We start from the raw sequence: 57671 nt of genomic DNA on the forward strand, positions 1-57671 counted from the left end.
CGCACCCAGGGCAGCAGGCGGGACTTCTCCGGCATGCCGTGGCTGGGCACCCACCGGATCACGATCGGCGTCGTCGGCATGTCACGCATCGGCAGGCGGGTGCTCGCGCTGCTGCGCAACCTCGACGCCGAGGTGCTGGTCTACGACCCCTACGCCGATCCGGGCGAGGCCGCGGCGCTGGGCGGACGGCTGACCGACCTCGACACACTGGTACGCCGCTCGCACGTGGTCACCCTGCACGCGCCGGACACCCCGGAGACGCATCAGATGATCGGCCGCGACCGGCTGGCGCTCATGCGCGACGGCGCCGTGCTCGTCAACACCGCCCGCGGCGCGCTCGTGGACACGCTCGCCCTGACCGAGGAGGTGACGAGCGGCAGGCTCGACGCGATACTCGACGTCAGCGATCCCGAGCCGCTGCCGCCCGGCCACCCGTTCTTCGCGCTGCCCAACGTCTTCGTCACGCCGCACCTGGCCGGAGCCCAGGGCGGCGAACTGGCCAGGCTGGCCGACTCGGCGCTGGACGAGGTGGCGCGCTACTGCTCGGGCCGGCCGCTGAGGCACGAGATCCACATCGACGAACTGGGCAGAATAGCGTGAGTGACAAGGGAGGGCCCGTGACCGAGGCGACCATCGCCGACGTGGCCAGACTCGCCGGCGTGTCCAGCGCGACCGTCTCTCGGGTGATCAACCGCAACTACCCGGTGGCCGAGTCGACGCGCGCCAGGGTGGAGGCGGCCATCAGCGAGCTGGGCTACGTGGCCAACGCGCACGCCCGCGCCCTGGCCGGGGCGACGAACAGGACCGTCGGGATCATCATCAACGACGTGATCGACCCGTTCTACGCCTTCATCGCCCGCGGCGTGGAGCGCGAGGCCACCGCGCAGGGCAGGCTCTGCATCATCTGCTGCACCCAGGGCAGCCACGAGCAGGAACTGGCGCTCATCGACCTGCTGCACGAGCAGCGGGCCGACGCGGTCATCCTGGTCGGCGGCGCCTACGAGGACCGCGCCTACGCCACCCAGGTCGGCCGCCGGGCCCGCGCCCTGCACGCCAGCGGCTCCACGCTCGTGCTGTGCGGACGGCCGTCGGTGGGCGGCGACGTGCCGACCAAGGTCGTCGAGTACGACAACGAGGGCGGCTCCTTCGCCATCACCGACCACCTGATCACCCAGGGGCACCGGCGCATCCTGTTCCTGGGCGGCCCCGCGCTCTTCTCCACCACCGTCGCCCGCCTGGCCGGGCACCGGCGCGCGCTGGAGCTGCGCGGGCTGCCCTACACGGACGACCTCGTCCAGCCCGGCCCGCTCAGCCGCCGCTTCGGCTACGAGCGCGTCAGGGAACTGCTGGCCGAGGGCGCCGACTTCACCGCGATCTTCGCGGCCAACGACATCGTCGCGGCCGGGGCGATGCAGGCGCTGGAGGCGGCCGGGCTCACGGTGCCGGGCGACATGTCCGTCGTGGGCTACGACGACGTCCCGCTCGCCCAGGAGCTCCGTCCCCGGCTGACGACCGTGCGCATCCCGCTGGAGGAGATGGGCCGCCAGGCCGTACGGCTGGCCCTCGGCATCTCCGACGGCAGCGACTACCTGTCCCCCGTGCAGACCAGCACCCGGGTCGGGACCAGCATCGTGGTCAGGGAATCCGTGGGCGCGCCGAAACCGCTTGCCTCCCCACAGAGCAGAAAAGCAGCAGGTCGCCGATAGAAACCGGTAGAAAGTTCCGGAAAACCTTGACGGAGCCTAGTAAGCGCTTTCAAGCTCGGGCGGCATACGGCCCTGCCAAGGAGAACCTCGATGCGAAACCTCCCCAGACGTGGCTTCCTCACCCTCACCGGCGCCCTCGCGGCCTCCCCGCTCCTGGCCTCCCCCTTGCTGACCTCTCCCGCGTCGGCTGCCCGCCTGCGGGCCGCCCCCGCGGCGGCCGATGCTCTGTCGGCCGATCCCGCTCAGGCCGACCTCGCACAGGCCGATCCCGCTCAGGCCGCGGGTACCGCTCGCCGTACCGTGGTCGTCCGCGGGCGGGTCGCGGCCGAAAGCGAGCGGCTGAGGCTGCAACAGGCGCTGCGCACCACGGACTTCCACCACACCGGCGTCTACCTGCCCGCGGCCGCCAAGCTGATCGTCGAGGTCACTACCAAGGACGGGCTCGCGCCCACCCTGCACGTCGGCGCGCCCGACACCCACCCCGACATCGCCTACAAGAACCCGCGCGCCTACCCGCTCACCTCCGGCGTCAACACCGTCGAGGACGCCGGAGGCGGCATGGTCTACCTGTCCATGATCGGCGCGGGCGAGCAGGCCAGGGTCAGGTTCGTGAGCGGCGGGCTGGACGCGCCGGTCTTCAGGCTCGGCCGGACCACGGAGGCGGACTTCCAGGCCCAGCTCGACCGGCTCGCCGGCGTGCCGCAGGCCGAACTGGTCTCCGGACGCGCCATCGTCACCGTCACCCGCGAGGGCATCCTGCAGTGGCGCGAGCAGGATCACGCCGCGCACCTACGCCTGCTCGAGTCGATCATCGACGCGCACGCCGCCATTTCGGGGCTGCGGGCGAGCGAGCGCGCCCCGCTGCCGTTCCACCTGGTGGAGGCGCCGCGGATGCCCACGGGCGCCGGCGCCTACGCCACCCACGGCTGGACCGCCTACCCGCGCACGTACCTCGACCGGCTGCTCACCGTGGAAGGGCTGCGCACGCGCGGCTGGGGCGTCTACCACGAGCTCGGCCACCAGCACCAGCAGATGGCCTACAAGCCGGGCGACCTGACCGAGGTGACGGTCAACATCTACGCGCTGGCCGCGCAGCGGGCGCTGGGGCAGCAGTCCAACCTCACCAAGCCGGACGCCAAGACGGGGCTGACGCCGTACCAGAGCGCGCAGCCGAAGCTGCCGGTGGCGGACTTCACGAAGCTCGGGGCCTTCGAGAAGCTCGTGCCTTTCCGGCAGTTGGAGCTGGCCTTCACCGAGGAGTTCTGGCCCCGGCTGCACCGGCTCGTGCGGGCCGAGAACCCGCCGTCGGACTGGACCGAGACCGCGAAGCGGTGGGGATACCTGGCCGTCTACACCTCGCGGATCGCCGGGCGGGACCTGAGCGGGTTCTGGACGCGGTGGGGCGCGCCGCTGACGCTGGAGTGGCTGGACAGGGTGGCGGCGCTCGGCCTGCCCGCCGCCGACCCGTCCGGGCTGAGCGAATGATCACCCGCCGGGCGCTGCTGGCGGGCGCGGTCGCGGCACCGGTCCTGATGGGCGCCGACCCGGCCGCCGCAATGGGACCCGCCGCGCAGGGATTCACTCCGAAGCGACCTACCACCACGGGAGCCTCCGCCACGGGATCGGCCGCCGCTGCGGACTCGGCTGCCTTCGCCGGCTCGGCCGCAGACGCCGGCTCGGCAGTCGGCGTCGGCGAGTTCGCGGCATTGCGGGCCAAGGGGGTCGCCATGCTGGCCGGAGGGTCGTTCGATCCGGCGGATCCGGCCTTCGCGGCCCCGCTCGGGCGCCTTGACGCCGCCGCCTCGGGGTTCGGCACGGCGATGGAGCGGGCGGCCGGCCGTACCTTCCTTTGGGCGGACCTTCCGCTGACCGGGGCGAGCGCCGACATCGCGGCCAGCTACCAGCGGCTGCGCACGCTCGCCCTCGCCTGGGCGACCAAGGGCACCACCCAGTACGGCGACGCCACCCTTGCCGGCGACGTCCTCGCCGGCCTCGACCTCCTGTACGCCCGCGCCTACAACGAGACCAAACGCGAGACCGGCAACTGGTGGCACTGGGAGATCGGCGCCCCCCGCGCGCTCATGGACACCTGCCTGCTGCTGCACGACCTCGTCAGCCCGGATCAGCGGGCCGCGTGGATCCGGGCGGTGGACCGGTTCTGCCCCAACCCGGATCGGCGTACCAACCTCACGGACTTCGCCGAGACCGGTGCCAACCGCGCCGACAAGGCGCTGATCGTCGCGCTGCGCGGCATCGCCGGCGAGGACGCCGCCAAGCTGGCGCTGGCCCGCGATGGCCTGTCCGATGTGCGCGACGGCGGGCGGCGCTCGCTGTTCGCCTACGTGAGCGCCGGCGACGGCTTTTACACCGACGGCTCGTTCGTCCAGCACGACGTGGTGGCCTATACCGGCTCCTATGGGGTCGTGCTGCTGCAGTCGGTGAGCGCGGTGATCGGGCTGCTCGGCGGTTCGGCGTGGGAGGTGCGCGACCCGAAGGTGTCGGTGATCCTCGACGCGGTCGAGCGCACCTACGCGCCCTGGATCCACGACGGCCTGATGATGGACAGCGTGCGCGGGCGGGCGGTGGCCAGGCAGTTCGGGCGCGACCAGCATGCCGGGAGAGACACCGTGGACGCCGTGCTGCAACTGGCCGCCGGGGCGCCCGCCCCCTACGCCGCGCGCTTCCGCGAGCTGGCCAAGGGGTGGGTGCGCCGGGGCAGGTTCCTGGAACTGGCTGACGTACCGGCGACCGCGCGGGCCAAGGCGCTGCTGGCGGACCGGTCCGTGGCCGCAGCGCCCCGACCGTCCGGCCACCACGTGTTCGCCGCGATGGACCGGATCGTGCACCGGCGGCCCGGATGGTCGTTCGCGATCAGCCTGTCGTCCAGGCGGATCGCCATGTACGAGTGCGGCAACGGCGAGAACTACCGCGCCTGGTACCAGGGCGACGGCGCCACCTACCTCTACACCGACGGCGTCGACGGCAGGGACCACTACACCGCCGACTACTGGCCCACCGTGAACTCCTACCGCCTCGCCGGCACTACCGTGGACACCCGGCACCGCGACCCGGCCGTCTCGGTCAGCGGCACCGGGACCTTCCGCCCGGCCAACACCTGGGCGGGCGGCGCCACGATCGACGGCTACGGCGTCGCCGGCCTCGACCTGATGGCCGCCGGAACCACGCTGACGGCCAGGAAGAGCTGGGTCTGCCTGGACGACGCCGTCGTCTGCCTGGGCGCCGGGATCACCAGCACCGACCACCGGGCCATAGAGACGATCGTGGAGAACCGCGGCACCACCGCCCGGCTCACCCGGCGCGGCGGCCGGGCGCACCTGCACGGCGTCGCGGGCTACGTCCTGCTGTCCCCCGGCGAGCTGCGCACGCTGCGCGAGCGCAGGACCGACGCCTGGCGGGCCATCGACGACGGTCCCGGCACCGGCGGCACCTCGGACCCGGTCGCGCGGGAATACGTGACGCTCTGGCTGGACCACGGCAGCGACCCCGCGGGCGCGAACTACGCTTACGTCGTCCTGCCCGGCGCCGGGGCCGCGCAGACCATGGCGTTCGACCGGGTGAAGGTGCTGGCCAACACCGCGTCGGCGCAGGCGGTCACCGCGTCGGGCCGCTCGGTGGGCGGCGGCCGGCTGTTCGCCGGCACGTTCTGGAGCGCGGGCGCCGCGGGCGGAGTGAGCGCCGACGCGCCCTGCACGGTCCTGGTGCGCCAGGCCGCGGGCCGCATCCGGGTGGCCGTCGCAGACCCCGGCCGCACGGTCCCCACGGTACGGCTCACGCTGGGCCTCCCCGCCCACCGCCTGATCCGGGCCGACGATTCGGTCGATGTCACCCTGGGAAGGAACGTGGCCCTCACCGTCAACCTGTCCGGCTCCGGTGGCCGGACGCACACCGCAGAACTGGCGATCGGCAGGACATGACCTCCCTACACCTCCCGCCCACCGACCGCATCCTCTCCCCGCGCACCGGCTGGACCCGCGCCCATTGGGAGGCGGTGGCCGATCAGTTGCTCGACGCGGTCGTGCCGTACGCCTCGCCGGGTATGGCCCGCTACGACCTCCCCGGGCGGCCCAGTTGGTCCGGGGTGCGCTCGGACGGGCTGGAAGGCTTCGCCCGCACCTTCCTGCTGGCCGCCTTCCGGATCGCGGGAGCCAAGGGCGAGGCGCCGCCCGGCCTGATCGAGCGCTACGCCGACGGCCTGGCCGCCGGGACCGACCCCTCGGCCCCCGACTCCTGGCCGGTGCTGACCGACTGTTCGCAGCAGATGGTCGAGGCCGCCTCGATCGCGATCGGACTGCACGAGACGCGGGCCTGGCTCTGGGACCGGCTCGACTCCTCGGTACGGGAGCGGGTGGCCGAGTGGCTGGGCGGGTTCGTGGGCAAGCGGACCTGGGACAACAACTGGATGTTGTTCCAGACGGTGTCGGAGGAGTTTCTCAAGTCGGTGGGCGGGCCGTACCGGCAGGAGGAGATCGACCGGGGGCTGGAGCGGATCGAGGAGTGGTATGTCGGCGACGGCTGGTACACCGACGGCGGCACCCGCAACTTCGACTATTACTGCGGGTGGGCGCTGCACCTGTATCCGCTGATGTGGACGCGGATGTCGGGGGCGTCGGGCGAGGTGTACCGGGACCGCCTCCACACCTTTCTGACGACGTATCAGCACTTCTTCGGGTCGGATGGGGCGCCCATGCATCACGGCCGGTCGCTGACCTACCGCTTCGCCGCCCTCGCGCCCGTCTGGATGGGCGCTTTGGCCGGCGCCAGCCCTTTGTCCGGCGGGCAGACGCGGAAGCTGGCCTCGTCCGTGGTCCGGCACTTCGCCGAGCGCGGGGTGCCGGACTCGCGCGGTCTGCTGTCGCTCGGCTGGTACGACACGTTCCTGCCGGCCACGCAGTCGTACTCGGGACCCGCCTCCCCCTACTGGGCGTCGAAGGGCTTCCTGGGGCTGCTCCTGCCTCCTGAGCACCCGGTGTGGACCGAGCGCGAGCAGGCGTTGCCGCTGGACGAGCACGACGTCGTGGCCGCCGTCCCCGCGACCGGCCTGCTCCTGCACGGCACCCGGCACGACGGCCTGGTCCGGCTGGTCAACCACGGCAGCGATCACGGCGCCCCGCCCGACGACCCCCACTACGCCCGGCTCGCCTACTCCACCCGCACCGGCCCCGACCACGGCAGGGCCGCCGACAACCACATCACCGTCTCGCCCGCCTCCCCCAGAGGCGCCATCCACCCGCTGACCTGCGAGGGCCGGACCGCCTCCTCCTACTACGAGACCCCCGGCGGCGACCGCGTCACCACCACGTCGGTCGTGCGCGGCCCGTGGGAGATCCGCGTCCACGCCGTCACCGCGCCGGACGGCTCCACGGTCCGCGAAGGCGGCTACGCGGTCGCCGACGCCTCGCCGCCCGCGGTGGTGACCGGGGCCGGATGGGCGCTCGCCCGCCGGGCGGACGGGCTCACCTCAGCGCTCATCGGCCTGTACGGCTGGCAGCACGCCACCGTCGTCCGCGACGTCGAGGCCAACGCCTTCGGCCCCCACTCGGCCACGCCCCGGCTGGAGGCCGGCAGCCCGGGTACACACGTGACGCTGGTGGTGCTGTCGGGCGACGCCGTACACCCGAGTGCCCTTCGAGACGCCATCGGCGTCGAGGTGAGCGCGGACGCCGTCGAGATCACCTTCCCCGACGGCGACACGGTCAGCGTCGCCCGGTCCTGACGACGCAGTCGGCGAGGTGGTCGTTGACCAGGCCGATGGCCTGCATCAGCGCGTAGGCGGTGGTCGGGCCGACGAAGCGGAAACCGTGCTTCTTCAGCTCCTTGGCCAGCGCCTTGGAGCCCGGGGTGATGGCCGGGACGTCGCCCATCGCCTTGGGCACCGGGGAGCCGGGGTCGGCGTGCCGCCAGACCAGCTCCGACAGCCCGTCCGGCAGGTCGAGCGCGGCCCGGGCATTGGCGATGACCGCCTCGACCTTCGCCCGGTTGCGCACGATGCCCGCGTCGCCGAGCAGCCGCTCCACGTCACGCTCGGTGTAGGCGGCCACCTTCTCGATCGCGAACCCGTCGAAGGCGGCGCGGAAGTTCTCGCGCTTGCGCAGGATCGTCAGCCACGACAGCCCCGACTGGAACGCCTCCAGCGACACCCGTTCGAACACCTTGTCGTCGCCGTGGACCGGGCGGCCCCACTCCTCGTCGTGGTAGGCGATGTACACCGGGTCCGCCATGCCGGTCCACCAGCAGCGGATCACCTCGCTCACGCGGCCCCGCCCTCCGGCTCCTTCGCCTTGTGGACGAGCACGTCGGTGGCCGTGGGCTGCTTCTCCGCCGCATCCTCAGACGCGGGCGCGGGTACGGCGGGCTCGTCCGGCACCTCGGGATCGTCGCCCTCCTCGGCCAGCTCACGCTCGACGACCGGCGGCTCGTGCTCGGTGCGGAGCCCGGCGCCCGGCGCGGCGTACACCTCCTGCCGGGCCTGCAGCCTGCTGGACAGCAGTTCCGAGACCCGCTGCTCCAGCACGGCGATCCTGGTGTCGCGCGCGCTGATGGCGCCGGCGGCGCGCCGCAGCGTCTCATCCACGCTCTGCGTGTGATATCCGACCAGGTTGACCGGCAGATGCAGCGCCATGAAGTCAACCGCCGTCAGTTGCCCGGACTCGGGCAGATCGAGCGGCGGGACGTCAGGCGGGAACTCGGTCAGCTCACCGCCCCTACCGAGGGAGACCAGCACCACACAGGCGAGAATGGCGAGCGCGGCGATGGCGAGTACGACCAGCACATTGGCATCGTACTCATACGATCGAGACATGCAGCCCACACTTGTCGCCCCGGGCACGCGAGTCGACCCTTCCTGGACCCTCGCCGGCTCCCCCGCGGAGGCCGCCCGCCTGGTGGCGACGGGCGCCGTCGTCGTGGTCGAACTCCCCGCCGACCTCAACCCCGCCCTGGCCGCCGCCGCCGTCTACCGCTGGCACGGAACCCAGATCTTCATCACCCACCACCACGACGAGGTACGGCAGGCCATCGACATGACCGACTCCCTGGCCGGCCGCCGCCCCCCGGCCCTGACTCGCCGCGGCCTGGCCTGAAACGGGCCGCTTCAGGGAGTGGCTTCGCCGAGTTCGGCGACGGAGGGGCGGACCGGCTTGGGCGTGGCTTCGACGTGGGCCATGGCGTCGTCCACGGTGGTGGTCCAGGCGATCGCGTCGAAGACGTTGGCGCGGGTGAAACCGGCGTCGTACATGTCCTCGATGAGGCGGCGCAGCGGGTCGTACAGGCCCCAGGGGTCGAGGATGACCAGCGGGCGGTCGTGGATGCCGATGACGCGGGCGGTCCAGATCTCGAAGAGCTCCTCCAGCGTCCCGATGCCGCCGGGCAGCACCAGGAAGGCGTCGGAGCGGGCGTCCATGACGCCTTTGCGCTCGCGCATGCCGGCGGTGACGATGAGCTCGTCGGAGTCGTGGTCGGCGACCTCGATGTCGACCAGCACCTGCGGGATGACGCCCACGGTGTGCCCGCCGGCGGCACGGGCGGCGGCGCCGACGGCCCCCATGCAGGACACGGTGGCGCCGCCGCTGACGAGCGTGTGGCCGCGCTTGGCCAGCTCGGTGCCCACGTCGGCGGCCAGGTCGAGGTACTCGCGGTCGATTTTCAGGCTTGAGGCGCAGAAGACACAGACATTCACGAAATGCCACCCTATGCGGCCGGGCCACGACCAATGGTCGCGGCTGACGCATCGCCGTAGCGGCGGGAACCACGTCCGACGTGAGAAGCGACCCTACGATCGGCGCCCGCCCACGGCGGCGGGGGGCGTCGGCCGGGCTTGCCGTAACAGAGAGACGTGCTATTGGGGCTCGGCAGCAGGCTGAGAGCGAAGAGAGTCGCCCTCCGCGATGATGCGGACCGCCTCGTTGACGTCGTCGGTGAGGTGGATCAGGTCGAGGTCCTGGGCGGCGATCTTGCCAGTGCCCAGGAGCGTGTTCTTGATCCAGTCGACCATCCCGCCCCAGAACGACGTGCCCATCAGCACCACCGGGAACGACGTCACCTTGCGCGTCTGCACCAGCGTCAGCGCCTCGAACAGCTCGTCCAGCGTGCCGAACCCGCCCGGCAGCGCGATGAACCCGCACGAGTACTTGACGAACATCGTCTTGCGCACGAAGAAGTACCGGAACTCGATCCCGAGGTCCACGTAGTCGTTCATCTTCTGCTCGAACGGCAGCTCGATCCCGAGCCCCACGGAGACCGCGCCGTCCACCTCGGTGGCGCCCCGGTTGGCCGCCTCCATGACGCCGGGACCGCCGCCCGTGATCACCGCGTAGCCCGACTCGGCCAGCGCGCGTCCGAGCTCCACGCCCATCTCGTACTCGGGCGAGTCGTCAGGCGTCCGCGCCGACCCGAACACCGTGACCGCCGGCGGCAGCTCCGCCAGTTGCCCGAAGCCCTCCACGAACTCCGCCTGGATGCGCAGCACCCGCCACGGATCCATGTGCAGCCAGTCGGTGGACCCCTGCCGGTCGAGCAGGCGCTGGTCGTGAGTGGACTCGGGGACGAGGTTGCCTCGTACTACCGCCTGCCCTTGGCGGCGCTCGGGACGTGACTGCTTCATGCTGGTCACGCTATCCCTCTGGCCGTGCCATACGGGCGAATCCCCGCTTACGGCACGGCGAAGGCAATCCGCCCAACCTCCTCGAAGGGGAAAACCGCAGGTCAGCGCAACGGTGAAACCCGTCAGAAAAATCTTTGAAGAAGGAGGAACCGAAATTCGCGAACCCTGCGTCTAATCGGCGAGGGTGCTGCTCGGGACTGAAAGTGGCTCTCCCCGCCAAATGGCCGGCGAGGAGGGTCACTTTCACGTTGTGGCCCCTTATGCCAGCCAGTTCAGCATCGCACGCTCGCTGTCGGCGATCTTCTCCAGCGACACGTACTCCCCTTGCTGATGGGCCAGATTCGGATCCCCCGGACCGTAGTTCACCGCGGGCACGCCCAGCGCCGAGAACCGCGCCACGTCCGTCCATCCCAGCTTGGCCCTCGGCTCACCGCCGACCGCCGCCGTGAACGCCGCGGCCACCGGATCGGTCAGCCCCGGCCGCGCGCCGGGGGCGGCGTCGGTGAAGTTCACCTCGAAGCCGTCGAAGACCTCGCGCACGTGCTCCCGCGCCTGCTCGATCGTGAGGTCCGGCGCGAAGCGGTAGTTGACGGTCACCACGCACGAGTCCGGGATGACGTTGCCCGCCACCCCGCCGCGCACGCCGACCGCGTTGAGCCCTTCGTGGTACTCCAGGCCGTCGACCACCGGCAGCCGCGCCTGGTAGGCGTTGAGCCTGGCCAGCACCGGTTCGATCCCGTGGATGGCGTTCACCCCGAACCACGACCTGGCGCTGTGGGCGCGCTTGCCCGCCACGTGCACCTCCGCCCGCAACGTCCCCTGGCAGCCGCCCTCGATCACCCCGTCGGTCGGCTCCATCAGCACCGCGAAGTCGGCCGCCAGCCACTCAGGATGCTCGCGGGCGACCCGGTTGAGCCCGTTGCGCTCGGCCTCGACCTCCTCGCAGTCGTAGAAGACGTAGGTGACGTCGCGGTTGGGCGCCGGCAGCGCCGCGGCCAGCTTGAGCGCGACGGCCACGCCCGCCTTCATGTCGGTGGTCCCGCAGCCGTAGAGCCGCCCGCCCTCCACCCTGCTCGGCAGGTTCTCGGCGACCGGCACCGTGTCGAGGTGCCCGGCGATCAGCACCCTCTCCGCGCGGCCGAGCGACGTGCGCGCCACGACCGTCTCGCCCGACCTGTCCACGCTCAGGTACGGCAGCGCCCGCAGAGCCTCCTCGACCAGATCGGCAAGGGCCTTCTCGTCCCCGCTCACCGACTCCACGTCCACGATCGCGGCGGTCAGCGCACCGGCGTCCTGGCTCAGATCCAGCATCAGCACATTCCCTTCAGGCGTTGACGCCGTGCTCGCGCAGCACGTCGCTGAGCGCGGCCTTGTCGTGGCGCTCCCCCGGCTCCAGCTTCTTCAGCACCAGCACGCACGGCAGCCCGAACGTGCCGCCGGGGAACTCCTTCTGGCGCGTTCCACCCACGGCCACGCACCAGTCGGGGATGCGCCCGCGCCCCAGTTCCTCGCCGGTGTTCACGTCGATGACCGGGATCGAGGCCGACAGGATCGTGCCCGCCCCGACGACCGCGCCGCGCCCCACCCGGGCGCCCTCCACGATCATCGCCCGGCTGCCGACCAGCGCGTCGTCCTCGATCACCACCGGTACCGCGTTCGGCGGCTCCAGCACGCCGCCGATGCCGACGCCGCCGGAGAGGTGCACGTTCTTGCCGATCTGGGCGCAGGAGCCGACCGTCGCCCAGGTGTCGACCATCGTGCCCTCGCCGACGTACGCGCCGATGTTGGTGAAAGACGGCATCAGCACCACTCCGGGCGCCAGGTAGGCGCCCCAGCGGGCGATCGCCCCCGGAACCACGCGTACGCCGTCGAACGTGGTCTTCAGCGGCTGCCTGTCGTGGTGCTGGAAGTCACCCACCTGCGACCTGGCCATGCCGAGCACCTTGAAGCTGAGCAGAATCGCCCGTTTGGCCCGCTCGTCCACCAGAACGTCGCCATCCTCCACCCGGGCCACCCGGGCCTTGCCGGTGTCCAGGAGGTCGATGGCGGAGACGATCACCGTGCGCGCCTCGGTGTCGGCCGGCGACAGCTCCGTCCTGCGCTCCCACAACCCATCGACCGCGGCCGGCAGCGGCGAGGACATGCTCTGGTGGCTCATGGCCCCGGAGCCTATCTGGCCGGGTAGGTTTTTCAGGGTGCGCGTGCGCTTCTCCCGCGGGGTCCTGACCATCGCGGCCATCGTCGTCGTGCTCGCGGTGGCCATCACCGTGGGCCTGTACAACCTGCTCAAGCAGGCCAAGCCGTTCCGGCAGGCCGAGGCGGGCTGCGTGGTCCGCACGCCGTCGGGGGAGCTGAGCCTGGACGTCGAGCAGGCGCAGATCTCGGCGACCATCGCGGCCGTGGCCGCGCGCCGCAGGCTGCCCGAGCGAGCGGTCGTGATCGCCTACGCGACGGCGCTGCAGGAGTCGAAGCTCTTCAACGTCAACCACGGCGACCGCGACTCGCTCGGCGTCTTCCAGCAGCGTCCCTCGCAGGGCTGGGGCAAGCCGAAGCAGATCATGGACCCGGTCTACTCCACCAACAAGTTCTTCGCCGCGCTGGTCAAGGTGAAGAACTACCGCAAGATCCCGCTGGCGGAGGCGGCCCAGGAGGTGCAGCGCTCGGCCGCCGGCTACGCGTACGCGCCGCACGAGGGCGACGCCAAGATCCTCGCGGCGGCGTTCACGGGGCGCGTACCCAAGGCCCTGCACTGCACCTACCCCGAGCCGACCGCCACCCCCACGACGAGCGCGCGCCCCCGCACCGACGAGGCGCGCCGCAAGCTCGCCCGCGCGCTGGGCAGCACCGCCATCACCACGGAGCGCCGCGGATGGCTGGTCGCCGCGTGGTCGGTCGCCCATGCTCAGGAGTACGGCCTGCGCCGCGTCGACTACAGCGGGGTGTCATGGCGGGCCGAGGAGGTCAGCGACGACGGGTGGAAGCCCGGCGGCAAGTCCTCGACGACCGAGGTCGTCCTGTCCTGAACCTGACCATCCCCGGAAGGGGAGCCGGTATTGCCGGCAAACATTGAACGATCTGGAAATTGCCCGCAATATCCCCCAAGTCCGTGGGGTTGCCCGCAAACGCGTGGCCCGGACCTCTTCCGGTCCATCCCTGATCCCAGCCTGAGCACAGGCCACTCGCGCGGCACGCGGCGCACCAGGGCGAGGCGGGACGGCCGGGCCGGTTGATTCCACGGCAGGCCAAGCGGACAGTCCGGAAGACCAGAAACGTCAGGAAGCGTGGCTGATGATGGAGATGGAGCCCGGAGGCAGGGGCTGGGCATAGCTGGCGGTCCACGGGGAGCCCTGCACCCGCTCGAAGGAGAGCAGGCGCCCGTCGGCGGCCCGGTAGTCGGCGAAGTCCAGCAGGCCGCGGTCCGGGTGACCGGTGTCCCCCTCGGAACGGAAGGCGGCCGTCCCCCGGTCCACGGGGAAGAACTCCACGCCCTCCATGATGATCATGCTCTTCGCCGGGATCATGCCCTGCGTGGGCACCTCGGTCCAGACGAGAACCTCCAGGTGGGGCGGGTCACCGGAGACCAGCCCCTGCCGGATCTCGACCGTCAGCCAGCGGGCCCGCCGGGAGCCGTCGTCCAGCAGGTACTCGGTCCACTGCTGCCCCTGGAGCGCCACGTGCAGGGCGCCGAGCACCTCCGAGCGCGCCCCGTGCACCTCGATCCGGTCACCCACCCGGATCTCGCGCGGATCGTCGTAGCCGCCGGCGTGCGCCTGCATGCTCACCGGCGCGGGCATCGGGCTCTGGACGACCACGTCCTCGGACGGAGGCGTGGCCGAACGGCCCCTCCTGTCCTGGCGCATGGTGGCGACGAAAGCCCCAAGCAACAACAGGACGGTGGCGATGCTCAGCCCGAGAACGACCCAGGAGGTCATGCTCATCGTCCAGCTCGCTCCACTCGCGGTCTGCCTCGGCAAACGCCCTGTATCTACTTATGTCTACGTACGACGCGCGATCCTACTGGAGGCGGCGCACGGCCGCATCGATGCGTTCGTCGGTTGCCGTTATGGCGATGCGAACGTGCCGTTCACCTGCGGATCCATAAAATTCACCCGGCGCGACCAAAATGCCATTTTCGGATAGCCGCCCAACCTGCTCCCACGCGGGCTCGCCGTTCGTGGCCCACAGGTACAGCCCGGCGGTCGAGTGGTCCACCCGCCAGCCCGCCTTCTCCAGCGCCGGACGGAGCACCGCCCGGCGGGCCGCGTACCGCTCGCGCTGGGCGTCGGCGTGATCGTCGTCGGCGAACGCGGCGGCCATCGCGGCCTGGACGGGCTGCGGCATCAGCATGCCCGCGTGCTTGCGCATCTCCAGCAGCCGGCCGATCAGGGCCGGGTCGCCGGTGACGAAGCCCGCGCGGTAGCCGGCCAGGTTCGAGCGCTTGGAGAGCGAGTGAACGGCCAGCAGCCCCTCGTGCGAGCCCTCGCACACGTCCGGATGAAGGATGGAGACCGGCTTCTCCTCCCAGCCGAGCTCGATGTAGCACTCGTCGGAGGCGACCACGGCGCCGCGCTCACGCGCCCAGGCGACGACCTTGCGCAGGTGCTCGGCGGGCAGCACCTTGCCCGTGGGGTTGCCGGGAGAGTTGACCCAGACCAGGTCGACGGGCTCGGGCCCGAGCGCAAGCAGCCCGTCGGCGGCCGTGCCGTGGGCTCCGGCCAGCCGGGCGCCGACGTCGTAGGTCGGGTAGGCCAGCTCGGGGAAGACGACCCGCTTGGCGCCCAGGTACGTGGGCAGCCAGGCCACGAACTCCTTGGACCCGATCAGCGGCAGCACGTCCCGCTGGTCCACGCGCACGCCGTGGCGGCGGGCCAGCCAGCCGGAGGCGGCCTCGCGCAGCGCCTTGGTGCCGTGGGTGAGGGGGTAGCCGGGGCTGTCGGCCGCCTCGATCAGCGCGGCCCGCACGAGCGGCGGCACCGAGTCCACCGGCGTGCCCACCGACAGGTCCACGATCCCGTCGGGATGAGCGGCGGCCCGCTCCTTGTACGGCACGAGCCGGTCCCAGGGGAAGTCAGGCAGGTTGTTCACAGCAACCCACACTAGTGGCCCCGGGTCACCGGGGTTTCCCGTTCAGAGGGGCGGCACCGGCCGCCGTGCCGATCGGGCGCCCGGCGGCGGTGCCGGGGTTCGATCGGGCTTACGACTGAGTGCCGGGGTTCCGATCGGGGGTACGGCTGGGTGCCGGGTTCTGATCGGGGGCACGCTGGGGTTGCCTGTCCAGAGGGTCGGCGGAACGCCGTGACGGCGCGAACCACGTCCGACGTGAGAAGCGACCCCCACGATCGGCGCCCGCCAGGTGCGGCGGGTGGCGTGGGGGTGGCCTGCCGTAACAGATACAGCGTCTCAACAGGGGGTGGCCTGCCGGAACGGATACAGCGTCTCAGAGACTGAGACTAGTGGTCCTCGGCCTGCGGGGGGAGGACGGCGATGACCGGGTGGTCCTTGTCGATCTTGCCGACCTTCGAGGCGCCGCCGGGCGAGCCCAGGTCCTCGAAGAAGTCCACGTTCGCCTTGTAGTACTCCTTCCACTGCTCGGGAAGGTCGTCCTCGTAGAAGATCGCTTCCACGGGGCACACAGGCTCGCACGCGCCGCAGTCCACGCACTCGTCGGGGTGGATATAAAGCATGCGCTCGCCCTCGTAGATGCAATCGACGGGGCACTCCTCGATGCACGCCTTGTCAAGGACGTCCACGCAAGGCTGCGCGATGACGTAGGTCACCTCGAGCTCCTTCTTCTCCGCACCATGGCGCGACTCCAACCGCGGTTTGCTAAGCCCTAGTATTGCCGTGCTAGCCAAGTGGCTGGAACGGAGGGTGCCAAACTCGTGGCCGCTCGCCTGACAATCATGGTCACATCTGCGGATATAGGGGTACGGATCACCACGCGTAGGCGGGTGCCCGGCGGGTTCCGCGATGCGGTCGGCATTCTCGAATCGTGGGACGACGGCGTCCTCATGGTTCGTAAACGGGATGGCACGATCGTGGAGATCGCCGAGGAATCCCTGGTCGCGGCCAAGGTGGTCCCGGCCGCGCCTCCTCGACCTGGGCGGATGTAGCGGCAAGTATTCGTTGTGTGACAGTACGTACCTGCGCCGCCGTAGCCGCCATCCTCGTCAGCGCCGGGTGCGGCGCGTCCCCGACGACCGAGCAAAAGCCGCTGCCTCCGGTGAACGCGAAAGCCGCCTCGCTGAAGGACGGCTTCACGACCATGGACCGCCTGGCCGAGGTCGCCAAGCAGGAGGGCGCGCTCACCGTGGTCGCCCTCTCCCGCGACTGGGTGAACTACGGCGAGATCATCGACACGTTCTCCGAGAAGTACGGCATCAAGGTCAACGAGCTCGAACCGCGCGCCAGCAGCGCCCGCGAGCTCCAGTCCGCCGCCCAGTTGAAGCCCGACGTGTTCGACCTGACCCTCGACGTGGCGGTGGCCAACGCGGCCAGGTTCGCGCCGTACAAGGTCCAGGGCTGGCAGGACCTGCCCGACCACGTCAAGGACGCCAAGGGCGCCTGGTACGCGGCCTACGGCGGCTACATGTCCATCGGCTACGACCCGCGCGAGGTGGCCGCGCCCGCCTCCTTCGCCGATCTGGCCAAGCCGGGCTACAAGGTGGCGCTGGCCGGCGACCCGCTGAAGGCCGCGTCCGCGTTCAACGGCGTGATCGCCGCCTCGATGCTGGCCGGCACGCCGCAGCCGGCCCGCGGAGTGGACCTGTTCGCCAAGCTCAAGCAGGGCGGCAGGCTCACCGATCCGGTCCAGGCGAACGTGGTCGTCGACTGGGACCACCTCAACGCCGCCCGCGCCGCCGAGGACCCCGAGGCGTGGAAGGTCACGATCCCGCGCGACGCCCCGCTCGGCGGCTACTACGTGCAGGCGATCAACAAGGACGCGACGCATCCGGCCGCCGCCCGGCTGTGGCAGGAGTTCCTCTTCTCCGACGAGGGCCAGAACCTCCTCCAGAAGGGGTACGCCCGTCCGGCCCGCGGCGAGGCCATGCTCATGCGCGGCACGCTCGACACCGAGCAGGCGGCGAAACTTCCCGTCGCACCCGGCCCGCCGCTCCTTCTCACGATTCCGCAGGCAGATGCCGCAAAGTCGTACCTCAAGCGGGAATGGGCGCACAGTATGCGATGAGACCCCTGTGACGGGATATGTCGTGAGAGACGGTCAGCATCTACAGTTAGCGACAGCACGGCCGCGGGGGCCCGATGTCTGATGATTGTGAGCTGATCGTCTTGCGCTACGACGCACCGAGTTTGGAGCGGTGGACCAGTCGCACCCTGGACAGCAGCTTCGGATACGTTTCCGCCAGGGGCGCGCCGCTGGTCGACCTGCTGGATCCGCAGCCGGGCGAGCGCGTTCTCGACCTGGGCTGCGGCACCGGCGTGCTGACCGCCGAGATCGCCTTACGGGGAGCCCATGTGCTGGGCATCGACGGCTCCCCCGCAATGATCGAGAAAGCGCTCGCGCAGTACCCCGGAATCGACTTCATCGTCGGCGACGGCCACGACTTCAACGTCGCCCAGGCCTACGACGCCGTCTTCTCCAACGCCGCGCTCCACTGGATGAGCCGCGACCCGGGCGCGGTGATCTCCAGCGTCCGCGAGGCGCTCGCGCCCGGCGGGCGCTTCGTCGCCGAAATGGGCGGCGCGGGCAACTGCGCGGAACTCACCGCCGCCATGCACACCGCCTGGCGCGAGTACGGCCTGCCGGAACCGGACCTGCCGTGGTATTTCCCGACGCCCGCCGCCTACGCCTCACGGCTGGAGCAGGAGGGCTTCGTGGTCCGCGTGCTGGAGCACTTCGACCGCCCCACCCCGCTCGACGAGTGCCCGGGGGGCGCCGCGGACTGGGTGCGGATGTTCGCCGGATCGGTGTTGGACGGGGTGCCGCCGGAGATCGTCGACCCGCTGCTCCGCCGGGTCAACGAACTGGCCGCTCCCGCCCTTCGCAGGGAAACGGGCTGGATGGCCGACTACGTGCGTCTACGCTTCGCTGCCGTGAAGCGCTGATGCGTAGTCCATGATGCGTAGGGGCGTTTTGCCGGACTATGGTCTGTTCCGTGGGCTGCGAACGTATGGCTGGATCGCTACGGCGGCGTGAGGGACGGGTGAACGTAACAGGATGAATTTCTGCCTGAGCGACCTCGTACCACCGTTGAGGTGGAGCGACGCGTCGGCGATCACACTTCTTCACGGGCAGCCGGACCTGCCGGAGGCATGGTGGCGCAGTCTGCCGATGCCGCACGTGCTGGCCGCGATCGGCCCCGAATCCCTGGGCGAACTGCTGACGGAGATCGCGCTCGAACACTGGCCGGCCGCGGCCATCGGCGACGTGCTGCCCGCCCTCCACGTGCTCGACCCGGACGACGCCGACGAGCCGCAGGTGGCGATCGCGCTCGACCGGGCGGGGTCGTGGACGGGACTGCTCGCGCTGACCAGCCGTGAGCTGATGGACCAGCCGTTCATTCAGGCGCGTCCGGTGCTCAACATGCTGTTCTCCGCTGTTCTGGTACGGCTCGCGCCCTCCCCCAGACCCGCCCCGGCCCCCCGCCGCACCCCCCGCCCGGTGGTCGAGCCAGTGGCAGAGCCGGTGGCAGAACCCACCGCCGAGCCCGTCGCCGTCGTGGTGGCCGTCGCAGAGCCGGTGGCCAAGGAGCCGCAGGACACCGAAGGGCCCCAGAGCGCCGAGGGTGCCCAGGGTGCCGAAGGTCCCCGGGACACCGAAGGGCCCCAGGACGCCGACGAGCCGCAGGACGCCACAGAGGGCGCCGAAGCGGCGCAGGAGGCCGAGGAGCCGCAGGAGGCCGCGGAACATCGGGAAGAGGCCGCAGGAGACGAGCCGGTGGCCGTCGACCAGGCCGAGGAGCCCGAGCCCGAGCCTGGGGAGCCTGAGGCTCAGGAGCCTGTTGCTGTGGCTGTGGAGGAAGAGGCCGAGGCCGGCGAGCCCGAGGCGGCCGACTCCGAGGAGCCGGTGGCCGAGGTTGAGCAGGAGGCAGCCGAGGAGCCCGCAGAAGCGGAGGCGGAAGAGCCTGCGGAGGCCGACGAGGCGGAGGAGCCCGACGAGGCGGAGGGTGCTGATGGTGGGCCGGTGAAGGAGGGCTCTGGGCCCAGGTTGCCGGCGTTGATCGAGTCCGCCTTCGCCGATCTGGACGACAAGAGCTGGGCCGTCGCGCAGAACCGGGTCTTCACCGACCAGCCGTCGGCCGTGGAGCAGTTGGCCAAGTTGTTCGCCGTCTCCCCGGCCGAGATCAACGCCACGGAGATCGCCCTGCGTTCCCGGCTGGAGCGGTGGCTGGCCAGCGACGAGGCGGCGCCGTACCGGGCACATCTGGACGAGCTGCGTGGCACGATCGGTGAGGCCGCCCCCCGCGACCAGCTGATCGGTGCCGCGGACTGGCATGCCAGGGAGATCCGCGCGCTGGAGGTCCCCGCATGGCAGTTCGTGAAGGCGACGCTGGCGGGCGCCGCGACCGCTCAGGCCGTCCAGGCCGCACCCGCGCCGGGCTCGGCGGGCGGCTCGACAGAGGCGCCGCCTGTGGCGTCGCCGTTCGAGGCGGCCGGGTCGGGGGCGGCTGAGGAGCAGGTCAGGTTCGGGGCGTTCACGCCGCACGAATCGGATGACCAGAACGGCGAGCACGCCGCCAAGCCGTACCAACCGCTCAAGGACGTCTCCCAAACCCGGCGCTGCTTCCGCCAGCCGGACGGCCGCTGGTACCTGAGGGTGGACGTCACGGGCGAGCACCTCGGCGGGTCGGAGTGCCTGTTGCCGACCGGGTTCGCCGCCTATCTGGGGCTGTCGCCGGGCGAAAGCCGGATGGTCAGGAGCGCCGCGGGTGAGCTGACCATGAGCTGGCACGGGCGGCCGGTGCTGGAGTCGGTTTCCCGCCTGCTGCTGGATGTCGGGGCGAAGGAGGGCGGGCACGTGTTCCTGACGCTGTCGGACGAGGGCGTGCTGCGCGCCAGGCACCTGCCGGTGGCCGCGCCCAGCGCCGACAAGATCACCAGGGCGCTCCGGCTGGTCTGCTACACCGCGCCGGACGCGGGACTGGAGGTGGCCGCGCGGGTGATCGCGACCAGGATCGGGATGACCGGCCCCGTGGCCCTTCCCGACGTGCTCGCCAGGCTCCGCGAACGCGGCGACCGCGACCTGCTCGATCTCTTGGACTGAGCCCCGTGCCGCGGCTCGCGATCGGCCCCGACTTCCCTCGGGGGCTCAGCGCACTGGCACCGCCGGCGCGTGAGAGCGCCGTGAGCGCGCTGCGCCGCTTCCTGCTGACCGAGAACGGCGCGCCCCACCCCGAGCGGGTCAGGGGCGCCAGAGACGCGCGAGTGGCCACTCTGCGCCTGGCCGAGGGGCAGCGCGGCGTCGTGGTGCGCCAGCGCGAGGTGTACTGGCTGCGCGCCCTGCTGCCCGACCCGGACGCCTGGTCGTTCGCCCAGCGCCACCGCTACGGCGTGAACCCGGTGATCGGCGTCCTGGAGGAGTGGGACGCGGCGGCCCTGGAAAGGGTCGAGCCGGCGCTGCGCCGCTCGGCGGGGGCGTCGAGGCTGTTCGACCCGATCTGCGACGGCGACCTGCTGGCGCTGGGGCTGGATCCGCGGGTGCTGCCGCTGGTCAGGCTCATCACGACCGAGGCGGACGTGGCGGCGCTCGAACCGCTGCTGCCGCCCACGCAGCACCTGCCGCTGGCCGTACTGGGCCGGGGCGGCTCGATGTCGGAGGCATGGCGCGAGCTGGACGGCTGCCGCGCCGTCGACGGAGAGACCGGCTGGGTCGACCAGGACGACCTGCACGCGGCCCTGGAACGCAGCCCGGACCGCGCGGTGTTCGCGGCCGACGCCGAGGAGCTCGACCACGTGCTCGCGGCGCCCCACTGGTGCACGTTCCTGCATCCGCCGCAGCACCGATTGGCCAGGACCGGCCGCTACGACCACCCGGTGCTGGTCATCGGCGGCGCCGGAACCGGCAAGACTCTCCTGGCGCTGCACCGCGCCGCCCATCTGGCCAGGCACGGGGGCGGGCGGGTGCTGCTGGTGACGTTCTCGCAGGGGTTGTGCGAGGACCTGTCGGGGCGGCTGGACGTGCTGGTCAAGGACGAGGTGATCCGCAAGCGGATCGAGGTGGACAACCCGGAGCGGCTGGCGGTGCGGATCGTGGCCGACGCCGAGGGCCGCCGGCCCGTGCTGGCGGGGGCGGGGGCCAGGTCGCTGGCCGAGCTCACGGAGCAGGCGCTGTTGCTGCTCGGGCGGGCCACGGGAGATCTGCTCGACGACGTGGATCCGGGACGCAAGCCGTACCGTCACATGATTGTGGACGAAGCGCAGGACGTCAGCCCGGCGCAGTGGCGGCTGCTGCGCGCGGTCGTGCCGCGCGCGCACGACGATCTCTTCGTCGTCGGCGACCCGCACCAGCGGATCACCGACACGCGGGTGACGCTGAGCTCGGTGGGGATTCCCGCCGTGCAGCACTCGCTACGGGTCTCCTACCGGCTGCCGCACGAACTGCTCTCCTTCGGGGTACGGCTGCGCGGCGGCGGCCCGACGGACGGGCTGGTCAAGGGCCTGGCCGGCATGTACGGGCTGCGCGGCACCGGGCACGGCGAGCGCCCGATGGTCCGGGCCTACGACACGCCCGAGGCGGAGCTGGCGGGGCTGGCGGCCACGGTGCGCTCGTGGCTGGAGGAGGGTGTGTCGGCCCGCGCGATCGCGGTGGCGGCGCGGACGATGAAGCTCGTGCGGGCGGCCAAGAAGGCGCTGGGCGGGCTGGACGTCCCGGTCGCGATGTTCCACCATCTCAAAGGCTTGGAGTTCGAACGTGTGGCGCTGATCGGGGTGACGGAGGGTGTCGTACCGGAAACTCCGCCGCAGGACCCTGCGGAGCGCGCGCGGGCCTTGCAACGCGAGCGAAGCGTGCTCTATGTGGCCTGTACCCGGGCCAGATCAATGCTCTATATATCCCATTCAGGGAGAGGAAGCCCATTTCTCTCCCTCTGATCACATAGTCTGAACTGCGGATACTTCCCTTTGCCGGTTGGACCCCAATGAATCTCAGCCTGAGCGACCTCGCGCCACCCCTGCGCTGGACCTCTCCCAGCCAGATCGCGCCGATCGCGGAAGAGCCACAGCTGCCCGAGGCATGGTGGCACGCGATCCCGATCGACCGTGCCTGCGCGCTGGCGGGCACGCAGACAGTCGCGGGCAACCTCGCCGACCTCGCCGTGGCCTTCTGGGGACACCTCCCCCTCGGCGACATCCTGCCCCTCCTGCGTTTCTCCGACCCCGTGGAGGCCGAGCGCACGCCGGAGTCCCTGGGCCGTGACGCGGTGCTGAAGATGTTCGTGCGCGTCTTCGAGCGGCTGCTCGAGCCGGTCGCCGAGCGCGTGCCCGAGGCGCGGGCCGACCGGCCGGTGCCCGAGCTCATCGACGCGCTGTTCGCCGCGCTCGACGACCGGCAGCGGGCCATCGCCCGCGACCGGCTGTACGCGGCGCAGCGCGCCACGCTCGACGAGCTGGCCCAGCGTTTCTCCGTGACCCGCGAGCGGATCCGGCAGATCGAGCGCGACCTGCGCGACCACGTGGAGGCCTGGCTGGGCAGCGCCGAGGCGGCGCCGCTGGTCGCGCACGTGACGTGGCTGCGGGGGCGGCTCGGCTCCGCCGTACCGGCCGACGATCTGACGGCGGCGGTGCCGTGGCACCGGGGCGAGCTCACGACCTTGAACATCCCGACCTGGCGCTTCGTCCGGACGCTGCTGACCGGCTATGAGCAGTCCGACGACTGGCTGGTGGCGGGCGGCGGCGACGAGCTGCGGGAGAAGACCAGGCAGTTGTTCGCCGACGGGCCGCGGCCCATGGGCGAGGCGGTCTCCATGGTCACCCAGCTCGGTGTCCGCGAGGACGTGGCGGAGCGGTGGATCCTGGCCGTGCCCCAGCTGCGGATACTCGACGGGCACGTGGTGCCGTGGCCGCGCAGCATCAACGAGAAGGCCGAGGCGGTCCTGTCGGTCGCCGGCCGGCCGCTGTCGCCGGAGGAGATCCAGGAACGCATCGGCGAGGACTACAGCCTCGTCGGCATCCGCAACCAGCTCACCGCCGACGAGCGCTTCCTGCGCGTGGACAGGAACAAGTACGGGCTGACGCGCTGGGGCGGCGACGAGTACCTGGGGATCAGGGAGATGATCGCCAGGGAGATCGAGCGGGCCGGCGGCGAGGCCTCGGTGAGCACGATCGTCACGAACCTCACCGCCAAGTACGACGTGAGCGAGAGCTCGGTGCGCGCCTACTCGGGCGGGCCCGGGTTCGAGCGCACCCAGCGCGGGTGGATCAGGGTCGCGGGTACGGCGCCGCCCGGCGAGGTGGCGGAGCCGTACCAGCCGCGCAAGGACGTCTCGGAGACGCGGCGCAGCTTCCGCAGCAGGGACGGGCGCTGGTGGCACCGGGTGGACGTGAACGCCGAGCACCTGCGCGGCTCCGGTTCGCCGCTGCCGACGGGCTTCGCGGCCTATCTGGGCATGGCGCCGGGCGGCCAGCTGACCGCGGCGACGCCCTCGGGCGACGTGGTGATCAGCTGGCACAACCAGCCGACGATGGGCTCGATCCGCAACGTGCTGGCCGACTTCAAGGCCGGTGAGGGCGACCACGTGTTCCTGACCGTCTCCGACGGGGGCGAGCTGCTCACCCGGTTCCTGCCCGCGGCCAACGTGGCGCTGACGCCGCTCGGCCGCGCGCTGCACCTGATCGGCTACACCGCGCCGGTGAACTCGGAGCTGGAGGGACTGCAGCTGATCGGGGCGCGGATCGGGCTGCCGGAGGCCTCGACGCGGGACGAGGTGATCGGCCGGCTGCGCGAGCGGGGCGACCGCGACATCCTGGGTTTCCTGGGAGTGTGAGCCTAAGCTCGGGGCATGTTGCGGATCTATGACACCAGGACCAGGAAGGTAGAACCCGTCACCCCGGCGGCCGGCGTCGTCCGGATGTATTCCTGCGGGCCCACCGTGTACCGGTTCGCGCATGTCGGCAACCTACGCACGTATCTGATGTCGGATCTGATCCGCCGGGTGCTCGGGGCGCGGCGCGTACGCGTGCGCGCCTGCCAGAACATCACCGACGTGGGCCATCTCGTGGACGACGCGGAGATCGGCGAGGACAAGGTCCTCGCGCAGGCGCGCGCCGAGGGAAAGTCCACGCTGGACATCGCGCGCTTCTACGAGGACGCCTACCGCCGCGACTGCTCGGACCTCAACATCCGGCCGGCCGACATCACCCCCCGCGCCACCGAGACCATCGACCTGATGATCGAGCTGATCGTGAAGCTGATGGAGAAGGGCCACGCCTACGCGGTGCCGGACGGATCGGTCTTCTTCGCCGCCGAGACCTTCCCCACTTATGGCGAGATTTCCGGCAACCGGCTGGACGCGCTCAAGCCCGGACACCGCGTCGAGGGCGTCGACCCGCGCAAGCGCTTCCACGCCGACTGGGCGCTGTGGAAGCACGCGGACCGCGAGCTGACCTGGGAAACCCCATGGGGCGGCACCGGCTTCCCCGGCTGGCACATCGAGTGCTCGGCCATGTCGCTGCGCTACCTCGGCGACCACATCGACATCCACACCGGCGGCATCGACCTGCGCTTCCCCCACCACGAGGACGAGCGCGCCCAGTCGAACTCCGCCGCCGGGCGCGAGGTCGTCCAGCGCTGGGTCCACGGCGAGCACCTGCTGTTCGACGGCCGCAAGATGGCCAAGTCCACGGGCAACGTGGTGCTGCTCCGGGACGTGGCCGGCCAGGGTCTCGATCCGCTGGCGCTGCGGCTGGCGTTCATGGAGCACCGCTACCGCCAGCAGCTCAACCTGAGCTGGGACACCCTGCGCGCCGCCGACCGCACCCTGAGACGGTGGCGCGCGCGGGTGGCCGAGTGGGCCGAGTACCCCAGCGCCCCCATCGCCACCGCCTACTCGGAACGCGCCCAGGAGGCCTTCGAGGACGACCTCGACACCCCCACGGCGCTGCGCGTCCTGCGCGAGCTGGAGCGGGACGACGGGGTGGCGCCCGGCGCCAAGTTCGAGACGTTCCTCCACCTGGACAACGTGCTCGCCCTGGACCTGTCCAGCGAGATCGGCAGGGCGCCGGTCCTTCCGCCGGGCGCCGCCGAGCTGCTCGACCAGCGTGCCCGCGCCCGCGCGGCCCGCGACTGGGACGCCGCCGACCAGCTCAGGGACGAGCTCGCCGAGAAGGGCGTGAAGGTGGCCGACACCCCGGACGGCCAGACCTGGTCATGAGCCGTCGGGGAGGACGCTGAGCCCCTGGCCGATGCCGCCGTCCACGGGCAGCTTGACGCCGGTGGTGTAGGTGGCCTCCAGCGCCAGGAAGACCGCCGCCGCGGCCACCTCCTCCGAGGTTCCGTGGCGGCGCATCGGGGTCGCCAGGTCGCCCGCCGCCTTGAACGCCGCCCGCTCCTCCGGCGTGAACCCCACGACCCCGGCCGTGGGCGTGTCGATGAAGCCGGGCTGGACCGCGTTCACCCTGACGCCTCTGGACAGCAGCTCGGCCGCGAGCACCTGGGCCAGCGACCACACCGCCGCCTTCGATGCGGCGTACACGGCCATCCCGGCCGTGCCGCCGCTGTCGGCGACCGAGGTGGTGAAGACGATCGAGCCGCCCCTGCGGATCAGCGGGATGAGCTGCTGCGTACTGAACAGGACGCCCTTGGTGTTGACGGCGAACTGCCGGTCGTAGGACTCCTCGGTGACCGACTCGATCGGCCCGCCCTCGGCGATCCCGGCGTTGACGAACACGTGGTCCACCTCGCCGAGCAACTCCTTCACCACCGGGCCGAGCGCGCGCACGTCGGCCATGTCGGCCAGGTCGGAGCGCAGCGCGTGGGCGACCAGCGGCGCCGCCTTCTCCAGGTTGCGCTCGTTCCGCCCCGTGACCAGGACCTCGGCGCCTCTCTTGGTCATCGACTCGGCGATCGCCAGGCCGATGCCATGGGTTCCGCCGATCACCACTGCCTTCATGTTTGTCATGCCGCCCACTGTGCGGAAAGGCGCTTAGGGTCCGCTTAGGGTGAGACTCATGCGTTTCGGGGTGCTCGGGGTTCTCTCCGTCTGGACGGACGACGGCCGTCCGGTCCGGGTCCCCGAGCTCAAGGTACGCACGCTGCTGGCCGAGCTCCTCATCCACGACGACGGCCCGGTCCCCGCCGACAAGCTCGCCGACGACCTGTGGCCCGACCGGCTGCCCGCCGATCCCGCCGCCTCCCTCCAGGTCAGGGTCTCCCAGCTCCGCCGCGCCCTGTCGGCGGCCGAGCCCGGCGGCCGAGCTCTCGTCGCCTACCAGCCGCCCGGCTACCTCCTGCGCGCCACGTCCGTGGACTCCCGCCGCTTCCTCGACCTCACCGCCCGCGCCCGCGCCACGCCCGCCCCGCGCGCCCGTGCAGAACTGCTGTTGGACGCGCTCGCCCTGTGGCGCGGCCCCGCCCTCGCCGACTTCGCCGACGCGCCCTTCGCCCAGCCCGCGATCGCCCGCCTGGAATCGGCCCGGCTGGCCGCCCTCGAAGACCAGGCGGAGGTACGGCTGACGCTGGGCGACCACGCCGCGCTGACCACCGAGCTCGCGGCACTTCTCGACCGGCACCCGCTCAGGGAGCGGCTGTGGGCGGCCTACCTGCTGGCGTTGTACCGGAGCGGACGGCAGGGCGACGCGCTGGAGCACTACCGGCGGATGCGCGACCTGTTCGCGGCCGAACTCGGCGTGGACCCCGGCCCGCCGCTGGTGGAACTGCACGCGGCAATGCTCAGCCAGGACCCGTCGCTGCACGCGGCGACGGCGGCGCGCACGCGCACCAACCTGCCCGCCCCGGTGACCGGGCTGGTGGGCCGCGACCAGTTGGTGGCCGGCACCCGGGAACTGCTGGGCACGTCCCGGCTCGTCACGCTGCACGGGGTGGGCGGAGTCGGCAAGACCCGCCTGGCCCTGGCCGTCTGCGCGCCCGCACCCGCCGCACCCGGCGAGGTGTGGATGATCGAGCTGACCGGGGCGGCGCCCGGCGCGTCGACGCAGGAGGTGGCCGAGCTGGTCGCCGCCACGCTGGGCGTCCGCGACGACGCCTCGGCGGGAACCGCGGCCGACCGGGTGGCGGACTCCTTGCGCGGCCGCCGCGCGCTGCTCGTCCTGGACAACTGCGAGCACGTCGTCGAGGCCGCCGCCGAGCTGGCGGAACTGCTGCTGAGCCGCGCGCCCCAGCTCACGATCCTCACCACCACCCGGGAACCGCTCGGCCTGGCCGGCGAGACGGTCGTGACCGTCCCGCCGCTGGACGGGCCCGACGCGGTGGAGCTGTTCACCACCCGCGCGGGACTGCGCCCGACCCCGGCCGAGACCGAACCCGTCCTGGCCGTCTGCGCCCGCCTCGACGGCATCCCCCTCGCACTCGAACTGGCCGCCACCCGGGCCCGCACCATGCCCGTGCACGAGCTGGCCGCCCGTCTCGACGACCGGTTCCGGCTGCTCGGCGCAGGCCGGCGCGGCGGGCCGGCCAGGCAGCAGACGCTCCGGGCCACGATCGACTGGAGCTGGCACCTGCTGGGGGCGGCGGAGCAGGCGGTGTTGCGGCGGCTGGCCGTACATGCTGACGGGTGTGTGCGGGAGACGGCCGAGCGGGTGTGCGCGGGCGGGGAGGTGCGGGCGGAGGACGTCCCCGATCTGCTCGGGCGGCTGGTCGGGCGTTCGCTGGTGGTGCTGTCCGGCGGGCGGTACCGGCTGCTGGAGTCCGTCGCGGCCTACTGCGCCGAGCGGCTGGCCGAGGCGGGCGAGTCCGGCGAGGTACGGCTGCGCCACGCCCGCCATTTCGTCGAGCTGGCCGAACGCGCGGCGCCCCGGCTTTTCGGGCACGACCAGCGCAGGTGGCTGACGATCCTGGACGCCGAGTCGGCCGACATCCGTGCCGCCCTGGAGACGTTGACCGGCCTTGGCGAGGCCGATCTGGCCCATCGGCTGGTGGATGCCGTGGCCTGGTACTGGTACCTGCGCGGACGCCTCGGTGAGGCGCGCCGGGCGGTGTCGGCCGTCCTTTCGCTCGCCCCCGCGCGGGAGGGGATGGTGGCGGTGTGGCGGGCGGCGCTGGAGCTGTTCGCCGGTTCGGCCGTGGAGGCACAGCCGGAGGCGGTGTCGGCGGACGGCGAGTGGCTGCTGGCGTTCGCGCAGTGGGGATTCGGCGACCAGGACGTGGTCGAGCGGCGGCTGGGCAGGGCGCTGGCGGCCTTCCGCGAGGCGGGCGACGCGTGGGGCGAGGCGGCGGCGCTGATGTGCCTGGCGCGCTCGGGATTCTCGGGTGACCTGGCGGCCCGGCGGCGCGACGCCGAACGCGCGCACGCGCTCTTCCGCGCGGCCGGCGACCGGTGGGGACAGGTCAAGTCCACCGAGATCCTCGGCACGCTGGCGGAGGTGGCGGGCGACTACGACCTGGCCGCCCGCCTCCACCGCGACGCGCTGGGCGCGGCCGAGGAGCTGGGGCTGTGGACGGAGCTGTCCTTGCGGCTCTCGGCCCTGGGCAGGATCGCCATGCTGAAGGGCGACTTCGCGGAGTCGGAGCGCCTGCACGAGCGGGCCGGCCGGCTGGCCGAGGAGCAGGCCAACCTGCCGGCGATGGAGTTCGCCCAGGTGGGGCTGGGCCTGGTGGCACGGCGGCAGGGCCACTACGACCTGGCGGAGGAGTTGCTGCGACCGTGGGCCGAGTGGTGGCGGCGGCTGGGCGGCACCGACGGGCTCGCGTTCGTCCTGGCCGAGCGGGGGTTCGCCGCCGAGCAGCGCGGGAACCTGCCGGCCGCCCGCGACCTGCACCTCGAAGGCCTGGCCGTCGCCATGGGCACCGGCGAGGCCCGCGCGATCGCCCTGGCCTTCGAGGGCCTGGCGGGAGTACACGTCCTCGGCGGCGACCTCCGCCGCGCGGCGGAGCTGCTCGGCGCCGCTGCCGCCGCCCGTGAGTCCGCCGGAGCGCCCCTGCCCGCGGGCGAGCGCGCCGACGTGGACCGGATCTCGGCCGCAGCGGCGCGGGACGACGGCTTCGCCGCCTCCTACGCCCGCGGCCACTCCTCACCCCTCGCCGAGGTGGCCGGGCGCGAGCTCGGATGATGGGGTGGGCGGACGGCATGGCAGGGACCGTCCGCCCGGTGGCGCACCTGTCCGCATGCGGGGGGCGGCGCCTCGGGCAGCGTAGGGATGGCGGGGTTGCACGTACGTTGCCGATACTGGGGAGTATCGACACAGAACGAGCACGGGAGCTGTTCGGCGGGGCGCGGGTGGCACGCCTCGCCACGACCGGCGCGGACGGAGCGCCGCACCTGGTTCCGGTGACGTTCGCGCTGGACGGCGACCGGGTGGTGATCGCCGTCGACCACAAGCCGAAGCGGACGCGCGAGCTGCGCCGCCTGCGCAACGTCAGGGAGAACCCCCGCGTGGCGCTCCTGGCCGACCACTACGACGACGACTGGACCCGGCTGTGGTGGGTGCGGGCCGACGGGCTCGCGCGGGTCGTGACGGAGTACCCGATCCGGGGGTTGCGGGACAGGTACGAGCAGTATCGGCGGGTGCCGCCGGGCGGGCCGTACCTCGTGGTGGAGGTGGAACGCTGGACGGGCTGGGCCTACGCGAACGGGTAGCGGCACCGGGCTTTTGCCAGGTCATCGACGCCAGGCGGTGCGGAGCTCCTCGGCGAACACCTCGGACGGCTGCGCCCCGGAGACCACACGGCGGCCGTCGAACACGAAGCCGGGCACCCCGCTCACACCGTGGCGCAGCGCTTCGGCCTCGTCCGCCCGTACGGCGTCGCCGTAGTCGTCGCCCTTCAGCACCGCCGCGGCGAACTCCGGGTCGAGCCCCGCCTCCCCCGCCAGGCGGACCAGGCTCGCGTGGTCGGCCACGTTGGCCCCTTCGCCGGTGTACGCCCGCATCAGCCGTTCCCGCACCGCGTCCCCGACGCCCCGATCGGCCGCGGCGTGCTGGATCCGGTGGGCGTCGAAGCTGTTGACCGGATGGGCCAGGTCCAGCCGGTACTCCAGGCCCACCTCGGCGGCCAGGGCGGCCACGCGGGCCATGCCCTGCCTGGCCTGCGGCGTGGGCAGGCCGAGGTCACGCCGCATCCGCTCGGGCAGCGTGAGCGTCGGCTCGGTGGAGCCGTGCGGGTCGAGCTCGAAACTGCGATGGCGCACCTGTACGGCGTCGCGGTGCTCGAAGCCGGCCAGCGCGTGCTCGAAGCGCCGGTGGCCGATGTAGCACCAGGGGCAGACCAGGTCGGACCAGATGTCGACGGTGATGTCAGTCATGCCGCCCACGATAGGAACTGGGCTAACTTTTCGTAAGGACGTACCTCAAGGTAAGGTCAGGCCATGGAGGTCGGAAACCTGGAGACGCGCGAACTGCCCGATCCGCTGAGTGACGCGTTCAACAGCGACTGTCCGGGCCGCGAGGTCTTCACCCACGTAACCAGCCGCTGGGGAATGCTGATCATGGTGGCGCTGCGCGACGGCCCCCTGCGCTTCTACCTGCTGCGCGACCGCATCGGCGGCATCAGCGAGAAGATGCTCTCCCAGAGCCTGCGCGGCCTGGTCCGCGACGGGCTCGTCCATCGCGAGGTCGAGCCGTCCGTGCCGCCCAAGGTCACGTACTCGCTGACGAGCCTCGGCACCGGCCTGACCGGGCCGCTGGGGTCGCTGCTCGGCTGGATCGCCGAGCACACGCCCGAGGTCATGGCCGCCCAGGAACGGCACGACGCGCGTCTCTAGTCACACTTCTCCGCCGCGGTCCGTCAACGAGGCAGAACCGCATGACGGAGGAGAACATCATGACCATCCTGCTGACCGGTGGCACCGGAACCCTCGGGCGCCTCGTGCTGCCGCCGCTGCGCCGTACCGGGGCCGAGGTGCGGGTGCTGACCCGCAACCCGCGCCCGCCGGAGGACGGCGTCACCTACGTCAAGGGCGACCTCCTCACCGGTGAGGGCGTGGCCGCCGCCGTGGACGGGGCGGACCTCGTCCTGCACCTGGCGGGCGGGGCCAAGGGCGACGACGTGGCCACCCGCAACCTCACCGGGGCCGCGCGCGCCGCCGGTGCGGGCCACATCGTGTTCATCTCGGCCATCGGGGCCGACCGGGTGCCGCTCGGGTGGTTCAGGAACAAGCTCGCGGCCGAGCGGGCGGTGATCGAGTCGGGAATCCCGTGGACCATCCTGCGCGCCGCCCAGTTCCACGACCTCGCGCTCAAGGTGGCCACGGCGATGGCGAGGATGCCGGTCGTGCCGGTCCCCGGCGGGCTGCGCTTCCAGCCCGTCGACGCGCGGGACGTGGCCGAGCGGCTGGTGGAGCTCGTCCAGGCCGAGCCCGCCGGGCTGGTCGCCGACCTGGCGGGGCCCGCCGTCTACGGGATGGGCGACCTGGTCCGCGCCTACCTGGCCACGGCCGGGAAGCGGCGGCTCATGCTGCCGGTCCGGATGCCGGGCAAGGCGGGACGGGCCTACCGGGCCGGGGAGAACCTCACGCTGACCGGAGGCACGACGGGTGGGCGTACGTGGGAGGCGTTTCTGGGAGAGCGGGCCTGAGCTGAGCGAGGACCGTCGCACTGGTTCGCTGGTGTCACACTGGGTGCGGGCTGGTGAGATGGAGGTATTCGTGAGGGTTAGGCCCTATGCCGGGCTGCCGTGGCCGTTGCGCTGGCTGGCGCGGATCGTGACCGTCCTCCTGGCGCTGGGCCTGGTCCTGGCGGGAGTCGTCACCGTGATCGTGCGGCAGTCGTTCCCCCAGGTGGAGGGGGAGATCAAGGTCACCGGCCTGGCCGGGAACGTCGAGGTGCGGCGCGACGCCTACGGGATCCCGCAGATCTACGCCGACACGGCCGAGGACCTGTTCATGGCCCAGGGGTACGTCCACGCCCAGGACCGCTTCTGGGAGATGGACTTCCGCCGGCACCTCACCGCCGGACGCCTGTCGGAGATGTTCGGCGCCGCCACCCTCGACAACGACAAGGCCATCAGGACGATGGGCTGGCGCAGGGTCGCCGAGCAAGAGCTGCCGATGCTCAGCGAGCGCACCCGCCGCTACCTCGACTCCTACGCCAAGGGCGTCAACGCCTGGCTGGCCGCCAACCCGGACGCCTCGCGGCGCAGCCTGGAGTACTCCGTCCTGAAGCTCCAGAACTCCGGCTACAAGCCCGAGCCCTGGTCGGCACTCGACTCGGTCGCCTGGCTCAAGGCCATGGCCTGGGACCTGCGTTCCAACATGGAGGACGAGATCGACCGGGCGCTGGCCGCCACCAAGCTGCCGCGCGAGCGGGTCGAACAGCTCTACCCCGGCTACCCGTACGGCGAGCACCAGCCGATCATCACCCAGGGCGCGATCTCCGAGGACCGCTTCGACGAGACCGCGCAGCCGCGCGAGGACGGCGCCGAGGCGCTGGGCCGGGCCGCCCAGGCCTTCGACGCCGTCCCGAGCTCGATGGGCACGGCCGAGCGCGAGGGCATCGGGTCGAACTCCTGGGTGGTCTCGGGCGAGCACACGAAATCGGGCAAACCGCTGCTGGCCAACGACCCGCACCTCTCCCCCGCGATGCCGTCCGTCTGGTACCAGGCCGGGCTGCATTGTCGGCAGAAATCCGAAAAATGCATGTTTGACGTCACCGGCTTCACCTTCTCCGGCGTACCCGGCGTCATCATCGGGCAGACGGACAAGATCGCCTGGGGCTTCACCAATCTGGGGCCCGACGTCGCCGACCTCTTCCTGGAGCAGGTCAAGGACGGCACCTACCTCTACAAGGGCGACTGGGCCAAGCTGGAGACCCGCCAGGAGCAGATCAAGGTGGCCGGGGGCGCACCGGTGACGATCACGGTCCGGTCGACCCGGCACGGGCCGCTGGTCAACGAGGTCATGGGCAGCGTGAAACCCTCCGGCGAGGCCACCGCCGTGGCCCTGCAGTGGACGGCGTTGATGCCGGGCCGTACCGCCGACGCGATCTTCGACCTCAACCAGGCCGCCGACTGGCACGAGTTCCGCGCGGCCGCGGCGCTGTTCGAGGTGCCCGCCCAGAACCTCGTGTACGCCGACACGGACGGCCGGATCGGCTACCAGGCCCCCGGGCGCATCCCGGTCAGGAAGAAGGGCGACGGGACCTGGCCCGTGCCCGGCTGGACCGGCGAGTACGACTGGAAGACCGCCCCCATCCCCTACGACCAGCTCCCGAGCGTCGCCGACCCCACCGAGGGCTACATCGTCACGGCCAACAACGCCGTCATCGACCCCGCCCGCTACAAACCGCTCCTCACCAAGGACTGGGCGTACGGCTACCGCTCCCAGCGCATCGTCGACCTGCTGAAGGCCGAGATCGCGAAGGGCAAACTGGACGCCGCGGCCATGTCCAGGATCCAGCAGGACACCCGCAACGGCTTCGCCGCGACGCTGGTCCCCGCGCTCATGCGGGTGAGCCTGGCCGGTCCCGGCACCGAGGCGCGGCAGCTCCTGAAGGACTGGGACGGCTCCCAGACCCTCGACTCGGCCCCGGCCGCCTACTTCAACGCCGTCTGGCGCCACCTGCTGAAGGGCCTGTTCGACGACGACCTGCCCCAGCAGGCCCGCCCGGCGGGCGGCGACCGGTGGTTCGAGGTCGTGGGCGACCTTCTCCAGGCGCCGGAGGACCCGTTCTGGGACGTGACCACCACCAAGGACCGCACCGAGACCCGCGACGACGTGCTGCGCCAGGCGATGGCCGACGCCTACCAGGAGCTGTCCGACCGGTTCGGCGCCGAGGTGAAGCAGTGGCGCTGGGGCGACATGCACACGCTGCGGCTCACCAACGCCACGTTCGGCACCTCGGGCATCGCCCCGATCGAGATGCTGTTCAACCGCGGCCCGATCAGCGTCGCGGGCAGCAAGGACGCGGTCAACGCCACCGGCTGGAACGCCCAGAGCGGCTACGAGATCAACGCCGTCCCCTCGATGCGCATGATCATCGACCTGAGCGACCTGGCCAAGTCGCAGTGGATCAACCTGACCGGCGCCTCCGGCCACGCCTACCACGCCAACTACTGGGACCAGACGGAGCTGTGGGCCCAGGGCAGGCTGCTGCCGATGCTCGGCGCCCGCGTCCACACGCTGCGCCTACACCCCTAGGAGCAATGAGCGGCGACCCTCAGAACGCCTGGCTGCCGGCGAAGGTCAGGGCGCGAACGTCCGTGACTCTCCCACGGCCAGGTCCCAGAGGCTCTCGCGCGGCAGACCCAGCGCGCTCCACGCGGCCCGTGTGCTGATGATCGGGGCCAGCAGTTCCTCCCCCGACAGGAGGAACGTCCCCCAGTGCATGGTCGCCATCCGGCGCGCCCCGACGTCCAGAAACCCCTGGACGGCCTCGGCCGGGTTGACGTGGGAGGTCTTCAGGAACCAGTTGGGCTCGTAGGCGCCGACCGGCATGAGCGCCAGGTCCAGCCCGGGGTAGCGCTCGCCGATCTGCGTCAGCCGTTCCCCGTAGGCGGTGTCACCGGCGAAGTACACCGACTCGCCGATCACCCACCCGCCCCACAACGTCTTGCAGGTGTCCCAAATGGTCCGGCGGCTCCAGTGGTGGGCGGGCACGAAGTCGAAGCGCACGTCACCGATCTTCGTGGAGTCCCACCAGTCCAGCTCGTGGACCTGCCGGAACCCCCGCCGGGTGAACCACGGCCCGAGCCGGGCGGGCACGAGCATGGGCGTGTGGCGGGGAAGCCGGCGGATGGTGGGCGCGTCGAGGTGGTCGTAGTGGTTGTGGCTGATCACCACGGCGTCGATCCTGGGCAGGTCGCTCCAGGCCACACCGGGGGGCGTGAGCCGCTGCCGGGTTCCCGGGATGCGGCGCGACCACACGGGATCGGTCAGCACCGTGAGGCCGCCGACCCGCACCACGAACGTGGAGTGGCCGACCCACGTCACGGCCGTCTGGCCGGTCTCGACCCGTGGCAGGCCGCCGCCGCGCAGCACGGGGATCTGGTCGGCGTCCCCGATGTCGGGACGGAAGCCGCCGTGCCAGGCGGCGCTCAGCAGTTCGCGGAAATCAGGGAGGGGGGCGGTGAGACGGTCACGGAAGTCCTCAGGCCACTGCGGCGCGTGAACGGTCTGCGTCATGAACGGTCCCCTGCCCTGAGTAACTGAGCGATCACTCTGAATGATCCCCATGTGGGCGTCTTCTCCACCAGGGGGCTTTCCTGGGGTAGCCGCCGTCATCCAGGTTGGCCAGCCGTTCGAACACGTTGTAGGAGGCCTGGTGTCCGCAGATGAGCAGGGAGGTGAACATGGCGAGCAGGTAGAGCGGGAGCATGGGGAGCCCGGCGCAGCAGGCCCACTGGGTCGCGTGGCGGCCCTCGTGCCGGATGAGGCGTTCGTCGAGGCTGTGGTGCCTGGTCAGGACGACGTTTCCCACGGTGAAGGCGCCGGCGACGGGGAAGCGGTAGCGGTATCCGAATGCCAGGATCAGCCCGTCGGGCCCTGGTTGCCGCACGGCGCCGCCCACGACGGAGATGAGCAGGCCGAGGGGCGTCGCCAGGTTCACGAGGTTTACCACCCGGCGGATTCGGTAGAGGGGTTTCGGTCGACTCACCCTTGACCAATCTTGACAAGTCGGAATAATGATCCACGTCCTGAAATCTCCCACAAGAGCAGGATCATGCGATTCACCATCTTGACCGCGGTTGTCGGAACGATGGCACTCGCCACGGTAGGCGGCGTCGCGGTCACCCAGACGTCAGCATCGGACCCCCTACGAGACGCGAGCCACCCCGTCGGCGCCCAGGTCGCCTTAGCGACACCGACCACGAGCCCCACTCCCACCTCCACAGCTGGGGAGTACACCGCCAAGACGAAGGTCGTCAAGAAGAAGGGCGTCTCCTATCTGGACGTCGCCGTCCGCTACGACGGAGCCGCGAGGTTCACCGTCAAGCAGCGCGTGTGCAAAGCCAAGAAGTGCAGGACGGCGACCGCCCAGCTCCCCGTGACGACCGGGGCGGGCAAGACCACCAAGAAGCTCGGCAAGGGCTCCTTCAAGAAGAAGGGCAAGCCCACGGTCAGCCTGAAGACGCTGCCGTGGCCGACGAAGACCGTCACCGCGACGCCGACCGGCGGCGCCACCACGACGGTCACCGCGACGGCCCCCGCCGAGACGGTCACCGTGACCCAGACGGCGACGGAGACCGTGACGGTCACCGAGCAGGCCCCCGCGCCGCCCGCCGAGACGGTGACGGTGACGTTCACCTGCCAGCCCGCGCCGCCCGAGCCCACGGTCACGCCCACGGTCACGCCCACGGCGACCGACCCGGGCACCCCGACGCCGACGGGCACGCCCACGGCCACTGACACGCCTACGCCCCTGGCCGCCGGCACTCCGACCCCGACGCCCACCCCCACCGTGACGCCGACCGTGACCGACCCCGGCACGCCCACGCCCACCGGCACGGGCACGCCCACGGCCACGGACCCCGGAACCCCGACACCGACCGACACCGGCGTACCGACCTGCCCCGCGCCGGCCGAGCCCACCCCGACGGACACCGCTCCTCCCGAGGAGACCGAGCCGCCGGAGGACACCCCCGAGCCGACCACCCCCACCCAGTAGAAGCAGCGAGGATCTCGAGGGGGCAGCCGCCCGCAGACCGGCTGCCCCCTCGTTTCACGTTCTCAGGTCGTCGGGTTCTTGGGTTGCTGACCGTAGAGGAGCCACGATCCCGAGGCGGGTGAGGAGGGCGCCAGCAGGAAGGCCGCGACCACGGCGACGGCTCCGCCGTACAGGTAGAGATAGCCCGCGAGGTCGCCGGCGATCACGAGGTCGCCCGCCGCCCACTTCAGCGAGAACGCCATCGACACCAGCAGCCAGCCGACGGCGACCAGTCCCGCGCCGAGCTTGGAGCGCATCAGACGGCCCGCGCCCCAGCAGATGCCGAACAACAGCAGAACCCACACGACCGCCGCGATCGGGATCTGCCCGAGATACCAGGCATGGGTGAACCCGCCGACCAGGCCCATCGCGAGGCCCAGCACCAGCAACATGCCGTAGGCCGCGCCACCCAGCGCCGACTGCTCCATGGCGAACGAGGTTAGTGGATGCCGGAGAACAGGTCGTTCTCGCGGGTGTACGGCTCGCCGATCCCGCCCGCCTCGACCGGAGCCCCCGGGATCGCCTTGCCCATGGCGCCGCGGTACAGGATGAAGTGCTCCACCCCGGCCGCGCGCTGGCCGATGTTGTTGGACAGCGCGAAGAACGGCGCCTTCACGGTGATCTGGGTGGCGTGGGCGCGCATGGCGTCCAGTTTGTTTACCAGCCAGGGCCGGGCGTCGACCTCGGTGGTGATCTCGTCGTCGGCGCTGCCGAACGGCAGGTCGCCGGGGTCCTCGACGAGGAAGCCGGTGCCGGAGTCGGCCAGCGCCTCGGCGTCCCTGCGCATCACCGACCTGGCGGTGGCGGTGAAGTAGAACTTGGCCACCTGCCACGGCTCGCCGTCCCCGGGGCGGAAGGCCGGGTCGGCGGCCAGGTCGAACGCCCGCGCCGAGACGCGGTGCGCCTGGATGTGGTCGGGGTGGCCGTAGTAGCCGTTGGCGTCGTAGGTGACCAGGACCTGCGGGCGTACCTCGCGGATCACCGTGACCAACCTGGCCGCCGCCTCGTCCACGTCGGCGCCCCAGAAGGCGGACGCGTCGTCGTTGGAGGCGGCGCCCATCATGCCCGAGTCGCGGTAGCCGAGGTAGCGGTGGTCGTCCACGCCCAGCGCCCTGAGCGCCTGGACCAGCTCCTTCGCGCGGTACTCGCCCAGCTCGGGGTCGCCCTCCAGGTGGGCCAGCTCCGGCGGGATCACCTCGCCCTCCTCGCCCAGCGTGCAGGTCACCAGCGTGACGTGCGCGCCCTCCGCCACGTAACGCGCCATCGTGGCCCCGGTGTTGATCGTCTCGTCGTCCGGGTGCGCGTGCACGAGCAGCAGCCGCCGATCAGTCATGTCCCCGAGCCTAACCAAAGGCACCTTGCTGGCAGGATTGAGGCCATGAGTGAGAGTTACCCGCGCATGTCCGCACGGACCCGACGATTCACCCTTGGAGTGCCGAGGGGCTTCACGATCTCTCCCGACGGTGGGCGGGTGCTCTTCCTGCGTACCCAGTCGGGTGTCGACCCGGTCACGTGCCTGTGGGAGCTCGACACCGAGACCCACGTCGAGCGCCTGGTCGTCGACCCGCGCAAGCTCGCCGACGCTCTCCTCGCCGGCGAGGAGAACCTCCCTCCGGAGGAGAAGGCGCGCCGCGAGCGCAGCCGGGAGCAGGCGGGCGGCGTGGTCGCCTACTCCGCCGACGCCGAGGCCGCGCTGGTCGCGTTCGCGCTGTCCGGCGGCCTGTACCTGACCGACGTGGCCACCGGCCGCACCCGCGTGATCGAGACCGCGGGCGGCGTCATCGACCCCCGTCTGGCCCCTGACGGACGCAGCGTCGCCTACGTCACCGGCGGCGCGCTCCACGTGCACGACCTGGCCTCCGGCCGCGACCGCGTGCTGGCCGCGCCGGAGTCGCAGACCGTCACCTACGGGCTGGCCGAGTTCATCGCCGCCGAGGAGATGGATCGGATGCGCGGCTACTGGTGGGCTCCCACCGGTGACAAGCTGCTGGTGGAGCGGGCCGACGAGGCGCCGGTCCAGGAGTGGTACATCGCCGATCCGGCCAATCCCGAACGGCCGGCCGTACCTCAGCGTTATCCCGCCGCAGGCACGCCGAACGCCCGGGTCGAGCTGTTCGTCCTGGGCCTGGACGGCTCGCGCGTGGCGGTGCCGTTCGAGGACGAGTACCTGGCCACCGCGTCCTGGGACTCCCACGCGCTGTCGATCGTGACCATGCCGCGCGACCAGAAGGCGCTGCGGCTGTTCTCCGCCGACCCGCTGACCGGCGCGTCGACGCTCGTGCGCGAGGACACCGACCCGGCGTGGGTGGACGTCTTCGGCGGCGTCCCCGCCCACCTCGACGACGGCTCGCTGGTCTGGGTCGCCGCGCGGGACGGCGGCAACCGCCTGTTCGTCGGCGACCGGGCCGTCACCCCGCCCACCCTGCAGGTGCGCGAGGTCCTCGACGTCGACCACGACAGCGTCCTGTTCCGCGCCAGCGGCGGCGACCCCAGCGAGATCCAGCTCTGGACCTGGGACGGCGCCTCCCTGCTGCCCGTCTCCACCCGCTCCGGCGTCTTCTCCGGCCGCATGTCCGGCGGCGTGGGCGTGCTGAGCGAGCAGACCCTCGACGGCGAGGGCGTCTCCACCACCGTCGTCAGGCGCGACGGCATGGCGATCCCGATCGCGTCGCTGGCCGAGCGCCCCGGCCTCGACCTGCGCGTCTCACTCGGCCGCTCCGGCCGGCGCGAGCTGTCCACCGCGGTGGTGCTGCCCTCGTGGTACGAGTCCGGTTCCGGCAAACTGCCCGTCCTCATGGATCCGTACGGCGGGCCGCACGCGCAGCGGGTGCTGTCGAGCCACAACGCCTACCTGGGCAGCCAGTGGTTCGCCGAGCAGGGCTTCGCCGTCGTCGTGGCCGACGGCCGCGGCACGCCCGGCCGCGGCCCCGCCTTCGAGCGGGCCGTGCTCGACGACCTGGCCGGGCCGGTGCTGGAGGACCAGATCGACGCCCTGCAGGGCGTGGCCGAGCAGTACTCGGGCGACCTCGACCTGACGAAGGTGGCGATCAGGGGCTGGTCGTTCGGCGGGTACCTGGCGGCGCTGGCCGTACTGCGCCGTCCCGACGTCTTCCACGCGGCGATCGCCGGGGCCCCGGTGACCGACTGGCGGCTGTACGACACCTGCTACACCGAGCGCTACCTCGGCCACCCGGACGAGCGTCCGCAGGTCTACGACCAGTCCTCGCTGTTCGGCGACGCCGCCAAGCTGGAGCGCCCGCTGCTGCTGATCCACGGCCTGGCCGACGACAACGTCGTGGCGGCGCACACGCTCCGGCTGTCGTCCGCCCTGCTGGCCGCCGGCCGCCAGCACAGCGTGCTGCCGCTGTCGGGCGTCACGCACATGACCCCGCAGGAGGTCGTGGCGGAGAACCTGCTGCTGCTCCAGGTCGACTTCCTGAAGCGGGCGCTGGAGGTCTGAACTTGTCGGTGCCGGTGGCTAAGCTGCGCCGGTGCGCGAATTCATCACGATTGTCGGGGCCAGGGAGCACAACCTCAAGGATGTCTCCCTGGAGATCCCCAAGAACAAGATCACCGTGTTCACCGGCGTCTCAGGCTCCGGAAAGTCGTCGATCGTCTTCGACACCGTCGCGGTCGAGGCGCAACGCCAGCTCTACGGGACCTTCAGCTGGTTCATCCGCAACCAGCTGCCCAAGTACGAGCGGCCGCACGCCGACGCCATCAGCGGGCTGACCACGCCCGTCATCGTCGACCAGAAGCCGGTCAGCGGCAACGCCCGCTCCACCGTCGGCACCATGACCGACATCATGCCGATGATCCGCGGCCTGTTCTCACGCGAGAGCGGGCTGCCGGTCAACCTCTTCTCCTTCAACGACCCCAAGGGCATGTGCCCGGAGTGCGATGGCATCGGCCGGTCGGTGCAGCCGATCCTGGAGATGATGGTCGACCGCGAGAAGTCGCTCAACGAGGGCGCGATCCTGCTGCCGGGTTACAAGGTCGGCAGCGCCGCCTGGCAGGTCTACGCCAAGCACGAGCCGCTCGACCCGGACAAGCCGGTCAAGGACTACTCGCCGGAGGAGGAGCACGCTTTTCTGCACGGGTCCGGCAAGGTCTCGGTCGGCGGCATGTTCAACATGACCTACGAGGGGTTGCTCGACAACTTCGTGCGTACCAAGCTCAAGCGTGAGACCAGCGAGAAGACGCGCGAGCAGATCAAGCCGTTCATCACCGAGGGCGTCTGCACGCTCTGCCACGGCGCCAGGCTCAGCCCCGAGGCGCTGGCCCCGCGCGTCAACGGCAGAAACATCGCCGACTACGCCGCCATGCAGATCACCGACCTGATCGAGGAGCTGGCCGGGCTGGGCACGCCGCTGGCCGACGGGGCGCGGGTCGCGCTGGAGCGGGTGGCCGGCATCGGGCTCGGCTACCTCAGCCTCGACCGGGCCACGGCCACGCTGTCGGGCGGCGAGGGCCAGCGGCTCAAGCTGGTCAAGCACCTCGGCAGCACGCTGATCGGCGTCACCTACATCTTCGACGAGCCGAGCACCGGACTGCACCCGCGCGACGTGGGCCGGCTCAACACGCTGCTCGCCGCGCTGCGCGACCAGGGCAACACCGTGCTGGTGGTCGAGCACGACCCCGACGTGATCGCGGTGGCCGACCATGTGGTCGACGTCGGTCCCGGCGCCGGCGCCCACGGCGGCACGATCGTCTTCGAGGGCACGGTCGAGGAGCTGCGCCGGGCCGACACCCGCACCGGCGCGGGGCTGCGCGCCACGGGCACGCTCAAGACGGAGGTCAGGACTCCCGACGGCAAGCTGCCGATCGAGGGCGCCGACCTGCACAACCTCAAGAACGTCTCGGTCAGCGTGCCGACCGGGGTGCTCACCGCGGTCACCGGCGTGGCGGGCTCGGGCAAGTCGAGCCTGATCGCCGACGTGTTCATGACCACCTACCCCGAGTCGGTCTTCGTCGACCAGTCGGCGATCGGCGCCTCCACCCGCTCCACCCCGTCCACCTACATCGGCGTCATGGACACGATCCGCTCGCTGTTCGCCAAGGCCAACGGCGTGGCGCCGGGCCTGTTCAGCTTCAACTCCGACGGCGCCTGCGAGGGCTGCCAGGGCAAGGGCGTCATCATCACCGAGGTCGCCTACATGGACCCGGTCACGACCCACTGCGACACCTGCGACGGCCGCCGGTTCAAGGAGTCGGTGCTGGCGCACGAGCTGCGGGGCAAATCCATCGCGGACGTGCTGGAGATGGCGGCCGAGGAGGCGGTGGAGTTCTTCACCGAGAAGGCGGTGCGGCCCAAGCTGCAGGGGCTGATCGACGTCGGCCTGAACTATCTGTCGCTCGGCCAGTCGCTGAGCAGCCTGTCCGGTGGCGAACGGCAGCGCATCAAGCTGGCCACGCAGCTCCAGCGCACCGGCGGCGTGTACGTGCTCGACGAGCCGACCACCGGCCTGCACATGTCCGACGTCGGTACGCTGCTGGCGCTGATGAACCGGCTGGTCGACCAGGGCAACACGGTCGTGGTCATCGAGCACAACCTCGACGTGATCATGCATGCCGACTGGATCATCGACCTGGGGCCCGACGGGGGCAAGGACGGCGGCGAGATCGTCTTCGAGGGCACCCCGGCCGAGCTGCTCGGCTTCGCCGGTTCGCTGACCGGAGAGGCGCTGCGCCGTACCGTGGGCTGACATACCTGGGTAGGACCACGGCCTGCCAACACCAGACCGTGGTCCGACGCGGCACCCGCCCCTCCCCCACGATCCTTTACGCCATGTGGACATCCCTCGCCCTCACACTGGCGCTGACGGTCACCCCCACGCCCGCCGACGACCTCACCTGGAGCCCCTGCCCCGGCGACAAGGTCGGCATGGAGTGCGCCGACCTCAAGGTGCCCGTCGACTGGAGCAAACCCGCCGGGCGCACCATCACCCTGAAGCTGGGCCGCCTCAAGTCGACCGGCCGGGCCGAGGGCTCCGCCCTGATCGCGTACGGCGGGCCGGGCGGCCCCGGCATCGCCCTGACCCAGCAGACCGCCGCCACCTGGGCGAACCTGCGCAAGCGCATGCACGTCGTCACCTGGGACACCCGCGGCTACGGCGAGCAGTTCCGCGGCCTCAGCACCGGCCTGCCCTGCACGTGGACCAGAATCCCGATCGCCGCCTTCCCCGAGGACGACGCGGAGTTCGGCCGCCTGCACGACACCAACCGGGGCTACGCCGAGCCGTGCCGGAGCAAGGACCCCGAGCTGTTCGCCAACATGAGCTCCGCCGACCAGGCCCGCGACATGGAGGCCATCAGAAAGGCCCTGGGCGAGAGCCGCCTCAACTACTACGGCGCCTCCTACGCCGGCTTCTACGGCCAGGACTACGCCAGGCTGTTCCCCGGCAAGGTCAGGACCATCGCCCTGGACGGCACCTGGAACCACAGCACCGCCGACTGGCCCGCCGAAACGGACGCGATGGCCAGAACCAACGAGACCTTCGCGGGCCGCTACTTCACCTGGAAGGGCGCGGACTCCGCCCGCGAATGGCGCGCCTTGGTGGCGGCGGCCAACCGCAAGCCGATCCCGGCCAAGAAGGCGCCCGGAGTCGCCTACAACGGCACCGACCTGCAGGATCTGCTGCTGGGTCTGGTCCGCCGTGGCGGCCCCAGCACCTTCCCCGCCGTATCGGCCGCCATCAAATCCGCGGTGGCGGGCGACGCCTCCGGCTTCGTCCCCGAGCGCGGCCTGCGCTACCCCGACCAGTCCACCGGCGTCACCGAGTGCACGGACTGGCCCCGCTTCGCCAACCGGACCGAGATGGAGGCGAGCCTGCGCCGGTTGCGCAAGGTGGCGCCCAACCTCGGCGCCGCGGGCACCCTGGCCAGCGGGACACTGGGCTGCGTGGGCTGGCCGACCGGCGTCACCAATCCCCCCAGGCCGCTGCCCAAGGGGCTGCCTCCGTTGCTGGGGAGCGGGGCTTGGGGCGAGTCGGACGCGGTGAAGCGGGTGGTGGACCAGGTGCCGGGGAGCGCGGTGGTGCGCCACGAGGGTCCGGGGCACACGCTGTACATGTCCAACGCCTGCGCCCGCGACCACATCGACCGCTACCTCACCGAAGCCAAACTCCCCACCCAGCCAGACACCAGGTGCTAAGCCCTTACCTCTTGGCTCTGGCCGCCGGAGGGCTTCACCCACCAAACCCCGAACCCACAAGGGCCTGACCCCGCAGAGGGCTGACCCCGCAGGGGCGCTGACACGCAAGGGTTGACCCCCGAGGGCAGATGCCCAAGGGGTTGACCCGCAGAGGGCTGCCACGCCGAAGCCCTGGCCCGCGGCTTTCGCCGACCCCAGTGGCCTCCCGACCTCCGGCTCCCCTTCCTGCGCCACCCCGCAGCTCCCCGCCGCACGGTTCCTCCGGTCGGGTCAGGGGGTGGGGGTCCAGGTGGGGTTGCGGCCGAGGTAGCGAAGGAGGGTGGCCACGGCGTCGTCGTTGGCCTCGGCGTCCAGGGCGTCGGCGTACATGCCGTAGGCGCGGGGGCCTTCGACGATCTGGTGGGCCACGGGGAGGAGGTCGCGGGCCAGGTCGGCGGTCAGCGGGGAGGGGCGGCCGGTGGCCATGGCGATGTCCCAGGCGTGCACGGCGGCGTCCAGGGCGCAGGCGCCCACGGCCACCGGGGCGGGGAGCTTGAAGGGCGGGAGCGGGACGGGGACGTCCACAGCGTCCTCGGCCACCCCGGACCACGCCTGCTCGGCGGCTTCCAGGGCGGGCTCCAGGGTGTCCGCCACCGAGGCCGACAGGTTGCCGGAGGGGGCGAAGGGGTCCTCCTCGGGGCGGGGGCCGCCGGTCAGGAAGCTGGCGTAACCGAGCTGGTCGCCGGAGGCGTGCTGGAGGACTTGGGTGACGTTCCAGTCCGCGCAGGGGGTGGGGAGCTGCCAGCCGTTGTCGGGGACGCCGGCGACGGCCTGGCGGAGGGCGGTGTGGGCCTGGGCGAGGATGTTCCACTCGGTCATGGGAGGCGCCTTTCGCTGTCGTTCGATGACTCCACTATATCAGAACGGAATGCTCTATTCCATACTTTCAGCTGATGAAGAGTGTAGCCGCCGGAGGCCTGCTTGAAGAGGTACTCAGAACGCTCGTACGACAGGCGGCCCCGGCCCGTCTCCGGGCACAGGTCGGCGGGCTTCGGCCTGCGGGCCGGCGCGGGTCTGCGGTCGGCCAGGAAGACCGGGCCTCTCGACCGGCCTGCCAGGAGATCGGGCAGGAGTTCGGCGGTGCCGTAGCCCCAGGTGATCCACGTCGGACCCACGTGGGCGCGGCGCGCTTCCAGGTCCAGGTCCTCGACGTTGAGCGACAGCACGGTCTTCGCGCCGGCGCCGGACTCGTAGATGAGATGCCACAGGGTCCGCTCGCGTAGGGACGGGTGGCGCCAGAGGGCCTGCAGGGCGGGGCCGTCCATGGCTGGGCGCCGTTCGCGGCTCTCCGTTCTGCGCTCCAGGTCGGTGGAGAGGTCGGGGATGGCAGCCCATGCCGAGAATGAGCGTACGGCGGCGCGGTGCCGGTTCCAGGTCTTGGGCGCGGCCGTACCCCAGGCGAGCGCGAACACCCTGGCCACCTTCGCGCCGTCCACCGCACCCAGCGGCGTACGCGGCCCCAGGTCCAGCCGGAGCCTGCGCAACGTCTGCCCATAGGACCGCAACGTCTCGGCCCCCAGATCCGCCCGCGCCAGAAACCCCTCCACCGCCTCCCCCAACAACCTTGCCTCACCTCCAACAACCCCGGACGGGGCGTGGGGCGCGGTGGTGCTGTCGGGTCGGGGCAGGGCTTGAGGCGCGGCGGTGTCGGGCGCAGTGACACCGTGCGACCTGGTCGTGCCGCCGGGCGCGGCCGTGGTCTTGGGCGTAGCCGTGGTCTTGGGCGTAGCCGTGGTCGCGGTCTTGGCGGTGGTCGCGGTCGCGGGGGCGAGGGCTGAGTGCGGCCCGGCAGTGTCGGGCTGTGGGGTGGTTGGCGCGTGTGGGGTGGTGGGTGGGTGTGGGGTGGTTGGCGCGTGTGGGGTGGTGGGTGGGTGTGGGGTGGTGGCGCGTTTGAGGAGGAAGGTGCGTTCTGCGGCGTTGCGGGTCAGGGCGGCGGCGCGTTCGAACTGGGTGCCGGCCTCCTCGTGACGCCCCAACCGGGCCAGCAAGTCGCCGTGCACCACCGACAGCGGGTGGTAGTCCTTCAGGGCCGGGTCCCTGGTCAGCTCGTCGATCAGGGCCAGTCCCGCCTCCGGCCCCTCGGCCATGCCCACCGCCACGGCGCGGTTGAGCTGGACGACCGGGGAAGGCATCAAGCGGGCCAAAGCCCCATACAGTGCGGCGATCTGGGGCCAGTTGGTCTCGGCGGCGCTCTCGGCCTGGGCGTGGGAGACTGCGATGGCGGCCTGCAGGACGTAGGGACCCAGGGGGCCGCCGGACTGGCGGGCACGCAGCATCGAGGCGAAGCCGCGATTGATCAGGTCCCGGTCCCAGAGGCTACGGTCCTGCTCGTGGAGCTGGACGGGTTCGCCGGACGGGCCGGTGCGGGCGGCGGAACGCGACTGCTGGATCTCCATCAGCGCGACGAGACCGTGCACCTCGGCCTCACCGGGGGCCAGGCCGGCCAGCAGGCGTCCCAGGCGGAGGGCTTCCAGGGCGAGGGCGGGGCGGGTCAGGTCGTCGCCGGCCGTGGCGGAGTAGCCCTCGTTGAAGATCAGGTAGAGGACCTCCAGGACGGAGGCCAGGCGGGTGGCGAGTTCGGGGCCGGGCGGGAGTTCGAAGGGGATCTGCTCGTCGGCCAGCGTGCGCTTGGCCTTGGCGATGCGCTGGGCGACGGTCTGCTCGGGGACGAGGAAGGCGCGCGCGATCTCCTGGGAGGTCAGGCCGCCGAGCAGGCGCAAGGTCAGCGCCGCCCGTTCCTCGGTGGGCAGGACCGGATGGCTCGAAATGAACATCAGGCGCAGAACATCATCATCCAGCCCCGACGCCCCGGACAGCTCCGCATCGCGACCGGCGCCGGCGTCTCGGTCTTCGTCCGCGTCCCGGCCGGCCTCCTGCTCCAGCGTGCGGGCGATCTCGGCGTGTTTGCGCTCCTGCCGTTCGCCACGCCGCAGGTGGTCGACGGCACGCCGCTTGGCGGCCGTCATGAGCCAAGCCCCAGGATTGTCGGGTACGCCCTGGTCCGGCCACTGCTCCAAGGCGGCGACCAGTGCGTCTTGGGCGAGTTCCTCGGCCAGGCCCACGTCCCGGACCATCCGCGTCAGGCCGGCGATGATCCGTGCGGACTCGGCCTTCCAGACGTCGCTGACCGCGGCTGCGGCCGTCACCCGTAGATCAGCTGCATCCTGCCCTCACCATCCCCGATGATCGCGAAGAAACGCCGGGAGAGCTCCAGCGCCTCCTCCCGGGAGCCGACCTCGATCAGCGCGAACCCGCCCGCCATCTCCTTGGCCTCGGCGAACGGACCGTCCATGACGGTGATCTCGCCGCCGACCGACTTGATCAGGGTGCCGCCCAGCTCCATGCCGCCGGTGGCGATCAGAGCGCCCGCCTCCGTCAGCTCCTGGATGAACTTGCCCATCTCCATCTGAAGCGTCTCATCAGCCCTCGGCTGGCCCACGGTCGTCAGCAAAAACCTCATGCCGCACACCTTAGCGTTCCCTGTCACATGCCCCGGGCGACGCGTAGGCAGAAGACACCGAAAGGACCAGAGACATGACCACCACCACCGTCACCGGCCCCGTCACCACCCGTACGCTGCTGGCCGCCGCCGCGCTCGCCGCGCCGGTCTGGGTGGTGGTCTCCCTGGCCCAGGCGTTCACCCGCGCGGGCTTCGACCTCACCCGCCACCCTCTCAGCCAACTGGCCACCGGCGAACTCGGCTGGATCCAGATCGCCACCTTCGTCACGGTCGGCGTGCTGTTCATCGCCGGCGCGACCGGCCTGCGACGCGCGCTGCACGGCCAGCCGGGCGGCATCTGGACGCCCCGCCTGATCCGCATCGTAGGCGTCGGGATGATCGCCGCCGGAGCCTTCACCATGGACGCCGCCGACGGCTTCCCCGTCGGCACCCCGGCGGGCCCTCCGGCCGGGATGAGCTGGCACGCGATCGCCCACATGGCTGCCGGATCGATCACCTTCCTCGCACTGGCCGCCGCCGGTTTCGTCCTGGGCCGCCACTTCACCCGCACCGGCGACCGTACCTCCGCGATCATCTCCCGCGCAGCCGGCGTGGCCGTCATCCTGGGCAACGGCTGGACGATGAGCGGCGGCCGCATGGGCTCGCTCACCCTGGCGATCGGGGTGTCGCTCGCACTGGCCTGGGTCTCCACGGTCGCCTACCGCCTGCGCAACCGCCCCTGACCCATCAGCGTGTACGGCACAGCGTTCGCACCCCACCACCCAAGCCCCGCTCCGGAACCCGGAGCGGGGCTCACCCGTATCAGCCACCACCCGCTCGCGGGGCGACGGGATAAGCCGGAGAGCCCCCAACCACCCAGAGGCCGGACAACCAGGACCCGAGACCCGAACCCGGATGCCCGAAACCCCCAACCCGGAAGACCGACACCGGGTAGCCGGAGACCCGGGGAGCCCTGGGCCGGGGGCCGGAGGGCCGGAGGGCCGGGAGCCCGAGCGGTGGGGCGGGGGCCGGGGGCCGGAGGGCCGGGAGCCCGAGCGGTGGGGCGGGTGGCCTGAGGCTCGGAAACCCGACGAGACGGGCCCCACGGGCCGGGGCTGGGGGCTGGGCTGGGCTGGGGGCTGGGGGGCTGGGCTGGGGGCTGGGGGGTTGGGGTGGGGGTTGGGGTTGGGGTGGGGGTTGGGGTGGGGGTGGGGGTGGGGGTGGGGGTTAGCGGGGGGCGGGGGTGCCGTGCCAGCTGGACCACAAGGCCGCGTAAGAGCCGCCCTGTGCCACCAGTTCGTCATGGCTGCCCAGCTCACTGATCGTCCCGTCCTCCACCACCGCGACCCGGTCGGCGTCGTGGGCCGTGTACAGGCGGTGGGCGATGGCGATGACGGTCCGTCCCTCCAGGACGGCGGCCAGCGAGCGTTCCAGGTTTCTGGCCGCTCGCGGGTCGATGAGGGAGGTCGCCTCGTCGAGTACCAGCGTGTGCGGGTCGGCCAGCACGAGGCGGGCCAGTGCGAGCTGTTGCGCCTGGGCGGGGGAGACGGCGAGGCCGCCGGAGCCGACTTCCGTGTCGAGGCCGTCGTCCAGGGCCAGCGCCCAGTCGAGGGCGTCGACGGCCGCCAGCGCCTGCCGTACCCGATCGTCGGTGGCGTCGGGACGGGCGATGAGCAGGTTGTCGCGGAGCGTGCCCTTGAAGACGTGGTGTTCCTGGGTGACGAGGGCGACGTGGCCGCGCAGGTCGTCCAGGGGGAGGTCGACCAGCGGGACGTCGCCGACGGTCACGGCGCCGGTGCGCGGGCCGTGGATCCCGGCCAGCAATCTGCCGAGCGTCGACTTGCCGGCGCCGGACGGGCCGACCATGGCCAGGCGTTCGCCGGGCGCGACGGTCAGCGAGACGCCGTGGAGGACGTCCCGACCGGCCCGGTAGGCGTAGCGGACGTCGTCGGCCTTCAGGTGTTCGCCGGAGGGGCGGGCGCCGGTGGCGGTGCGGTCGTCGGGCACGTTCGCCACGCCCAGCAGGCGGGACATGGCGGCGCCGCCGACCTGGAGCTCGTCGATCCACATGAGGAAGCGGTCGAGCGGGTCGATGAGCTGCTGCGCGTAGAGGGTGGCGGCGGTTACCTGGGCGAGCGTGACCCAGTCGTTGATGTAGAAGAGGCCGCCGATCAGCAGGCTGATGACGACGGGCAGCACGTAGCCGAGCTCCACGGCGGGGAACCAGACCGTGCGCAGCCCGAGGGTGTAGCGCTCGGCGGCGTAGGAGGCGGTGATGTCCCGGTCGGTACGGTCGGCGCGCCGGCGCTGCAGGCCCAGAGCCTCCACGGCACGGGCGCCTTCCACGGTCTCGGCCAGGCCCTCGGTCATGTCGGCGTAGGCCGCGTTCTCGCGCAGGTAACCGTCACGCGCCCGCCGCAGGTACCAGCGGGTGGCGATCCACAGGATGGGCGCGGCGATCAGCATGGGCAGCGTGAGCAGCGGGCTGACCAGCAGCAGCGCGCCGACGGTGATGGTGAAGGTGACGACCGCGATCAGTGTCTCCGGTACGGCGTGCCGCACCGTCCTGGACAGCGAGTCGACGTCCCGCGACGTACGGGTGATCAGGTCACCGGAGCCCGCCCGCTCGACGGTGGACAGCGGCAGCCCGAGCACCCGGTCGACGAACTCCTCGCGCAGTTCCGCCAGCACCCGCTCGCCCAGCCGGGAGGAGGCGAGCACGGCGAAACGTACCAGCAACGCCTGCATGAGCAGGAAGCCGCCGATGGCCAGGCCGACGAACCACACGTTGACCCGGGCGCCGTCCTGTACATCCTGGACCAGGTTGCCGAGCTGCCACGGCACGGCCAGACCCGACACGGCGGCCAGCCCGTGCAGCGCGAGCGCGACAGAGAGCTGACGCGGGTATTTGAGCGTCAGCCGGCGAGCGTAGGCACGAACCTGCTTCTGATCGGCAACCGGCAGGATTTCCCTGCTCATTTGTCGTTCACCACTCCTCACTCACTCCGCGGAGTGCCTCGTACCTCGGCCCTCCACTCCGCTCGCTGCGTCGGGTTCGCTCACTGCTCATAGGTCGCTCACCACTCCTCACTCACTCCGCGGAGTGCCTCGTACCTCGGCCCTCCACTCCGTTCGCTGCGTCGGGTTCGCTCCGCAGCCATGTTCAGTCCTCTCCTCTCGTGACGGTCGCCGAGTAGGCGCTGGACGTGGCGAGCAGTTCGCGGTGCGGGCCTTCGGCGTGGACGCGGCCGTCCTCCAGGTAGACGACGTGCTCGGTGCGGTCGAGCACGAGCGGGCTGGTGGTGCAGATCAGCGTGGTCTTGCCGGCGCGTGCCTTGGCGAGCCGTTCGGCGATGCGGGCCTCGCTGTGGGCGTCGACGGCGCTGGTGGGTTCGACGAGGATGAGCACCTCGGGGTCGGCCACCAGGGCGCGGGCCAGGCGCAGCCGCTGCTGCTGGCCGCCGGAGAACTCGCGGCCGCTCTCGGCGACCACGGTGTCGAGGCCTTCGGGCAGCGCGTCCACGATGTCCTCGGCGCAGGCGGCCCGCAGCGCGTGGCGTACCTCGTCGATGGAGGCGTTGCCGCGCACGTCGAGCTCGTCGCGCAGGCGGCCGGAGAACAGGCGGGCGGCGTTGTCGGCGACCAGGATGCGCTCGCGGACCTCGGGGATCGGCAGCTCGGCCAGGTCGACGCCGCCGAAGGTGACGTCGCCGTGGGCGTAGCGGCCGAGGCGGTCGGCGACCTCGATGGCCTGTTCGGGCGTGGGGGCGGCCAGCGCGGTCATGGTGCCGGGCTGGAGGGTGACACCGCTGTAGGAGTCGCGCAGGACGCCGCCCTCGGAGGTACCGGTGCCGCCGTCGACCTCGGGTTCCATCGACAGGATCCGGACCACGCGGCGCGCGGCCACGTGCCCCTTGGTCAGCTTGTCGGCGGCCTCGGTGAGGGTGCGCATGGGGCCGATGAGGAAGACGGCGTAGCCGTAGAAGGCGACGAGCTGTCCTGCGGTGATCTGGCCGCCGAGCGCGAAGGAGGCGCCGATGCCGGTGACGACGGCGATGAGCACGCCGGGCAGGAGGATCTGGGCGCCTTCGAGCAGCGACTCGATGCCGGCCACGCGGACGCCGGCGTGGCGTACGCGCTGCGACTCTTCCTGGTAGCGCCCGGAGAAGACCTGCTCGCCGCCGATGCCGCGCAGGACGCGCAGGCCGGAGACGATGTCGGCCGAGCGCGTGGACAGTTCGCCCTGCAGGTCGCGGTGGGCCTTCTGGCGTTTGTGCAGCGGCTTGAGCAGCGGGCCGACGGCGATGGCCATGAGCGGGACGCCGAAGAGCACGAGCAGGCCGAGCGGCAGGGAGGTGGAGATGAGGTAGATCGTGACGGTGACGATCGCCACGACCGAGCCGGTGCCGCGCAGCAGGATGTCCATCGAGCTGCCGATGTGCGCGATGTCGGAGTTGCCGACGCTGATGACCTCGCCGGTCGACAGCCGCTTGGGGAGCGTGGCGCCGAGGCGGGTGGCGTGGCGGGTGGTGAGCTGGACGGTGCGGTACGCGGCGGCCAGCCAGTTGTAGACGGCGAAGCGGTGGCGCATGATGCCGGCGAAGGCCTGCAGCAGGCCCAGCGCGAGCATCACCGCCGACCAGATCAGCAGCGCTCGGGTGTCCTTGGCGGTGACGGCGTCGACGCCCTTGCCGAGGACGGCGGGGACGAGCGCCTGTCCCAGCCACCAGAGGGTGGCGAAGCCGATGCCGATCGCGAGCGCGGTCTTCTGCCGCAGCGCGTTCCACAGCAGGTAGCGGAAGGGCGTGCGTATGTCAGGGGTGCCGGGATCGGCTTCAGGCAGGGAGCGCATAGCCTGACTAGGCTGTCAAAGCCGCCCTGACCAGGCAAATCATTTTCCGAACCCCCGGAGGGTGTAGAGCAGGGCCGTCAGCGCGGTCAGCGCGAGGAGCAGGTAGCCGATCGTGTACGCGCCGGTCGCGGTGTAGACAGCGCCCATGACCAGCGGCGGGAAGTATCCGCCGAGCCCTCCGGCGGCGCCCACGAGGCCGGTGACGGTGCCGACCCGTGAGGCCTCGACCAGCTTGGCGACGAGCGCGAAGACGCCGCCGGCGCCGAGGCCGAGAAAGAAGGCCATGAGCACGAAGCTGACCCCGGCGGGGATCTCCAGCGGCGGGTTGAAGGCGAGGACGACGGCCATGGCGACGGCGCCGGCGAAGGAGATCGTCAGCACCCTGATCGGGCCGATCCGGTCGGAGGAGATGCCGCCGAGGGGGCGGGCGATCACGGCGGCGATGGAGAACCCGGCGGTACGCAGGCCCGCCTCGGTCTGGGCGAACTCGTAGACGTTCTGCAGCAGCGTGGGCAGGTAGGTGGAGAACGCGACGAAACCGCCGAACGCGACCGCGTACAGGAAGGCGCACTGCCACGTGGCCTTGATCTTCATCGCGTCCTTCATGCGGGGCAGCGCGGGCTCGGTGCTGGGCTGCCAGGCGGGCGAGTTGCGGCTGGCGAGCAGCATGATCACGCCCATGACGGCGAGCGCGGCGCCCATGATCAGGTGTGTCGTGGAACGGCCCAGCGATTCGACCAGCCGTGGCGTGAAAAATGCGGACAAGGCGGTGCCGCCCATCCCGGCCCCGAACACGCCGGTGGCGAACCCGCGCCGCGCCGGCTCGTACCAGGAGTTGACGAACGGGATGCCGACCGCGAACGAGGTGCCCGGGATGCCCAGCAGAAACCCCCACAACAGCAGCGAGCCGTAGGAGTTCGACCAGCCCACGAACAGGACCGGCACGATCGAGACGAAGCAGATGATCGCGAACATCAGCCGCCCGCCGAACTTGTCGGCCAGCATCCCGACCGGGATCCGCCCCAGCGACCCGACCAGCACGGGGATCGCGACCAGCATCGACGTCTCGGTCGGCGACAGGTGCAGTGCCTTGCTGTAGCTGCCGGACAGCGGGCCGATGAGGTTCCACGCCCAGAAGGTGATGGTGAAGGCCGCCGTCGCCAGCACAAGATTTCGCACACGCATGCACCCTGTGTAACAGGTCACTACAGAGTGTGATGAAGTGGGGGTATGAGTGAGGCGGAGGACATCCTCCTGAAGACCGGCCGGTTCTTCCGCAGATCGGTCACGGGCCAGGACCTGCGGACCGTCTACCTGTCCGGCGGCCGGGAGGGCGACGCCTTCTACCGCGACCGGTGGAGCCACGACAAGGTGGTCCGCTCGACGCACGGCGTGAACTGCACGGGCTCGTGCTCGTGGAAGGTCTACGTCAAGGACGGCATCATCACCTGGGAGACCCAGCAGACCGACTACCCGAGCGTCGGCCCCGACCGCCCCGAGTACGAGCCGCGCGGCTGCCCGCGCGGCGCCGCCTTCTCCTGGTACACCTACTCGCCGACGCGGATCCGCTACCCGTACGCGCGGGGCGTCCTGGTCAGGATGTACGGCGAAGCCCGCGGCAGCGGCCTCGACCCGGTAGCCGCCTGGGCCGAAATCACGACAAATCCGGAAAAGCGGGAGACCTACCAACGCGCCCGCGGCCAAGGCGGCCTCGTCAGGATCACCTGGGACCTCGCCACCGAGATGATCGCCGCCGCCCACGTCCACACCATCGCGACCTACGGCCCCGACCGTGTGGCCGGCTTCTCCCCCATCCCCGCCATGTCCATGGTCAGTCACGCGATCGGCGCCCGGTTCGTCTCGCTGATCGGCGGGACCATGCTCAGCTTCTACGACTGGTACGCCGACCTGCCGGTCGCCTCCCCCCAGGTCTTCGGCGACCAGACCGACGTACCCGAGTCGGCCGACTGGTGGGACGCGGCGTACCTGATGCTGTGGGGCGCCAACGTCCCGGTCACCCGCACGCCCGACGCCCACTGGATGGCCGAGGCCCGCTACCGGGGCCAGAAGGTGGTGGTGGTCGCCCCCGACTACAACGACGCGGCCAAGTTCGCCGACGAGTTCCTGGCGGTGAACCCGGGCACGGACGGCGCGCTGGCCATGGCGATGGGCCACGTGCTGCTGAGGGAGTGCTTCGTCGAACGGCAGGTGCCGTACTTCACCGAGTACGTCAGCCGGTTCACCGACCTGCCCTTCCTCGTCACGCTGACCGAACGCGACGGCCGCCACGTGCCGGACAAGTTTCTGACCGCCGCCGACCTGGGCTCGCAGGAGGAGTCGGCGGAGTGGAAGACCGTCTTCCTGGGCGCGGACGGCGAGCCGGTCGTGCCCAACGGCTCGGTCGGCTTCCGGTGGGGCGAGCGCGGAAAGGGCCGCTGGAACCTCAAGCTCGACACCGAGCCCCTGCTCACGCTGTACGGCGCGGAGCCGGTTGAGATTACTCTGCCCCGCTTCGACGGCGGCGGCCCGCTGACCCGCGGCGTCCCGGCCAGGCGGATCGGCGGGCACCTGGTCACGACCGTCTTCGACCTCATGCTGGCCCAGTACGGCGTGCACCGGCGCGGGCTGCCGGGCCGCTGGCCCCACGGGTACGGCGACGCGTCGGAGCCGTACACACCGGCCTGGCAGGAGCCCATCACGAAGGTCCCGGCGGCCCGCGCGATCAAGATCGTGAGGGAGTTCGCCACGACGGCCGAGCAGACCCGCGGCCGCTGCATGATCATCCTGGGCGCGGGGACCACCCAGTGGTTTCACGGCGACACGATCTACCGGGCCTTCCTGGCGCTGCTGATGCTGACCGGCTGCCAGGGACGCAACGGCGGCGGCTGGGCGCACTACGTGGGCCAGGAGAAGTGCCGCCCGCAGACCGGATGGGCGCAGCTGGCCGGCGGCCTGGACTGGTCGCGCCCGCCCCGGCAGACGCCGGGCACGCCGTTCTGGTACCTGCACACCGACCAGTGGCGCTACGACCGCTTCGACGCCGGCGATCTGAGCTCCCCGATCGGCCCCGGGGCCTTCCGCGGCAGGCACACCGCCGACCTGGTGGCCGAGGCGGTCAGGAACGGCTGGATGCCGATGGCGCCCGCCTTCGACCGCAACCCGCTGGAGCTGGGCGACGCGGCGGACCCGGTCGCGAACGCCCAGGAGGAGCTCGCCAACGGCACCCTGCGCTACGCCGCCGAGGACCCGGACGACCCGCGCAACTGGCCGCGGGTGCTGACGCTCTGGCGCTCCAACCTGCTGGGGTCGAGCGCCAAGGGCAACGAGTACTTCCTGCACCATCTGCTCGGCGCGCGCTCGAACCTGCCGGGGCCCGACGAGCAGGCGCCGCGGGGCAAGCTGGACCTGCTGCTGACGCTGGACTTCAGGATGACGTCCTCGACGTTGTTCTCCGACATCGTGCTGCCCGCGGCGACCTGGTACGAGAAGCACGACCTGTCCTCGACGGACATGCACCCGTTCGTGCACGCGTTCAACCCGGCCATCACGCCGCCGTGGGAGACCAAGAGCGACTTCCACGCCTTCCACGCGATCGCCAGGGCCTTCAGCGCCATGGCCAAGGACCGGCTCGGGGTCAGGAAGGACGTCGTGGCGCTGCCGTACCAGCACGACACGCCCGGCGAGATCGCCCAGCCGGGCGGGCGCGCGCCCGCCCGCGTCACGCCCAACCTGGTGGTGGTCGAGCGCGACTACGGCGCGGTCGCCGAGAAGATGGCGGCGCTCGGCCCGCTGGCCGAGCGCAAGGGGCTGCCGGTGAAGGGCGTGGTGTTCATGCCCGACGAGGAGGTGGTCTGGCTCGGCGAGCGGTGCGGGCTGGTGCCGCGTGGCGTCGCCAAGGGACGGCCGATGCTCGACACCGAGGCCAAGGCGTGCGAGGCGATCCTGGCGCTGTCGGGGGTCAGCAACGGGCGGCTGGCCGCCCAGGGCTTCGGGCAGCTCGCCGAGCGGACCGGCACCGACTTCGGCGAGCTCGTCCACCGCGACCACCGCATCGTCTTCGCCGACACCCAGGCCAGGCCCACGCACGTGGCCTCCAGCCCGGAGTGGTCGGGCAAGGAGTCGCACGACCGCCGCTACTCCCCCTTCACCATCAACGTCGAGCACCACAAGCCGTGGCACACGCTGACCGGCCGGATGCACTTCTTCCTCGACCACGACTGGATGCACGAGTACGGCGAGGCCCTGCCGGTCTACCGGCCGCCGCTGGACATGACCGCCCTGTTCGGCGAGGGGAGCGCGGACATGCTGGTGGTGCGGTATCTGACGCCGCACTCGAAGTGGTCCATCCACTCCGAGTACCAGGACAACCTGCTCATGCTGTCGCTCTCACGCGGCGGTCCGGTGATCTGGATGTCGGTCCAGGACGCCGCGAAGATCGGCGCCGCCGACAACGACTGGATCGAGGCCACCAACCGCAACGGCGTGGTCGTGGCCAGGGCGATCGTCTCCCACCGGATGCCCGAGGGCACGGTCTACATGCACCACGCCCAGGACCGGGTGATCGACGTGCCGAAGTCGGAGGCGACCGGACGGCGCGGCGGCATCCACAACGCGCTCACCCGCGTGCTGATCAAACCCACCCACATGATCGGCGGGTACGCCCAGCTCTCGTACGCCTTCAACTACCTCGGCCCGACCGGCAACCAGCGCGACGAGATCACCGTGATCAGGAGGCGCTCACAGGAGGTGACGTACTGATGGAGCGAACCCGACGCACCGAACGGAGTGGAGGTCCGAGGTACGAGGAGCTCCGCGGAGAGAGGGAGGAGAGGTGAGCGACCAATGAGCCCGCGCGTTATGGCTCAGCTCGCGATGGTGATGAACCTCGACAAGTGCATCGGCTGCCACACCTGCTCGGTCACCTGCAAGCAGACGTGGACCAACCGGGCGGGGGTCGAGTACGCCTGGTTCAACAACGTCGAGACCCGCCCCGGCCAGGGCTATCCGCGCGGCTATGAGGACCAGGACCGGTGGCGCGGCGGCTGGGAGGTGGACAACAAGGGCCGGCTGCGGCTGCGGGCGGGCGGCCGGCTACGCAAGCTCCTCGGCATCTTCGCCAACCCGCTCATGCCGAACATCCAGGACTACTACGA

General features: G+C 71.4%; 47 protein-coding genes (2 of these 47 cut by a window edge). 26 read left to right on the plus strand and 21 right to left on the minus strand.

Translation table 11 applies throughout. The features are described from left to right. From ACFWYW_RS35980 to ACFWYW_RS36000, 5 genes are all read left to right on the plus strand, one after another. A protein-coding gene (locus ACFWYW_RS35980) for a hydroxyacid dehydrogenase (protein ID WP_379610582.1) crosses the window boundary here: on the plus strand, positions 1-600 show its 3' portion. Its footprint begins 399 nt before the window's first position; only the last 600 of its 999 coding nucleotides appear in the window; its start codon lies off the left edge, out of view; the stop codon is at positions 598-600. A gap of 17 nt (positions 601-617) precedes the next feature. After that, the gene (locus ACFWYW_RS35985; protein ID WP_379610583.1) at positions 618-1706 is read left to right on the plus strand and encodes a LacI family DNA-binding transcriptional regulator; all 1089 of its coding nucleotides are present in this window, start codon (positions 618-620) and stop codon (positions 1704-1706) included. 90 nt (positions 1707-1796) lie between these two features. Further along, positions 1797-3191: a M60 family metallopeptidase gene (locus ACFWYW_RS35990; RefSeq protein WP_379610584.1), complete on the plus strand. Its 1395-nt coding sequence runs from the start codon at positions 1797-1799 to the stop codon at positions 3189-3191. Then, entirely contained in the window at positions 3188-5641 is a 2454-nt protein-coding gene (locus tag ACFWYW_RS35995) for a polysaccharide lyase 8 family protein (protein WP_379610585.1), read from the plus strand. The genes ACFWYW_RS35990 and ACFWYW_RS35995 overlap by 4 nt, the downstream gene beginning before the upstream one ends. Continuing rightward, positions 5638-7440 (plus strand): DUF2264 domain-containing protein, encoded by a 1803-nt coding sequence (locus ACFWYW_RS36000; RefSeq protein WP_379610586.1) that lies wholly within the window; start codon positions 5638-5640, stop codon positions 7438-7440. Before ACFWYW_RS35995 ends, ACFWYW_RS36000 begins: the two co-directional genes overlap by 4 nt. On the opposite strand, the gene ACFWYW_RS36005 is transcribed toward ACFWYW_RS36000, so the two are convergent. Then, on the minus strand, positions 7421-7978 hold the full coding sequence (locus ACFWYW_RS36005; protein WP_379610587.1) for a DNA-3-methyladenine glycosylase I: 558 nt from the start codon (positions 7976-7978) through the stop codon (positions 7421-7423). The two genes, ACFWYW_RS36000 and ACFWYW_RS36005, sit on opposite strands and share 20 nt — an antisense overlap. Continuing rightward, positions 7975-8496 (minus strand): hypothetical protein, encoded by a 522-nt coding sequence (locus ACFWYW_RS36010; protein WP_379610589.1) that lies wholly within the window; start codon positions 8494-8496, stop codon positions 7975-7977. Before ACFWYW_RS36010 ends, ACFWYW_RS36005 begins: the two co-directional genes overlap by 4 nt. Positions 8497-8524: 28 nt before the next feature. On the opposite strand from ACFWYW_RS36010, the gene ACFWYW_RS36015 reads away from it, so the two are divergent. Beyond that, positions 8525-8806, plus strand: coding sequence for a hypothetical protein (locus ACFWYW_RS36015; RefSeq protein ID WP_379610590.1), 282 nt, complete (start codon positions 8525-8527; stop codon positions 8804-8806). Positions 8807-8817: 11 nt separating this feature from the next. On the opposite strand, the gene ACFWYW_RS36020 is transcribed toward ACFWYW_RS36015, so the two are convergent. The 4 genes from ACFWYW_RS36020 to ACFWYW_RS36035 form a co-directional block, all read right to left on the minus strand. Next, positions 8818-9402, minus strand: a complete 585-nt coding sequence (locus tag ACFWYW_RS36020; RefSeq protein ID WP_379610592.1) for a TIGR00730 family Rossman fold protein — start codon at positions 9400-9402, stop codon at positions 8818-8820. A gap of 159 nt (positions 9403-9561) precedes the next feature. Then, positions 9562-10326, minus strand: coding sequence for a TIGR00730 family Rossman fold protein (locus tag ACFWYW_RS36025; RefSeq protein ID WP_379610593.1), 765 nt, complete (start codon positions 10324-10326; stop codon positions 9562-9564). Positions 10327-10584: 258 nt separating this feature from the next. Beyond that, positions 10585-11637 carry a succinyl-diaminopimelate desuccinylase gene (dapE, locus tag ACFWYW_RS36030; protein WP_379610594.1) on the minus strand — a complete coding sequence of 351 codons (1053 nt, stop codon included), beginning with the start codon at positions 11635-11637 and terminating at the stop codon, positions 10585-10587. A 13-nt stretch (positions 11638-11650) separates the two neighbouring features. Then, a complete protein-coding gene (locus ACFWYW_RS36035; protein WP_379610595.1) occupies positions 11651-12484 on the minus strand; it encodes a 2,3,4,5-tetrahydropyridine-2,6-dicarboxylate N-succinyltransferase in 834 nt (277 codons plus the stop codon). A gap of 37 nt (positions 12485-12521) precedes the next feature. On the opposite strand from ACFWYW_RS36035, the gene ACFWYW_RS36040 reads away from it, so the two are divergent. Next, on the plus strand, positions 12522-13349 hold the full coding sequence (locus tag ACFWYW_RS36040) for a hypothetical protein (protein WP_379610596.1): 828 nt from the start codon (positions 12522-12524) through the stop codon (positions 13347-13349). A 249-nt stretch (positions 13350-13598) separates the two neighbouring features. Here the strand turns inward: ACFWYW_RS36040 and ACFWYW_RS36045 are convergent, their stop codons facing one another. The 3 genes from ACFWYW_RS36045 to fdxA form a co-directional block, all read right to left on the minus strand. Beyond that, entirely contained in the window at positions 13599-14264 is a 666-nt protein-coding gene (locus ACFWYW_RS36045) for a DUF4178 domain-containing protein (protein ID WP_379610597.1), read from the minus strand. 76 nt (positions 14265-14340) lie between these two features. Then, complete coding sequence (gene dapC, locus ACFWYW_RS36050; protein ID WP_379610598.1) at positions 14341-15411, minus strand: succinyldiaminopimelate transaminase; 1071 nt, start codon at positions 15409-15411, stop codon at positions 14341-14343. 365 nt (positions 15412-15776) lie between these two features. Continuing rightward, complete coding sequence (fdxA, locus tag ACFWYW_RS36055) at positions 15777-16103, minus strand: ferredoxin (protein WP_379610599.1); 327 nt, start codon at positions 16101-16103, stop codon at positions 15777-15779. Positions 16104-16229: 126 nt separating this feature from the next. On the opposite strand from fdxA, the gene ACFWYW_RS36060 reads away from it, so the two are divergent. The 7 genes from ACFWYW_RS36060 to cysS all read left to right on the plus strand — a co-directional run bounded on the left by ACFWYW_RS36060 (position 16230) and on the right by cysS (position 25655). After that, complete coding sequence (locus ACFWYW_RS36060) at positions 16230-16439, plus strand: hypothetical protein (protein WP_379610600.1); 210 nt, start codon at positions 16230-16232, stop codon at positions 16437-16439. Positions 16440-16456: 17 nt separating this feature from the next. Further along, the gene (locus tag ACFWYW_RS36065; protein WP_379610602.1) at positions 16457-17515 is read left to right on the plus strand and encodes an ABC transporter substrate-binding protein; all 1059 of its coding nucleotides are present in this window, start codon (positions 16457-16459) and stop codon (positions 17513-17515) included. A gap of 74 nt (positions 17516-17589) precedes the next feature. Beyond that, entirely contained in the window at positions 17590-18393 is an 804-nt protein-coding gene (locus ACFWYW_RS36070; protein WP_379610604.1) for a class I SAM-dependent methyltransferase, read from the plus strand. Positions 18394-18619: 226 nt separating this feature from the next. Continuing rightward, complete coding sequence (locus ACFWYW_RS36075; protein ID WP_379641176.1) at positions 18620-20551, plus strand: hypothetical protein; 1932 nt, start codon at positions 18620-18622, stop codon at positions 20549-20551. Positions 20552-20556: 5 nt separating this feature from the next. Next, a complete protein-coding gene (locus ACFWYW_RS36080; protein WP_379610607.1) occupies positions 20557-22377 on the plus strand; it encodes a UvrD-helicase domain-containing protein in 1821 nt (606 codons plus the stop codon). A 47-nt stretch (positions 22378-22424) separates the two neighbouring features. Next, entirely contained in the window at positions 22425-24269 is a 1845-nt protein-coding gene (locus ACFWYW_RS36085; RefSeq protein ID WP_379610609.1) for a sigma factor-like helix-turn-helix DNA-binding protein, read from the plus strand. Positions 24270-24284: 15 nt separating this feature from the next. Beyond that, a complete protein-coding gene (gene cysS / locus ACFWYW_RS36090; RefSeq protein ID WP_379610610.1) occupies positions 24285-25655 on the plus strand; it encodes a cysteine--tRNA ligase in 1371 nt (456 codons plus the stop codon). On the opposite strand, the gene ACFWYW_RS36095 is transcribed toward cysS, so the two are convergent. Then, a complete protein-coding gene (locus ACFWYW_RS36095; protein ID WP_379610611.1) occupies positions 25650-26402 on the minus strand; it encodes an SDR family NAD(P)-dependent oxidoreductase in 753 nt (250 codons plus the stop codon). The two genes, cysS and ACFWYW_RS36095, sit on opposite strands and share 6 nt — an antisense overlap. Before the next feature lie 49 nt (positions 26403-26451). Here ACFWYW_RS36095 and ACFWYW_RS36100 point away from each other — a divergent pair, with 49 nt between their 5' ends. Both ACFWYW_RS36100 and ACFWYW_RS36105 read left to right on the plus strand, forming a co-directional pair. Continuing rightward, positions 26452-29508 carry a BTAD domain-containing putative transcriptional regulator gene (locus ACFWYW_RS36100; protein ID WP_379610612.1) on the plus strand — a complete coding sequence of 1019 codons (3057 nt, stop codon included), beginning with the start codon at positions 26452-26454 and terminating at the stop codon, positions 29506-29508. Positions 29509-29675: 167 nt separating this feature from the next. Then, a complete protein-coding gene (locus ACFWYW_RS36105; protein ID WP_379610613.1) occupies positions 29676-30035 on the plus strand; it encodes a TIGR03668 family PPOX class F420-dependent oxidoreductase in 360 nt (119 codons plus the stop codon). 21 nt (positions 30036-30056) lie between these two features. Here the strand turns inward: ACFWYW_RS36105 and ACFWYW_RS36110 are convergent, their stop codons facing one another. Next, on the minus strand, positions 30057-30698 hold the full coding sequence (locus ACFWYW_RS36110; protein WP_379610615.1) for a DsbA family oxidoreductase: 642 nt from the start codon (positions 30696-30698) through the stop codon (positions 30057-30059). Positions 30699-30761: 63 nt separating this feature from the next. On the opposite strand from ACFWYW_RS36110, the gene ACFWYW_RS36115 reads away from it, so the two are divergent. From ACFWYW_RS36115 to ACFWYW_RS36125, 3 genes are all read left to right on the plus strand, one after another. Continuing rightward, positions 30762-31157 carry a winged helix-turn-helix transcriptional regulator gene (locus tag ACFWYW_RS36115; protein ID WP_379610617.1) on the plus strand — a complete coding sequence of 132 codons (396 nt, stop codon included), beginning with the start codon at positions 30762-30764 and terminating at the stop codon, positions 31155-31157. Between the two features lie 41 nt (positions 31158-31198). Next, positions 31199-31969 (plus strand): SDR family oxidoreductase, encoded by a 771-nt coding sequence (locus ACFWYW_RS36120; protein ID WP_379610618.1) that lies wholly within the window; start codon positions 31199-31201, stop codon positions 31967-31969. Positions 31970-32039: 70 nt separating this feature from the next. After that, the gene (locus tag ACFWYW_RS36125; protein WP_379610620.1) at positions 32040-34529 is read left to right on the plus strand and encodes a penicillin acylase family protein; all 2490 of its coding nucleotides are present in this window, start codon (positions 32040-32042) and stop codon (positions 34527-34529) included. 45 nt (positions 34530-34574) lie between these two features. On the opposite strand, the gene ACFWYW_RS36130 is transcribed toward ACFWYW_RS36125, so the two are convergent. Next, positions 34575-35513, minus strand: coding sequence for an MBL fold metallo-hydrolase (locus ACFWYW_RS36130; protein ID WP_379610622.1), 939 nt, complete (start codon positions 35511-35513; stop codon positions 34575-34577). Positions 35514-35544: 31 nt separating this feature from the next. Beyond that, the gene (locus tag ACFWYW_RS36135; protein ID WP_379610623.1) at positions 35545-35937 is read right to left on the minus strand and encodes a hypothetical protein; all 393 of its coding nucleotides are present in this window, start codon (positions 35935-35937) and stop codon (positions 35545-35547) included. A gap of 114 nt (positions 35938-36051) precedes the next feature. Here ACFWYW_RS36135 and ACFWYW_RS36140 point away from each other — a divergent pair, with 114 nt between their 5' ends. Continuing rightward, positions 36052-36996, plus strand: coding sequence for a hypothetical protein (locus ACFWYW_RS36140; protein WP_379610624.1), 945 nt, complete (start codon positions 36052-36054; stop codon positions 36994-36996). Between the two features lie 62 nt (positions 36997-37058). On the opposite strand, the gene ACFWYW_RS36145 is transcribed toward ACFWYW_RS36140, so the two are convergent. Together ACFWYW_RS36145 and mshB are read right to left on the minus strand one after the other, a co-directional pair. Further along, a complete protein-coding gene (locus ACFWYW_RS36145) occupies positions 37059-37463 on the minus strand; it encodes a DUF6113 family protein (RefSeq protein ID WP_379610625.1) in 405 nt (134 codons plus the stop codon). 11 nt (positions 37464-37474) lie between these two features. After that, positions 37475-38368 carry an N-acetyl-1-D-myo-inositol-2-amino-2-deoxy-alpha-D-glucopyranoside deacetylase gene (gene mshB, locus ACFWYW_RS36150; protein WP_379610626.1) on the minus strand — a complete coding sequence of 298 codons (894 nt, stop codon included), beginning with the start codon at positions 38366-38368 and terminating at the stop codon, positions 37475-37477. 45 nt (positions 38369-38413) lie between these two features. Between mshB and ACFWYW_RS36155 the strand changes: the two genes are divergently transcribed. The 3 genes from ACFWYW_RS36155 (at position 38414) to ACFWYW_RS36165 (ending at position 44188) form a co-directional block, all read left to right on the plus strand. Then, positions 38414-40495 (plus strand): prolyl oligopeptidase family serine peptidase, encoded by a 2082-nt coding sequence (locus ACFWYW_RS36155; protein WP_379610627.1) that lies wholly within the window; start codon positions 38414-38416, stop codon positions 40493-40495. A 31-nt stretch (positions 40496-40526) separates the two neighbouring features. Beyond that, entirely contained in the window at positions 40527-42740 is a 2214-nt protein-coding gene (locus ACFWYW_RS36160; protein WP_379610628.1) for an ATP-binding cassette domain-containing protein, read from the plus strand. 83 nt (positions 42741-42823) lie between these two features. After that, a complete protein-coding gene (locus tag ACFWYW_RS36165) occupies positions 42824-44188 on the plus strand; it encodes an alpha/beta fold hydrolase (RefSeq protein WP_379610629.1) in 1365 nt (454 codons plus the stop codon). Positions 44189-44458: 270 nt separating this feature from the next. Here ACFWYW_RS36165 and ACFWYW_RS36170 read toward each other — a convergent pair whose 3' ends face one another. Genes ACFWYW_RS36170 through ACFWYW_RS36180 form a run of 3 tightly spaced genes read right to left on the minus strand, consistent with a single transcriptional unit; the run spans position 44459 to position 47687 of the window. Continuing rightward, on the minus strand, positions 44459-45046 hold the full coding sequence (locus tag ACFWYW_RS36170; RefSeq protein ID WP_379610631.1) for a TIGR03086 family metal-binding protein: 588 nt from the start codon (positions 45044-45046) through the stop codon (positions 44459-44461). After that, the gene (locus ACFWYW_RS36175) at positions 45043-47373 is read right to left on the minus strand and encodes a sigma-70 family RNA polymerase sigma factor (protein ID WP_379610632.1); all 2331 of its coding nucleotides are present in this window, start codon (positions 47371-47373) and stop codon (positions 45043-45045) included. The genes ACFWYW_RS36170 and ACFWYW_RS36175 overlap by 4 nt, the downstream gene beginning before the upstream one ends. Continuing rightward, entirely contained in the window at positions 47370-47687 is a 318-nt protein-coding gene (locus tag ACFWYW_RS36180; protein WP_379610633.1) for a YciI family protein, read from the minus strand. Before ACFWYW_RS36180 ends, ACFWYW_RS36175 begins: the two co-directional genes overlap by 4 nt. 74 nt (positions 47688-47761) lie before the next feature. On the opposite strand from ACFWYW_RS36180, the gene ACFWYW_RS36185 reads away from it, so the two are divergent. Beyond that, positions 47762-48409: a DUF998 domain-containing protein gene (locus ACFWYW_RS36185; protein ID WP_379610634.1), complete on the plus strand. Its 648-nt coding sequence runs from the start codon at positions 47762-47764 to the stop codon at positions 48407-48409. 484 nt (positions 48410-48893) lie between these two features. Here the strand turns inward: ACFWYW_RS36185 and ACFWYW_RS36190 are convergent, their stop codons facing one another. From ACFWYW_RS36190 to ACFWYW_RS36200, 3 genes are all read right to left on the minus strand, one after another. After that, positions 48894-50645, minus strand: coding sequence for an ABC transporter ATP-binding protein (locus ACFWYW_RS36190; protein WP_379610635.1), 1752 nt, complete (start codon positions 50643-50645; stop codon positions 48894-48896). A 184-nt stretch (positions 50646-50829) separates the two neighbouring features. Further along, complete coding sequence (locus ACFWYW_RS36195) at positions 50830-52518, minus strand: ABC transporter ATP-binding protein (RefSeq protein WP_379610636.1); 1689 nt, start codon at positions 52516-52518, stop codon at positions 50830-50832. Positions 52519-52557: 39 nt separating this feature from the next. Continuing rightward, positions 52558-53703 carry a nitrate/nitrite transporter gene (locus tag ACFWYW_RS36200; protein WP_379610637.1) on the minus strand — a complete coding sequence of 382 codons (1146 nt, stop codon included), beginning with the start codon at positions 53701-53703 and terminating at the stop codon, positions 52558-52560. Positions 53704-53748: 45 nt separating this feature from the next. Here ACFWYW_RS36200 and ACFWYW_RS36205 point away from each other — a divergent pair, with 45 nt between their 5' ends. Together ACFWYW_RS36205 and narH are read left to right on the plus strand one after the other, a co-directional pair. Then, positions 53749-57276 (plus strand): nitrate reductase subunit alpha, encoded by a 3528-nt coding sequence (locus tag ACFWYW_RS36205; protein WP_379610638.1) that lies wholly within the window; start codon positions 53749-53751, stop codon positions 57274-57276. An 84-nt stretch (positions 57277-57360) separates the two neighbouring features. Continuing rightward, on the plus strand, positions 57361-57671 hold the start of the coding sequence (gene narH, locus ACFWYW_RS36210) for a nitrate reductase subunit beta (RefSeq protein WP_379610639.1). 1300 nt of this gene lie beyond the right edge of the window; 311 of the gene's 1611 nt are visible here — the first part of the coding sequence; its start codon is at positions 57361-57363; the stop codon falls past the right edge of the window.

It is taken from the genome of Nonomuraea sp. NPDC059023 (genome assembly GCF_042740095.1).
GTDB lineage: Bacteria > Actinomycetota > Actinomycetes > Streptosporangiales > Streptosporangiaceae > Nonomuraea.

What these genes read in the sequence shown, in the direction of transcription:
- ACFWYW_RS35990 (WP_379610584.1), top strand. Translation starts at nt 1,797, where the DNA reads ATGCGAAACCTCCCCAGACGTGGCTTCCTCACCCTCACCGGCGCCCTC.
- ACFWYW_RS35995 (WP_379610585.1), top strand. Translation starts at nt 3,188, where the DNA reads ATGATCACCCGCCGGGCGCTGCTGGCGGGCGCGGTCGCGGCACCGGTC.
- ACFWYW_RS36000 (WP_379610586.1), top strand. Translation starts at nt 5,638, where the DNA reads ATGACCTCCCTACACCTCCCGCCCACCGACCGCATCCTCTCCCCGCGC.
- ACFWYW_RS36015 (WP_379610590.1), top strand. Translation starts at nt 8,525, where the DNA reads ATGCAGCCCACACTTGTCGCCCCGGGCACGCGAGTCGACCCTTCCTGG.
- ACFWYW_RS36025 (WP_379610593.1), bottom strand. Translation starts at nt 10,326, where the DNA reads ATGAAGCAGTCACGTCCCGAGCGCCGCCAAGGGCAGGCGGTAGTACGA.
- dapE (WP_379610594.1), bottom strand. Translation starts at nt 11,637, where the DNA reads ATGCTGGATCTGAGCCAGGACGCCGGTGCGCTGACCGCCGCGATCGTG.
- ACFWYW_RS36035 (WP_379610595.1), bottom strand. Translation starts at nt 12,484, where the DNA reads ATGAGCCACCAGAGCATGTCCTCGCCGCTGCCGGCCGCGGTCGATGGG.
- ACFWYW_RS36045 (WP_379610597.1), bottom strand. Translation starts at nt 14,264, where the DNA reads ATGAGCATGACCTCCTGGGTCGTTCTCGGGCTGAGCATCGCCACCGTC.
- ACFWYW_RS36060 (WP_379610600.1), top strand. Translation starts at nt 16,230, where the DNA reads ATGGTCACATCTGCGGATATAGGGGTACGGATCACCACGCGTAGGCGG.
- ACFWYW_RS36070 (WP_379610604.1), top strand. Translation starts at nt 17,590, where the DNA reads ATGTCTGATGATTGTGAGCTGATCGTCTTGCGCTACGACGCACCGAGT.
- ACFWYW_RS36075 (WP_379641176.1), top strand. Translation starts at nt 18,620, where the DNA reads ATGCCGCACGTGCTGGCCGCGATCGGCCCCGAATCCCTGGGCGAACTG.
- ACFWYW_RS36085 (WP_379610609.1), top strand. Translation starts at nt 22,425, where the DNA reads ATGAATCTCAGCCTGAGCGACCTCGCGCCACCCCTGCGCTGGACCTCT.
- cysS (WP_379610610.1), top strand. Translation starts at nt 24,285, where the DNA reads ATGTTGCGGATCTATGACACCAGGACCAGGAAGGTAGAACCCGTCACC.
- ACFWYW_RS36095 (WP_379610611.1), bottom strand. Translation starts at nt 26,402, where the DNA reads ATGACAAACATGAAGGCAGTGGTGATCGGCGGAACCCATGGCATCGGC.
- ACFWYW_RS36100 (WP_379610612.1), top strand. Translation starts at nt 26,452, where the DNA reads ATGCGTTTCGGGGTGCTCGGGGTTCTCTCCGTCTGGACGGACGACGGC.
- ACFWYW_RS36110 (WP_379610615.1), bottom strand. Translation starts at nt 30,698, where the DNA reads ATGACTGACATCACCGTCGACATCTGGTCCGACCTGGTCTGCCCCTGG.
- ACFWYW_RS36115 (WP_379610617.1), top strand. Translation starts at nt 30,762, where the DNA reads ATGGAGGTCGGAAACCTGGAGACGCGCGAACTGCCCGATCCGCTGAGT.
- ACFWYW_RS36120 (WP_379610618.1), top strand. Translation starts at nt 31,199, where the DNA reads ATGACGGAGGAGAACATCATGACCATCCTGCTGACCGGTGGCACCGGA.
- ACFWYW_RS36130 (WP_379610622.1), bottom strand. Translation starts at nt 35,513, where the DNA reads ATGACGCAGACCGTTCACGCGCCGCAGTGGCCTGAGGACTTCCGTGAC.
- ACFWYW_RS36140 (WP_379610624.1), top strand. Translation starts at nt 36,052, where the DNA reads ATGCGATTCACCATCTTGACCGCGGTTGTCGGAACGATGGCACTCGCC.
- ACFWYW_RS36145 (WP_379610625.1), bottom strand. Translation starts at nt 37,463, where the DNA reads ATGGAGCAGTCGGCGCTGGGTGGCGCGGCCTACGGCATGTTGCTGGTG.
- mshB (WP_379610626.1), bottom strand. Translation starts at nt 38,368, where the DNA reads ATGACTGATCGGCGGCTGCTGCTCGTGCACGCGCACCCGGACGACGAG.
- ACFWYW_RS36155 (WP_379610627.1), top strand. Translation starts at nt 38,414, where the DNA reads ATGAGTGAGAGTTACCCGCGCATGTCCGCACGGACCCGACGATTCACC.
- ACFWYW_RS36165 (WP_379610629.1), top strand. Translation starts at nt 42,824, where the DNA reads ATGTGGACATCCCTCGCCCTCACACTGGCGCTGACGGTCACCCCCACG.
- ACFWYW_RS36170 (WP_379610631.1), bottom strand. Translation starts at nt 45,046, where the DNA reads ATGACCGAGTGGAACATCCTCGCCCAGGCCCACACCGCCCTCCGCCAG.
- ACFWYW_RS36180 (WP_379610633.1), bottom strand. Translation starts at nt 47,687, where the DNA reads ATGAGGTTTTTGCTGACGACCGTGGGCCAGCCGAGGGCTGATGAGACG.
- ACFWYW_RS36185 (WP_379610634.1), top strand. Translation starts at nt 47,762, where the DNA reads ATGACCACCACCACCGTCACCGGCCCCGTCACCACCCGTACGCTGCTG.
- ACFWYW_RS36190 (WP_379610635.1), bottom strand. Translation starts at nt 50,645, where the DNA reads ATGAGCAGGGAAATCCTGCCGGTTGCCGATCAGAAGCAGGTTCGTGCC.
- ACFWYW_RS36195 (WP_379610636.1), bottom strand. Translation starts at nt 52,518, where the DNA reads ATGCGCTCCCTGCCTGAAGCCGATCCCGGCACCCCTGACATACGCACG.
- ACFWYW_RS36200 (WP_379610637.1), bottom strand. Translation starts at nt 53,703, where the DNA reads ATGCGTGTGCGAAATCTTGTGCTGGCGACGGCGGCCTTCACCATCACC.
- ACFWYW_RS36205 (WP_379610638.1), top strand. Translation starts at nt 53,749, where the DNA reads ATGAGTGAGGCGGAGGACATCCTCCTGAAGACCGGCCGGTTCTTCCGC.